This is a genomic window from Prochlorococcus marinus str. MIT 9302 (assembly GCF_000759975.1).
Classification (GTDB): domain Bacteria; phylum Cyanobacteriota; class Cyanobacteriia; order PCC-6307; family Cyanobiaceae; genus Prochlorococcus_A; species Prochlorococcus_A marinus_M.
On record NZ_JNAM01000012.1, the window covers coordinates 1 to 50,810 of the forward strand.

The window sequence follows — 50,810 nt, forward strand, 5'->3', positions numbered from 1 at the left end:
AACTTAGGTGGAGCAGCAGCTGGTGCTGATGAGCAAGCAAGTTTCATGATTGGTCTAACATGGGATGAAGTAGGTCCAGGATCTGCTGGAATTGCTATGGGTCACAGTAATACAGTTGAAAATGCTGATGAGTTGTATCAGTACGAGGCATACTACGAATACCCAGTAAACGACAGTATGACAGTTACTCCGTTAATCTACACTCTAGATGCAGCTGGTGCTAATACAGATGACACATCTGGAGCTATGGTTAAGACAACATTCAAATTCTAAATTTATTAGTTTAATTTAGAAACCTCCAATACACAGAAAGGGCCTGCTTATGCAGGTCTTTTTTTTATCACTGGTTAAATCTGTGATATCTCAAAAGTTATTATTAATTTTTTATTAATGTTTCTATAAAATTTTAAGAATTGAGTTAAAAAATCGCACCATAAAATTGCTATTATTATTATTCGTAGAATTTTTGTTAAAATGTCTCCTATATTTAGATGTTTAATTTGTAGGAAAGATATAGAAAGATCAACTAAAACATTTTGGAATAAAAAGGGACATTTGTTATGTTCAACCTGTTTAGATCAAATGTATAAAAAATCAGGAAAAGAATAATCTCGCTTCATTAATTTTGTTTATCTGAAAATAATCAAACTTTAGATATATTGAAGTTTAATCGTTAAATATTCAATAAGAGCAAATTATTAATATGTACTAATTATAAGTAAGAAAAAGGAAAGTTTAGTTCACAAATGTTATTCAAGTTGATCAGATTAAAATAAAAAACCTAAAAAGGGTAAAAATAACTTTGAAACAAAATTATCTTTTACCCTTTTTAGGTTCTTATGTGTCTTAAATGAAATTTTTGCAAAAATAATAATTATTTTTCAAATCTTTCAATCTAGATGACTGAAGTTCCTATGATTTAGAACCAGCCTGGAATGATTTGGCCAGTTGTTACGTATGCACCAACAGCTGCTACAAAACCTAACATTGCTGCCCAACCATTAAAACGTTCTGCTTCTGGAGTCATGATAAAAAAGTAGATTATGTAAATGATTGTAACAGCATTTATGAAGCTTTGTAAAGTATTTTATTGATTTGTTTGAAATTTTTTATTTAAATTTGCCAGCCAATTTAAAAATAGCATTATTGTCACATAAATGTAGCACTATTTTGTTGTCTGAATTTATTGAAAAAATGTTCATTTGTTAGAAAAGTTTTATAAAAAATGGAATGAATATAGTTTCTCTCAGCTTATGGATGAGTTTGATCACTTCCCTTGTATTTATTGCATGTAGCTAAAAATCATTTCTCCATTTTGATTGATATAAACAATAAATTTAGACTCTAAACCTTTAATAAATTGAAAGTTCTGTATTACTTTCGATTTTTACAAAATCTTGAGCAGTAAATGAGCAATTAATTAATTTTTATAAATCAATTTATGTCGTATAGCTGCGAAAAAAAATAAGTCCCAATTTTGTGAAAGTTTGAATTTATTTCTACAGGTAAATTTAAAAAAAATGAACTCAAAGTATAAAATGTGGGTCGCCTGAGATTCGAACTCAGGACCAGCCGGTTAAAAGCCGGATGCTCTACCACTGAGCTAGCGACCCATTTTGTAAAATTGAGTACATATGAAATTATCCCTTTTTAAGGCAAAAAAAACAACTTATTATCCTAACTTGAACAATTGAAATACATTTCTTAACTTAGTTAACTAAAAAATTAAGAATTCTCTCTTTATTTGAAGTAAAAAGGTAAAATAATTAAATAAATAACAGAATTTCTCAAATGTTAAGAGCTATTGTCGTTTTTGCACCAATAATTGCTGCAGTTGCATGGGTTGTTTTCAATATTCAAAAACCTGCAAGAGAGCAATGGGATAGACAATTCGGCGAGAAATAAATTTTAATTGATTGATAAAGAGGTAATTGTAATAGGAGCAGGTCTTGCAGGTTCTGAAGCTGCTTGGCAGATAGCAAATAGCGGTGTGCCCGTTAAATTAGTTGAAATGAGACCTTTCAAATCAACCCCTGCCCATCATACTGATGAATTTGGAGAATTAGTTTGTAGTAATAGTTTTGGTGCATTAAGTCCAGATAGAGCATCAGGTTTATTGCAAAAAGAATTAAGAATTTTTAATTCATTAATAGTTCGAACAGCAGATAAATTTGCTGTCCCTGCTGGAGGTGCTTTGGCAGTAGATAGATCCAAATTTAGTAATGCTTTGACTGAAATTTTATCTAATCATCCTTTAATTAAAATAAAAAGAATTGAACAACTTGACCTCCCTAGCAAAGAAAATATAACCATCCTCGCTACTGGACCATTAACTTCTGATGATTTGTCACATCAAATTCAAGATTTTACTGGTATTGATGAATGTCATTTTTTTGATGCTGCTAGTCCAATTATTTATGGTGATTCTATTGATTACGATATTGTCTTTAAAGCAAGTAGATATGATAAAGGTGATCCGGCATATTTGAATTGCCCTATGGATAAAGATGTTTACACCAATTTCAGAAATGAATTAATTGAAGGAGAGCAAGCTAATTTAAAAGACTTTGAAAAAGAATCTGCTAATTTCTTTGAAGCATGTTTACCAATAGAAGAAATTGCTAGAAGAGGAATTGACACTATGAGATATGGACCTTTGAAATCTATTGGGTTGTGGAATCCAAAATGGGGAGATTTATTTGATAGGGATAATAGATTGAAGAAAAGACCTCATGCAATTGTTCAATTAAGGAAAGAAGATTTAGAGGGTAAATTACTTAATATGGTAGGCTTTCAAACAAACCTTAAGTGGTCAGAGCAAAAAAGAATATTTAGGATTATTCCTGGTTTAGAAAAGGCTGAATTTGTACGTTTTGGGGTGATGCACAGAAATACCTTTTTAGAGTCTCCAAAATTGCTTTTGCCAACATTACAATTTATGAAAAGAAAATGTCTTTTCGCCGCCGGTCAAATAACAGGTACTGAGGGGTATGCAGCAGCAGCAGCAGGAGGACTGCTGGCAGGAATTAATGCATCTTTAATTGCTAAGGGGAAAAGTGTTGTGACTTTTCCTGATGAATCAATGATTGGCTCTCTTATGAACTTCATAAGTAATAGAAATAAAATAATGTCTAGTCAGAAAAAAAACAAATTTCAACCTATGCCCGCCTCTTTTGGATTGGTTCCAGAACTAACTATACGAATAAAAGATAAAAGATCCAGGTACAACGCTTATCAACAGAGATCTGTTGATGTACTAAATATTTTTAAAAGGAAATTAGATTATATTTTTAATAAAGATCACACACTTGTCGAAATTAATTAAAATAAGCTACCTGGACATTAGAAAATGAAATCAAATAATAGAAATTTCGATGCAATTATTATTGGCTCAGGAATTGGAGGGTTAGTAACTGCATCACAACTAGCAGCAAAAGGAGCTCAAGTTTTAGTTCTTGAAAAATATATTATTCCTGGAGGAAGTGGCGGATCCTTTAAAAGAAAAGGTTATACCTTTGATGTAGGAGCTTCAATGATTTTTGGATTTGGAAAGGAAGGTTATACCAATTTATTAACTCGCGCTTTAAAAGATGTAAATGAAAAATGTGAAACTATTCCTGATCCCGTGCAACTTGAATATCACCTTCCAAAAAACTTTAATATTTCTATAGATAAAAATTACGAAAAATTTATAAGTAAATTATCAGCTAGTTTCCCCAAGGAAAAAGAAGGCATTAAAAAATTCTACGATACTTGTGCAAATGTATTTAAATGTTTAGATTCAATGCCTCTTTTATCGATAGAAGATCCAAGTTATCTTTTTAAAGTTTTCTTTAAAGCTCCATTTTCTTGTTTAGGTTTGGCTAGATGGTTACCAGTAAATGCAGGAGATGTTGCCAGAAAGTTCATAAAAGATCCTGAACTTTTAAGATTTATCGATATTGAATGTTTTTGTTGGTCAGTAATGCCTGCTCTAAAAACTCCTATGATTAATGCGGGAATGGTTTTTACGGATAGGCATGTTGGGGGTATAAATTATCCAAAAGGAGGAGTAGGAACAATAGCAGAGAAGTTAGTTTCTGGTATAGAAAAATTAGGAAGCAAAATTCGTTATAAAGCCAATGTGACTGAAATACTATTAAAGGATGACAAAGCCGTAGGAGTTAAGCTTTCAAATGGGGAAGAACTTTACTCAAACATTATTGTATCCAATTCCACAAGATGGGATACATTTGGACTTAAAGATAAAAAGAAAGGATTAATTGCAAGTAAAAACGTGCCAAAAACTGAATATAAATGGTCAGAAACCTATAAGCCTTCCCCTTCTTTTGTCTCTATTCACCTCGGGGTAGAAAAAGATCTAATAAGAAATAACTTTAATTGTCATCATATAATTGTTGAGAATTGGGATGAATTAGAAAGTGAAAAGGGAGTAATTTTTGTTTCTATACCTACTTTGCTGGACTCGTCTTTAGCTCCAGAAGGTAAACATATCGTCCATGCATTTACTCCTTCATCAATGAATGAATGGGAAGGCCTATCAAGGAAAGAATATCTGCAAAAGAAAAAAAAATACTTTTCGTTTCTTATTGAAAAGATTTCAATTATTTTGCCTAACATTGAAAAAAATATTGACCACAAAGAAATTGGCACTCCAAAAACCCACAAAAAGTTTCTTGGACGATACGAAGGCAGTTATGGACCAATTCCCAGTAAGAAGTTACTTGGCCTTTTGCCAATGCCTTTTAACACTACAAAAATTAAAAATCTTTATTGCGTAGGGGATTCATGTTTCCCAGGTCAAGGTCTAAATGCTGTCGCTTTTAGTGGGTACGCTTGCGCTCATAAAATAGGTGCACAATTAAATATAAATAGTTTTAAATTGCCAAAATAAAGGAATACTTAATAAATGACAGAAACATTTAAAACTCTTTTTTTTGTGAAAAGTTCTTTGATTTCTCTATATTTAGCGCTTACAATTCCTATACCGTTTATATCAACTGATAAATTAAGAATCCCTTCTATAATTGCATTTGTCTTAGGATCTTATTTAATTATCAACATCACAAGTGATTATGTAGAAACTTGTAATAAAAAAATTTCATATAAAACTAGCTTTGTTTCTAAAGTCATAGGGAGAAAAAATTGGGAAATTCCTTGGAAAGATATTAGGTTAATAAAATCTTTACCTACCAGTCAGGGTAGTAAAGTTTATTACTTTAATACTGATAAAGGTAATAATTTTCTTTTTCCACAAAGGGTAGAAGATTTAGAAAAACTTTTGTTAATAGTTTCCAAAAATACTGGTATTTCTACTAATGCATTATCTTATATATCTCCTCTTTGGACTTATAAGTTATTGACGTTAATCTCAGGTGCGATGATTATTGGGGAACTTATTGCTTTTCTACATTAAATATTATCAATACTAAATCGATAACCTTGTTGTCTAACAGTTGTTATTCCACCACCTTCTCCTAAGCCTGCTTGTTCTAATTTTCTTCGCAATGTTAAAACTTGAGTATCTACAGATCTTGGGCCTCCGCTGAAAGGCGGCCATGCCATCCTTAAGAGCTCTTGCCGGCTTCTAACCATGCCAGGTGGCATAAGAAGAGCACAAAGCAGTGCAAACTCTCTGGGACTTAATTCTACAGGCTTTTCACTAAGAGTTACTTGTCTTAAAAGAAGATGAACCTCTAAAGGTCCAACCTCAACTTTCTCTTGTAATCCTATTCTCCCTCTTTTTAAAAGGGTTCTACATCTTGCTGCAAGCTCTTCTAGTCCAAAAGGTTTTCTTAGAACATCATCTGCCCCTTCATCTAATAGGTTAACTAATGCTTCTACTCCTGATCTGGCTGTTAATACTATTACGGAAGACCCCAATTGTTGGGCTAGTCTCATTGCAGTGTTCTGCTCGAGAATTTCAGCACTAACTAATAGGTCAGGTGATTGTTCTCTACATAGGTCAACAGCTTCTGCAGCTGATCCGACTGCAGCAGCAAGGTGACCATCTTGGCGAAGCCTTTGTACAAGGACTGTTCTAAGAGTGGGGTGAGGTTCAACAACAAGAACTCTTGAGGGAGTTTGAGAGCTCGTAGGCAATTGTGAACTGCCAGGAGTTGAAGCTAAGATTTGCTCAGTTGATTGCATTCTTAATTACTGTTTGGCCAGGCAATTTTTTATCATCCTTAATAAGGTATAACAAATGCTAAAAAAAAATCGGAATCTATCGAATTATGACATCATTTGAAAATCCAAAAGCAATTCGTCATTTTCAATCAATTTGCGATAGCTGCCAAGACTTGGTTACTCGTTTTCATCCCCCATCTGATCTTAAATTATATAGTGATGGTTATCTCCAAGCCTTAAGGAATTGCAGTAGTTTAGAGCAAAGAGATCAAGAGAAATTAGAGAGATTAATTGAAAGATGGATTTTAGATCCATCAAGTTTTATTGATCCAGGAGGAGACGAAAATAAAGGTTTTTTCAATAAAAAAAAGATTTAAAATATTAATTTTTATTAACCAAATCAGTATTTATACTCACTAAATGTCTTAAGACGCTAATTCAATTTCTATTTTTTCTTTAAGAGACCCTGAGTTGTACATTTCGATAAGAATGTCTGATCCACCAAGAAATTCTCCTTTTAAATAAACTTGAGGAATTGTCGGCCAATCTGAATATTCTTTAATGCCCTCTCGTACTTCGAAATCGCTTAAAACATCAAAAGTACCAAATTCTACACCTAAGGAATTAAGTATTTGGACTACATTGTTGGAAAAACCGCATTGAGGCATTAATTTAGTACCTTTCATGAAAACCATTACGGGATTAGAATCAATCAGCTTTTGTATTTTATCTTTTGTTAGGTTGTCCATAGTTCAATTTGGTGTTTCTGTTTTTAGTGCCAGTGCATGGATAGCCTCTGAAGCTAATTCTTCCTTTAAAGCAGAATAGACTAGCTGGTGTTGTTTAACTAATGATAATCCATCGAATTCAGATGCAATTACAGTTACTTGCAAATGATCATTTCCCTTAAGGTTCTCAACAAAAACTTGGGAACTTGGTAATTTTTTAGTAATTAAATTAATAACTTCTGCTTTAGTAATCATAATTAGATTTAATTAACCATTGTATTTTGTATCAACGAATCCTAGTTCTACCAATTTTTCATAAGCTTCTTTACCTTCTCGACTATTAGGAGACATTATTCTAATATTTTCAACGAGTAAGGGTACTGCAACCTCAGGTTGTTCACTTTTTATATACAAAGTGGCTAATCTCTCATTTGACTCTGCCAAAATTTGTAATGCTTGCTTACCTTTACTTTGCATTTCATTTGGTATTCTCGCATCAATCCCCTTGAAAGATGAATTTAAATCGGAGTAAAAAGACGCAAGTTGCTTTGCTAATTTTCTAGCGTCTAGATAAAAATCCTTGGCTTTATCGATATCTCCGTTTTTAATATATTCATCGCCTTGTTTTATGAAATATTCTACGTTTGAGATGGAGAGCTTCTTACTAGAATTTGAGAGTACTTTATAGTCTTTTGGACTCTTGATTTCTGCATGAACTACCTTGTTATAAGGAAGATTTCCAAAAAATATAAATAAAATTGGGATTAATTTTAAGAATTTCATTTCTTAATTAAATTATTATTAAAATTTATAGTAACTTATTACAGATTCATCTACCTACATTTTTTAAAGCTTTTTCTTCCTCTTGGATCATTTTTTCATATAGAAACATATTGAATTCCTTGATGGTACAGTTTAAGTAATCATCAATTGCTATTGGTTGGCCAAGGGATAGACAAAATTCTCCCCTAAAGTTTGGAGATACTTTGTTGTAGGCAATTCCAATTGGAATAATAGTAATGGATTTTGTTTTTTTTGTAGCTAATCTCGCTAATCTGTATAATCCTTCTTTAAGAAATAATTTTTTTCCATATTTATTAATTTTTCCTTCGGGGAAAACAACTAGTTGTTCACCTTTTTCTATAATATCAATCGCATATCTTAATGCTGAGAGAGATGGCGATAATTGATTTATAGAAAAACATCCAAGTCTTTTTAAAAACCAACCTTGTATTCCTTTCATTTCGGATTTAGTAACCATAAATCTACAATCCTTTTTTGTTACCCTTCTACCCATTGCCATGGTGAGTATTAAGCCGTCCCATCTTGATCTGTGGGTTGGAGCCAAAATGATAGAGGAATTTATGGGAATCGAAAAACCATTATTTAATATTTTCTTTTTTCTAAAATAGAACCTCAAAACAACGTCCTGAGTAACGAACATTGCAATAAATCCCAATGCAGGGTTGATTTTATGCCAAATATCTAAAGATTTCTTCTTCAATTTCTATTTACTATATATTAATAATTTAATTGTTTGCCTTTTTTTATTAGCTATTATTGGGCGGTTACTAGATTGTCTAGAAACTAAGATTTTCAAAATTATGGCTACTTTAGGAGTAAACATTGATCATATTGCAAATGTAAGGCAAGCAAGGAAAACTGTGGAGCCTGACCCTGTACAATTTGCTTTTTTAGCTGAATTAGGAGGTGCAGACTCCATAACAGTTCATCTAAGAGAAGATAGAAGACATATACAAGATAGAGACGTATTCCTTCTTAAAGAGACTATAAAAACAAAACTCAATTTAGAGATGGCAGCTACAGAAGAAATGTTAGAAATTGCAAAAAAAATTCTTCCCGACTATGTAACGCTTGTACCCGAGAAAAGAGAGGAAGTTACTACTGAAGGAGGGTTGGATGTGAAAAGTAATGTTCAATACCTTAAAAATTTTGTTGGGAATTTAAAAGATTCAAATATAGAAGTAAGTGCATTTATTGATCCTCTTGGTGATCAGATAAATTATTCCAAAGAAATAGGGTTTAAGTTTATAGAATTACATACTGGTAAATATGCTGAATTATCCGGTTATGATCAGTATAAGGAGCTTCAAAGAATTATAGAGTCAACACATGAAGCAAATGACCTTGGATTAGTTGTTAATGCTGGTCATGGACTTAACTTTAATAATGTTAAAAAAATTGCATCAATTAACAATATGAACGAGTTAAACATAGGTCATAGTATTGTTGCTAGGGCTTTAGCGGTAGGATTAGAAAAGTCTGTTCGTGAAATGAAGTCACTCATCACATTAAATTAAAATTAAAAATGACAACATATTTTTTCGTCGCAGCAAGTGAAAAGTTTTTAACAGTTGAAGAACCACTTGAAGAGATATTGAAGGAGAGAAAGAGAAACTATAAAGAAAACAATAAAGAAATAGATTTTTGGCTTTTAAAAAATCCGACTTTTTTACAAACCACTAAGTTTGTTGATCTAACAGCAAAGATCCCATCACCTCCAGCAGCTGTTTTGTCAACTGATAAGAAATTTATAACTTTCTTAAAGCTTCGTTTAGAGTTTGTTGCTGTAGGGGAATTCGAATTCCCTGATGCAGAAATAATTGATCCATTTAAAGTTGAATAATATAATCATTTAGTAAATTGCTCAATATTTATAAGTCAAACAAAGTTGAAGTGATTAGTGAGCTGTTAGCAGAAGATTTAAAAATATGTCCTCCTTTTATAACTAATAAATTAGAAATAGCCGTTCCTAATTATTTTTTTGGTAAGTGGTTACGTGAACAAATAACTATTAAAAACCAAATAAGTGCTCTTTATGAATTAAAGACAATATCAAGCTATACCGAATCATTATTGACAAATTTTTTCCCTGAAATTGATATGGGATTATGGAATTTTGAGTCAATTAAATGGGGCATTATTGATTCCTTAGAAGAATTAAATAGCTTTAAAGAATCATTGCCACTTAGCAATTGGATTAAAAAATATTTGGATAATAAAAAGACAATTGATGGAGATATTTATAATCTGACAAAAAAAATCACGAATAATTTTATTAATTATCTTATTTTTAGACCTGAAATGATTGCTGAATGGAATAGATATGAAATAAATTCTCAATATCTTTTTAAGAATTTAAATTCAAATCAATATTGGCAACCTATTTTATTTAAATTATTAGAGAAAAAAATATCAGAAAAACCTTCATGTTTATACATGATTGAAGTAATAAAGAATTTAAGAAAAATTAAACACATTCAAACTAAAATACCAAATCAAATTTATATTATTTCCGATAATAATTTATCTAAACTGCATATTAATTTTTATTCAGAACTTTCAAAATTTACTAAGGTAAATTTATATTTATTATCTGCAGGAGATGATTTATGGAATAGAATAAATTGTCTTGAGGGAGAGTTGGAATTTGATGATAATGAAAGTAAATTGAATTTTAAAAATACAAATATTGAAAAAATATTTGGTAAATTTGGAGCCAACTTTCAGAAATTAATTGAGGAAAATATTTATACTGAAGGTATAAATTTAAAAAATAATTTAATCTATATTGATCCAACTACTAATTTTTCTGATAAGAAAGATATCCCTTTTCTTAATCAAATACAAAAAAGACTAATTGATAATAATAGTAATGATTTTATAGTAAATGAAAAGGATGATTCAATAATACTTTATGAGCATTTTAATCAGCATAGTCAGTTCGAATATTTAAGAAATAAAATTATAGAAATAATGAATTCTTGCGAGAATATTAAATATAGTGATATTGCTGTTTTATCTCCACAACCTAGTCAAATTAAACCTTATCTAAGGTATATCTTTAATAATGAATTAATTAATGGTGAAAAGATACCTTATTTTTTTATTGATGATGATAATAATGATTCTTCAGAAATATATAAATTTTTAATTGATATTACTGAAATAGCTAATCAGAAAATTACACTTGAAAAAATAGATTATATTCTTTCTAAAAAAGAAACCCAGGATATTTTTGATTTTCATATTACTGAGAAGGATGAAATTATTTTGTTACTTACCCAATTAGGTTTTCATTGGGGATTAGATGCCAATGAAAGATTAGGTGACGAACAAAATACCCTAGATTGGTGTATAAATAGAATTACTTTAGGCTTGATTTATGACAAAGAAGTCAATTTAAGTACTCTTAATTTGAAACCATTTAACCCAAAAAATATAAGTTTAGATTTGAATAAATGGATAAAAATATTACTTAATTTAAAAAAATATATTAATTTGCTAAGGGGATCTTTTTCTTATTTAATTTGGATTAAAAAAATAAAGTCTATATTAAAAAATATTTCTGATTCTAACTCTAATTTTAATTTAGAAATAAGTGCAATAAATAGAATTCTTGATAATCACGCAATACCCTTAATACCGGATGATCTTATTTTATTAAATGTTTTTAGAGAGATATTAATTTCTTGCATAAATAAAGCTAAATATCAAACTAAATCCCGCATCAACAAGATTCTAGTAAGCGACATTGAGAATTCAAGGCACATTCCACATAAGGTTATCTTCCTAATAGACATGAATAGTGTTTATTATCCAAAATTATCAAAGAATGAAAATATTAATTTATTAAATAATAAATATCACCTTGGCGATCCATCAGTTTTTGAAAGAGAGAAATATTTTTTTCTAGAGTTGTTAATTGCCTGTAGAGATAAATTTATAGTTACTTGGGTAAAGAATGACAAAGACAATAAAAAATTAGATGTTTCTTTTCCGATAAAAGAGTTAATTTCTTTTTTTGATATTTTTTTAAATCAAGGCCTAAGAGAACTAATAATCAAAGATTGTGATTTAAATAAAAAGGAAAAAATTCATCTTGATAGTTCTAAGATTATTAAAAGTAATTATTCTTTAGTAGCAGATTTAGATTGGAATGAAACAAAATCTGATATTAAAAATTATAAATTATCAGAACTGATTTATTGGTTCAAGACTCCACAAAAATATTGGCTTAATAAAAAAAATATTTCTCCTATTGAAATATTTACCCATCATCCAGACGAAGAGTATATAAGCAATCTGCAGAAGTCGCAATTAATAACAAAAGTAATCCAGCAATTAGAGATTGATAACCATAATATTATTGATGATTTGAAAAATTTGAATATTATTGATCAATTGGTTGAAAATGGAATTATTATGACCAAAAATAGTATTTCTACAAAAGAAAAAGAAATCAAAGAGTTAGTAAGTAGTCTATCTGCAAGTTTGAGTCAACATAATAAGATTAATAGAATTTATGTTAAATCAAATTCAAACAAAGAAGAATATTTCATCGCTGATGATACCGTAATTGAATTAATTAATTCGAAACTAAGTTTAAGACGATTGAAAGAGGCTTGGATAAAATCCCTATTTATTTTTTCTTTAAAGAAGAATATAAAAAAGACTAAAGTAATTTTTAGAACAGAAAATCAATATAAATCGCAAATTATTCAATCTCCCGGAGCAATTGAGTCAAATTTAATTTTGGATGAATACATAAATATTTTTAATAATTATTCTGAAAAATGTTTACCTCTCCCTCCAGAAAGTACTTATAGATATGTAGAAGCAAAGTTAAAATCAAAAAATGAGAAAAAAGCTTTTTCAGAAATATGGATTGGTAATAAAACTTTTTCTAAAGGAGAAAGGGATACTATCGAAATGAAATTATGTTTTGGAGATAAAAAAGAACCAGATTTCTTTTTTGTAAATAGTAATTTTGATAAATTATCATTCAGATTATATGGTCCACTAATTGAAACATTAAAAAATAAATAATGACTAAATTTCAATTAAAAGTTTATTTAAAAGTCGCTTATGAAATAATACTTGTTTTTTTACAGTTCTTTATTATTATGCTCCATTTTTTAAAATGGGAATTAATTCCACAAAAACAAATAATTCAAGTTAGTCCTTTATCTTACTTAATGGGGATTTTAATTATCATTATTGCTTTAATAATAATGTTAGTTGCTATTAAAGACTTAGGTGTAAATTTATCCCCTTTCCCAAGACCTATTGCCAATAGTAATCTTGTTACTAAAGGTATTTATAGATTTACCCGTCATCCTATGTACTATTCTTTAATATTTTTTTCCTTTGGCGTTTTTATAATAAAGCTATCTATTTATTATTTATTTTTATTAATTAGTCTGGCTTTAATAATTAAATTCAAGATTGCTTTAGAAGAGCAATTTTTAAATAATAAATTTAAAAATTATTTACTTTATAAAAATCAGGTCAAATATTAATTCAATAAAGATATGGATATTAATCAAATCAAATTAGATAATAAATTTAAATTAATAGAAGCAAGTGCAGGAACTGGTAAAAGTTTTACTTTGGCTCATTTAGTTTTAAGAAATGTTTTGGAGAAAAAATTTAAACCAGATGAGATACTATTATTAAGTTTTACAAAAAATACTTGTTCTGAATTAAGAGAAAAAATACTTTCTAGATTTAAAAATTTAAAATTATTTTTGCAAAATGAAAATCTATCTCAGTTAGATAATACTCTTAAGGATTGGTATCTAAAATTTAAGGATAAGGAAGATTCTAAGGAGAAAATTATATCTGAGATTGAAAATTTTATTAATGAAATTTATAAGTTAAAAGTTACTACATTCCATGCTTTTTGCAATAATATTATTGATGAATATAGTATTGAAATTGGTTTAACTCAAGATCCATGCATTGAGAATAATAAAGATAATTTGTATAAAGATGTAATAGATAATTTGTGGATCGATGATTTTCTAAATCTTCATCCAGAACTAATTTCAGCAGTTAGCAAAAAAAAAATAAGTTCTAGATTTGGTAGTAGACTAAATAAGTCATTTTTTTTAGGAATTTTAAAAAATATAGATCAAGAAAATATTTGCAAATTTAAAATAAATAATAAATATAAGATTATTAATATAACTAGTTATTTAAATGAATTTTTGTATTTTGCTTGGAATGAGTTTTGCGTTGAATGGAATAAGAATGGAAAGGAATTATTTTTGCAACTTATAGAGTTGGGTAAATTAATTAAGGACTGTGGAGGTAAAAGTCAAATATATTCAGCAAAACCGAGAAATGATAAGTTTAATCAAATAATTTGTTGGATTGATGAGATTAACAAAAGGCTTGATTCAAAAAATGTTATTGGTTGTGTATTTGATATTTCTAATGATTATGATCTTTTATTTAAATATTTTTATAAAGAAAATATATCTAAAGAAATTAATAAAAATAATCTAAAATTAGATTTTTCTAAATTTAATTTACTACAAGATAAAATTTATAAAATAAAAGAAGGTTTCTATACCGAATTTGTAAGAATATTTACCCAATTAGCCTATATAAAGTTAATTGAATCAAAAAAAAGGTTTTCTATTTTTAACTTCAATGATCTTATAAAGACTGTAGAAAATAAATTTCTAGATTCAGAACTTAGTAATAATAGTACTTTATCTCAAATTCAAAAACGATTTAAATGTGTCTTAGTAGATGAGTTTCAAGATACAGATAATATTCAGTGGAATTTAATAAAAAAGTTCTTTAATACAAATAATCATTTTTTACTTTGTGTAGGTGATCCAAAACAAGCGATCTATAAATTTAGGGGTGGAGATATTGAAACTTACTTAGATGCAAGATCTAATGCAATCGAAGTTTTTAATCTTACAGATAACTATAGATCTTCAAAAAAGTTACTAGATCTTATTAATAAAATTTATAAAAATGGACTTAAAAAATCAGAACTAAACTATAGGAAATTAACCTCTAGAATAAACGAAAATATTAATTCTGATTTTAAATTTAAAGCCCCATTTGAAATTGTAGAATTTTCAAAAAAAGATAATGATATAGAGGATATTGTAACTCGTTACATAGTGAATTTTATTTTAAATAATAAAGAAATAGATATTAATAAAATTGCGATTCTTACCTTAAATAATTCGCAATGCTTAGATTTGAAAAACAAATTACTTCAGTTTAATCTCCCATGCAAAATTCAAAATAAACAAAATGTTTTTGATACAGAGGCAAGTAGTCTACTATTTTTATTCATTGAATGTTTATTACATCCTAGGCTTTATAAAAATATAACTTTGCTGGCAGCTTCAAAAATTATAGAAATTGATTTAGAAGAATTAGTTGATTATGGAATTAGTAATAAGTTAGAAATTTTGATTAATCAATGTATTACTTGGTCTAAGGAACTAAGAGAAAAAGGGTTTTTAAATATTGTTAATGAAATTCTTATAGACTACAAGTCATCCTCGATTTTGCAAGATTCAGATTTGAATTCAGATTTATTTCAACTTTCAGAAATTGTTGAAATAGAATTAATCAATAATGATTTTAATCTAAATAAAGTTTTTAAATGGTATAAAAATCAGTTAGATCATTCTTTAAGAATTTGTACTGGAGAAGATTTTTCTAAGAAAGATTATAATCCTCAAAATGGAATTAATCTTTATACTATCCATAGTAGTAAGGGTCTTGAATTTGAAATAGTTTTATGCCCATATTTATCAATTATTTCTAATAAATCAAGTAAAATTAAAGGCCCTATTTGGAAATCAAATTTTGATAGAAACATATACATTAATATTTCTAATAACTACGAGAAGGTTGAAAAATTTAAATTAAAAGAAGAAATAGATTTATTAAAAGAGAGTGAGAGGTTAATTTATGTAGCCCTTACAAGGAGTAAATATAAACTTATAGTTTTTAATGATTTAGAAGATAAAAATAATATTTTAAATAATGATTTACTTTCTAATTTGGAAAATATTAATATTTATAAGTCTACTTTTGAAGATATTATAGACAAGGATAAAATTAAAGAAATTTTTGCTAAGTTCCAAATTAAGGGATTGAATAATAATCTTTGGAAAATAGATAAATTTAATAAAAAAATATCTAAAAAATCTACTTCTGATCAATTGATTTCTTATTCAAGTTATTCTTCATGGATAAGGAAAGATAAAAATATTGATGCAGCTATTAATCAATATAAGGATTATGAAGATAATATCTCAATTATTAAAGAGTCTAATTTTACTAAATCAAATAATTATCCTAATTATTTTTCTCATCCAAATCCTCTAAGTGAATTCCCAAAAGGAACTATTGCTGGTACTTGCTTGCATAAAATAATAGAAAGGTTTGAATTTAGAAACGATAATAATCAAGAATTAATTGATTTAATTATTGAAGAATTGAACTTTCATCAAATCGATACTTCTTTGGCCTTTAAAGTAAAAGATGCGATTTTAAGAATTATAAATATATCTTTAGGAAGTGAATTACAAAATAAGAAACTAGTTGATATTCCAAATAAAAGCCTACTTAAGGAGGTTAAATATGATTTAACTCTATCTTATGAAGGTAGATATTTAAATTCTCAGGATATATCAAAATGCTTTCTTTTAGATCAGCAATATGAATTTGGTGAAGAATATGCAAACAAAATAAATGATTTAACAATTATGAATAAAGGCTTTCATTCTGGATGTATTGATTGTGTTTTCCCAGTAGGAAATACATTAGAAGATAGTAAATGGTGGGTAATTGATTGGAAAAGTAATTTTATTTCTGGAAGGGATAAGAGTGATTGTTTACCAATAAATTATGACTATGAAAATATGAGAAATGAAATGATTAAACATCATTATCCCTTGCAATCACATCTTTATTTATTAGCATTGCATAGACTATTAAAGTGGCGATTTAAAAATTATCAACCACATCAACATCTAGGAGGATATATTTATTTGTTTTTAAAGGGATTGCCAGATTTTGAATTATTTGAAAAATCAAATTCTAAAGATATATCTCCCGGTGTTTTTATTAGCAAGGCACCTTTAAAAAGAATTAATTATCTAGATAACCTTTTTTAGAATGAGTAAACCAACTACTGATATTGAGAAGTTCCAATATGATCATGTATTTAATTTAATCTTAGGTATTTTTAAATTTAATGAAGAAAAATATGGTAATTTCGTAAAAGATGCAATAAAGATTTTATTAGAGTTTGAAAAAAATGGAGAAACTATTGTTGATGTAGATAATAGTTTAATAATCTTTGAAATATTGGAAGATGGATGGCCAAATAAACATTTAGAAGTTCTAAAAGATATAGGTTTGACAGGTTCCATTAATTCTCCATTCGTATTAGTGGATAGGAAATTATCCCTTGCAAAATGGTCAAGAAAGATAGATAGAGTTATTAATTCCTTTTTAAAAAAAATAGATAACGATATTTTAATTAATTCGATAATTTCTGAAGATGATAATAAAATAGATCAAATTAAAAATATATTTGAAAAATCAAACTTAGTTTTACTTCAAGGAGGACCAGGGACAGGTAAAACAACTTTAATAATAAATTTCATATTAGAACTCCTTCAAGTTGATAAATTTTTAAATATAGGCATATCAGCTCCCACAGGTAAAGCTACAGCTCGTCTAAAAGAATCTCTTAATAATCAAAAAAATATTTCTATTACCAAATTTTTAGATCAAATAGAATTTCAAACTTTACACAGATGGATTCTTAATTCTAATAATAAATCTCTTAATTTGAAATTTAAACTAAAAGAACTAGATATTTTTATAATTGATGAAATGTCCATGGTAAATATAGATTTGATTGAATCAGTTTTAAGTTTACTAGCAAAGGATTGCAAAATTATTTTAGTTGGAGATAAAAATCAATTATCCCCAGTTAATAATTGCTCTATATGGAATTATTTATTTGAATATTTTGATAATAGTTTAATTAAATCTTGTATAATAAATTTGAATAAAACTTATAGAAATATTGGAGATGTAGCATTAATTAGTAGTTTAATATTTAAAAATGATGATTCTTTACTTAATCAAAAGATTAGAGAATTAGAAAAAGATAATAAATCAAAAGAAGTTACTATTACAAAAAGTAGAGAAAAAGATATTCCAAAAAATCTATTTAATTCAATTACAAGTTATCTAAATAAGTTAAATCATTCAACTACAAATTTAAGTAAAAAAAAATATATATTTGATGAATGCATTGATAATTTAATGGTTAATGAAAAAGATCTAGTAGAAAAGATATTTCTGGATTTGCAAAGTCACTTGTTTTTATGTGAAAAAAATACTGGAATATGGAGTGTTGAATATTTGAATGAAGTAGTTTTTGGTCAGAAAAAACCCTATGACCTCAAAATTCTTAACGAGGGTGTTCCCATCATGTGCACAAAAAATAATAATGAACTTGGATTGTCAAATGGAGATATCGGTGTCCTTATAGGTTTAAATAATGAAAGAAAATATCTTTTTCGAAAATTTAATGATAATAACGAAGAAATTATTGAATTAATTGATCCATCTAAATTAGAAAATGTTGTACCAGCAATAGCTATTACTATTCATAAATCTCAAGGAAGTGAATCTGAGAGAGTAAGTATTTTGTGGTCCCAAAAATCAAGAAGAAATAAATATGCTGTAAAAGAGCAAAAAGATAATGAAAATATCTTTTGCAGTGATAATTATGAAAAAAGGTTGCTTTATACTGCAGTTACAAGAGCGAAGAAATTTCTAGAAATATATTATTTAAATTAAATCTTATTTTTAAGAAATTAGTAAGATTTTAACCCCAAGATGTTAGATTAATAATTCGGCTCTGTAAGGCGAGTCAACAATTTAAATAAATTTAGATATTTGTTGAATGCCTGATCAGAAGATAATTAGGCATTTAATGTGGCTTCAAAAAAAGATGCAAACTCAGTTGATAATGGTAAGGAAAAATTCCAGAATGATGATGTTTCCCTACTTGAGTTAAACAACTTAGAAAACAAAACAGAAATCGAATCTCAACCATTGGAAGTATTAAAAGGGAATGATAATGAGAATGGATTTCTTGATTTTGGGTTTAATCAATCGATCTTAAATTCGTTAAGAAATAAAGGATACAAAAATCCAACTCCTATCCAAAAAGCTGCTATTCCGGAACTTATGTTAGGCAGAGATTTATTAGGGCAAGCTCAAACTGGAACAGGCAAGACCGCAGCTTTCGCATTACCATTAATAGAAAAACTTGCAGATAATAAAGAATTAAATGCCAAGGTTTTAGTTATGACTCCTACTAGAGAGTTGGCAACTCAAGTTGCAGAATCTTTTAAAAGTTATAGTTCTGAATCTAGTAATTTTAAGACAGTTGCAATATACGGAGGCACCGACTACCGAAATCAAATTTCTGCATTGAAAAGAAAAGTTGACGTAGTAGTTGGAACCCCTGGCAGAATAATGGATCATATAAGGCAGGGCACTTTTAAAATTAATGGCATAAATTGTCTTGTTTTAGATGAGGCCGATGAAATGTTAAATATGGGTTTCCTTGAAGATATTGAATGGATAATAGGTCAACTTCCGGAGAATAAACAGATGGTATTATTCTCAGCAACAATGCCTAATGAGATTAGAAACATAGCAAAAAAACATCTAAATGATCCCGCCGAAATATTAATCAAGAGTGTCAAAAAAGAAACTCAATTAATTTCACAAAAATTTCTATATGTTCAAAGGCATCATAAGTTAGATGCCTTAAAAAGAATATTAGAACTTAATAATGAGGGCGTAATAATTTTTGTAAGGACAAAACTACTTACAACTTCAATAGCTGAAGCTCTAGAAAATTCAGGTCATACTGTTGCAGTGCTTAATGGAGATATCCCTCAAAATCAGAGAGAGAATACTGTAGATAGATTAAAAAAAGGATTTATTGATATCCTTGTAGCAACGGATGTTGCAGCTAGAGGATTAGATGTTGAAAGGATAAAGCTTGTAGTTAATTATGATTTTCCTTTTGATAAGGAAACATATACTCATAGAATTGGAAGAACTGGCAGAGCAGGCAGATCTGGAGAGGCAATTTTATTTGTTAATCAAAGAGAAAAACATTTTCTAAGAAACTTAGAAAATTCAACAAGAACTAAGATTGAAGAAATTAATATACCAAGTAATAAAAAAATAAATGAAAAAAGGATGGAGAAACTCATAGAGAATGTTAATGAGAGTTCTTTAGCAAAAGAAGAAAATGAAGAAAATAAAGCTTTGATTATTGATGTATTAGATAATTTAAAAGAAAAACACTCTATGGATGACTCCAATATTGCAATGGCGGCGATTAACCTAGTAATAGGTAATAAGGCATTTTTTGTTAATGAAGATGATTCTTGGATTCATAAACAAAATAATATTGATCGAAATAGATCAAATAGAAATGGTAATAATCGTTTGAGAAATTCAAATAGAAGAAATAATTATCAAAATGATTCTTTTGAAACCTATAAATTTAACTTTGGTAAATTTGATGGAGTTAGAGTTGCAAATATTATATCCTCAATCTGTAATACCACTAATATTAATGGTAGATCAATAGGTAAGATTCAGATTTTTAATGATTATAGTTTGGTTGATTTGCCTAGAGATCTACATGCAGAAACTAGAAATAAATTAAAAAAAATCAAAGTAAGAAACTAAGTATAAATCATGAAAGATAGCATATATAAATTCGCTTTTTTTGTGAATCTGATGATTCTATACAACTCTTTCAATAGCCATTATTTAGCCCAAACAAAACAAAATTCAATAATAAAATTATTTTGTCTTCAAAGTGTCAAAGAGGAGATGTTGAAAGCAGAAATAGAATATATTGAAGAAATTGCAAATGAAACTTGTGAATGTTATTACGAAGAATTTATGCAAACGGCAAGTCATCAAGATGCCAAAAATAAATGTAAATTAAAAGCTCAAGAAAAATTTTAAATTTTAACTTAAAAAATTAATTTCTACTTCATGAGATCTAAGAACAATAAAAACCCAATAATTAGACTTTATTTTAATCTTATTGAAGAAAGAAAATTACTATTTTTTGCTTTTTTTAGTTCCATAATTAATAAAATATTAGATTTGGCCCCTCCTGTAATAATTGGTCTTGCAGTAGATATCGTTGTAAAAGAACAGAATTCATGGATTGCTGGTTTTGGTATAAAAGAAGTTCCAGCACAATTAATTTTCCTTGCATTTGTATCAGGAATTGTTTGGTCTGGTGAATCTTCCTTTGAATATTTATATTCGGTTTTATGGAGAAATTTGGCTCAGCTATCGCAACATAAATTAAGAATAAAAGCTTATGAACATATACAGAAATTAGATATGCACTTTTTTGAAAGCGATAATACTGGAAGGCTATTATCTATTTTGAATGATGATATAAATCAACTCGAGAGATTTCTAGACCAAGGGGCTAATCAGATTATTCAGTTATTCATAACTGTCTTAATAATTGGTGGCACTATGATTTTTGTCGCTCCAAAAATTGCTTTATTTGCTTTCTTTCCTATCCCAATAATATTTTTAGGATCAATTAACTTTCAAAAGAAGCTTGCTCCAAAATATAAAGATGTAAGAAATAAAGCTGGACTGCTGGCGTCAAGACTTAATAATAATTTAAGTGGAATTCTGACTATAAAAAGTTTTACTAAAGAAAAATGGGAACTTAATAGATTAAATAAAGAAAGTCTCTCTTATCAAAGAAGTAATAAGGCAGCAATAAAATTATCCTCAGCATTTATCCCTCTTATAAGATTTGCAATCTTATTTGCATTTATAGCAATTCTATTAATTGGAGGTTTCCAAACTTGGAATAAAACTCTTGATGTTGGTACTTACAGTTTTTTAGTATTTATTACACAAAGACTATTATGGCCTTTAACTACTTTGGGACATGTTTTAGATGATTTTCAAAGATCTATGGCATCAATAAATAGAGTAATTGATCTTATAGATACGCCTATAAAAATAAAAGATGGGAAAATAAAAATTGAACCTAAAGATGTTAAAGGACAAATAATTTTTAATAATGTAAATTTTAATTATCCTGGAAGAGATTTAACTTTAAAAAACATAAATTTCAAAATTGAAAAAAACTCCACATTAGGAATTGTTGGTTTAACAGGTTCAGGAAAAAGTACAATAATAAAGCTACTCCTTAGGATTTACGATAGTAATAATGGGTTAATAACCTTGGATGGCATTTCCATTAAAGAAATTAATTTGAGGGATTTAAGAAAGTGTATATCTTTAGTTAGTCAAGAAACTTATTTATTTCACGGCACAGTGCAAGAAAATATTGCTTATGGCTCAATTAACCCAAGTTTTAAAGATATCATTAAGGCATCAAAGATTGCAGAAGCTCATAAATTTATTGAACAATTGCCACACGGTTATAAAACTATAGTGGGAGAAAGAGGTCAAAAGCTCTCAGGCGGTCAACGCCAAAGAATTGCATTAGCGAGAGCTGTTTTAAAGGATGCTCCAATATTAATATTGGATGAAGCTACCGCCTCAGTTGACAATGAAACAGAGGCGTTAATTCAAAAATCATTATCTAAAATCACAAAAGAAAGAACAACCATAGTAATAGCTCATAGATTAAGCACTATAAAAAATGCGGACAATATTATTGTTATTGATCAAGGTAAAATAGTTGAAAGTGGAGAACATGAAAAACTATTAGATCAGAACAAAATATATGCAGAATTGTGGAATGTTCAAGTAGGTATATAAAAATATTCTAAAACTATATTAAGAAGTTAAATGATTCAATTACATTACTAAATAATCCATCAACTTTATTCCATCTCTCTTCATTTGTTCCTACAGCAAAAGTATAAAGTGTTCCTCTATCAATTACGACAGTAGCCAGTTCGTGTCTTGCCTGTTCATTTAAATTTAATTCATACTCTAAATCATAAAAAATATGATTTGATGCTTCCCTCTTGTTTGCATTAATAAGTTTCACCTCTCTACCTGAACCCTCAGGAGCAATGACTTTGTCTATTAATGTTTGACCTACTTCAATTGGGCTTCCCAATTGCTCTAATTCCACGTCTTTATTTACATCAGAAATTACTAAACTTAATGTTTCATTACTATTTATTAAATCATGATAAATAATTTCAGGTCCTCCATCAACTTTCACTCTAGACCATCCTGTTGGATACAAAAAGGCATATCTTCCATCAGGGCTTTGATAAGCTTCTAATCCCGCATTGAGACCTCCACTACAAGAACTAAGTGTTAAACACAAAAAAATTAAAAATAAAAATTTGAATGGGTTAAATTTAATATTTTTCATGTTGTTTGAAATTACTAACTAAAAACATAATAAGACATTAAAAGCAAACAATTATGGCAATTCAGAATTTTGCGTCTAAATTATTCCTAGAAATAGTTTAATTTTGATTACTTATACCAAACCACTTTCAAAATTAATTGGTCATTTTGAGAAATTTCCAGGAATTGGTCCAAGAACAGCGCAACGATTAGCCTTATTTATTTTAAAACAACCTGAAAGCGCAATAAGGGATTTTTCAAAGGCTTTATTAGAAGCTCATAGTAATGTTGGACGTTGTAAAAAATGCTTTAATTTGACTTCAGAGGATGAATGTGAAATTTGTAGAAATACTGAAAGAAACCAAAAACTGATCTGCGTAGTAGCAGAAACCAAAGATTTGCTTGCTTTGGAACGAGCTAGAGAATTTAAAGGTGTCTACCATGTTATTGGTGGTTTAATATCTCCAATGGATTCTGTTGGTCCTGAACTCTTAGAAATAAGGAGCTTAGTAGAACGAGTTAGTAAGTCTGAAATAGATGAGATTATATTGGCATTAACTCCCAGTGTTGAGGGAGATACAACAAGTCTTTATATTGGAAAATTGTTAGCCCCTTTTACAAAAGTTACGAGGATTGCATATGGCCTCCCAATGGGCAGTGAACTTGAATATGTGGATGAAATTACACTTGCGAGAGCCTTAGAAGGAAGAACAAAACTTAATTAGACAATGAGAAATGATAATCTAATCAAGAAAGAAAAAATCTTAAGACTTCCCTCTTGGATAAAATTTCCTATTAGTAAAGCTTCAGAGTTCGAAAAAATACAAACACTCATCAAAAAATCAAATATTCATACTATTTGTGAAGAAGGAAGATGTCCAAATAGAGCAGAATGTTATGCCTCAGGAACTGCCACTTTCTTACTCGGTGGATCGATATGTTCTCGTTCTTGTGCTTTTTGTCAGGTAAATAAAGGTAGACCTAGTTCTATCAATTTTGATGAATGTACTCAAGTCGCTGAAGCAGTTAAAGTACTAAATTTGAAATATGTTGTTTTAACATCTGTAGCTAGAGACGATCTCCCTGATCATGGTGCAAATTTATTTATATCTACAATTGATGAGATTAGAAAAATCGATTCAACAATTAAAATAGAAGTTTTAACTCCTGATTTATGGGGTGGGGGCAAGAATTGTGATGAAACTAACAACCTTCAGACTGAGAGATTGAAGATGATTTTAGAAAAAGATCCAATTTGCTTTAATCATAATCTTGAAACAGTTGAAAGACTGCAAAAAGAAGTTAGGAGAGGTGCGAATTACAAAAAATCCCTTAGTTTACTAAAAAAGTCAAAAGATATTGCTCCTCATATTCAAACTAAATCAGGCATTATGTTAGGTCTTGGGGAAACATTGGATGAAATAAAAAATACAATTTATGATCTTAAAAAAATAGATTGTGATCAAATTACAATCGGCCAATATTTAAGGCCCTCATTAAATCATTTGGCAGTTAAGAAATATTGGGATCCATCAGAGTTTGAATATTTATATCGCTTCTCTAAGGAATTAGGCTTCAAGAAAGTATCTTCTGGCCCCTTAGTTAGAAGTAGTTATCATGCGGGTTAACTTTCTTCAATTAAAGAAAGTTTCTTTTCAAGTTTTTTCAATATGGAAATACATTCCCCGTTCATAAGTGTACCTGCCCCTCCCCAAACCAATCTTAATAAAAGATCTACTGGGCTAGAACCAACTTCTTTCACAATTTTGAAGCCTATTAACTTGAAATATCTTACAAGTTTTTTACTATATCCTTCACTATCAAAAATAGCTAAAAGTCTTGCTTTGTTGCTTGATTTTTTTTCAATTGCCCAAGCCATAGTTGTTGCCCATATTAATTCCGAAACAAAAGCAGGCGCTTTACTAAGGATTCTTAATGTATCAAGCTGAATGCCTTGTTTATTTAAATAAGTCCAGCCTTTCATTTCGGCCCAAATTTTAATGATGTTATCTTTCTGTTCTGCGATAACGATTCTAAAGAAGCATAATCCGAGAGTTTCTCTAACTTGAATTTTAATTAATAATCCAATGGTAGCTGCTAGTTTTTCTAATTCTTCAACTTTCATGATTTTGAAAATTAGTCCTTATGGGTTGTATGACTTTCCACTTTTAATCTGTCCATCTGTTTTTGTCTTTCTTCAAACCTCTTCCTATCATCATCACTGAATTGATCTATGCAGAAATGACATTGGATACCCTTTCTATATTCTTTTCTTTTTTGATCTTGAATTGAAACTGGCATTCCACATGCATGACAAATGGAGTAGGAGCCTTTTTCTAATTCTTGATCTAAAGCAACTCTTTTATCAAAAACATAACATTCACCCTCAAATAAGTTTTCTTCTTTTGGTATATCATCAAGGTATTGAAGGATACCCCCTTGTAGGTGATAAATATTTTTATAACCTTTATTTTTCAGCAAACTAGTAGCTTTTTCACATCTGATACCGCCGGTACAAAACATTGCTATATTTGTAGATTCTTTATTTTCTAAATGATTATCTAAATGATCATCTACCCAACTGGGGAACTCGCTAAAGTTTCTAGTATTTGGGTTTATAGAATTTTGAAATGTTCCTATAGAAACCTCATAATGATTTCTAGTGTCAATGATTACTGTATCTTTATTTTTAATTAACTTATTCCATTCAGCTGAGTCAATGTAAGTTCCATTATCTTGCGAAGGGTTTATTCCATTGATGCCCATGGTAACTATTTCTTTCTTGATTTTTATTTTTAATTTTTTGAAGACTTTCTTTTTTGAAAAGTTCACTTTCATATTCAAATTTCTATTATCTGTATATTTGTTAAGTAAATTGATAACAATATCAATTACATTTTTCGCCGCACAAATAGTTCCATTAATACCCTCACTTGCAAAAATTAATAAACCTGAAAGATCGTTTTCATTTTCGATTTTTAATAATTTATTTTTGAGATCAAGAATTAAGTTTTCTTGAAATGGGAAGAAAGAATAAAGAGAAACTATTTTATAATTTTTGCCTTTCATAAAGAAGATAATGTTTTTTCACAATTTTCAAAATCGTTGTTATATGATACTCCAACTTCTTTAAGAAGTTTTCTATCTGATTGAAAAGATGGATTTGAAGTTGTAAGTAATTCATCTCCATAAAAAATTGAATTTGCCCCACATTGAAAACATAAAATTTGGGCTTCTTTTGAAAGCTTTTCTCGCCCTGCGCTTAATCTTATTTTACTTTTAGGCATAAGAATTCTGGCTGTAGCTATCATCCTTATCATTTCAATAGAATCAATTTCTTGATTATCTTCTAAAGCTGTACCCTCAATAGCTACTAATGAATTTATAGGAACACTTTCAGGGTGCGGATTCATGTTTGAAAGCACTTCCAAAAGTGATGCTCTATCGCTATAAGTTTCACCCAAACCTATTATTCCTCCACAACAAACATTTATTCCGGCATTTCTAACTCTTTTGATAGTATCTAGTCTGTCTTGATAAGTTCTAGTCGTGATAATATTTTTATAATGCTCAGGACTAGTATCAAGATTATGGTTATACGCGGTCAAACCTGCATCAGCTAGTCTGGATGCTTGTTCTTCTGTAAGCATCCCAGCAGTAACGCATGCTTCCATTCCTAAATCTCTTACACCTCTAACCATCTCTAACATTGCATTAAAAGATTTTCCATCTCTAATTTCTCTCCATGCCCACCCCATACAAAACCTATCTGCACCCTCATTTTTTGCTATTTGAGCTCTTGCTAAAACCTCATCAACTTGAAATTGTGGATGACTTTTGATTTCGCTAGCACTATAGATTGATTGGCTACAGTACGAGCAATTTTCTTCACAGCCTCCAGTTTTTACGCTGAACAATGATGCTAATTGAATGTTGTAGTTGTTAAATTTCCTGTGAACTATTTGTGATTCCCACATTAAATCAATTAGAGGCATATTAAGTATTCCCAATATCTCCTTTCTATCCCAATCGAATCTAATTTCGCTGTATGAATCGTTATTCGACTTATTCATTTTTTATTATGAAGAACATTGAGAATCTTTAAAAGATTCATTTGGTAATGATTCTATACCGCCGAAACGTCTATTCCTTGATTGGTAATCAATTATTGCTTTGAGAAATTCATTCTCATTGAACTCTGGCCACAGTACGTCAGATATATAAATTTCTGAATAAGCTAATTGCCACAAAAGAAAATTACTGAGCCTTTTTTCTCCACTAGTTCTTATAAGTAATTCTGGATCCTTAATACCTCGAGTTAATAACTCTGAATTAAATAATTCTTCATCAATTGCACTTGGTTTTATTTTCCCAGAAGAAGATTTTAAGGCTAGTTCTTTTGCTACTTTTACTATTTCTTGTCTACCTCCGTAATTGACACAAACATTGAATAAAAATTCATTGTTGTTTTTAGTTAAAGATTCTGAACTAGAGATTATTTTTTTTAAATTTTCTGGGAAAGGAGTCAAATTCCCAATAAATTTTATTTTTGTTGATTCTTCATTTATCTTTTTAATTTCGTTTTTCAAAACTTCGCTAAAAAGATTTATGAGGAAATTAACCTCTTTTGTTGGTCTTGTCCAATTTTCAGTTGAAAAAGCATAAACAGTAAGTACTTTACAACCTAAATTTTTTGAGACTTTGATAATTTCTTTCAATACATTAACGCCTTGCTTATGACCAAATGATCGAGGTAACCCTTTTTTAGTAGCCCATCTCCCATTGCCGTCCATTATTATTGCTACATGTTCTGGCACTTTTTGTTTATCTATTTTCATGTATAAGTCATTATTTTTATCTCCTATCATTTTTCCTAAACTCATTAGTTAATCCTTTTTGTTATGGAAGATTTCTGATTTCTCGGTCTCTTTTTCATTGAAATCACTGATTATATTATCACTTAGGTTTGATTTTTGGGATGCACTATTTTTACCTAAAGATGATTTACTTGTCCCCATAGAGTTTGGATTCCCAATCAAATTTACAAGAAGTTCTTGCAACCTGCTACTTGTAATTGGTCTTTCAAGTTTACCCTGGTTAGCTAATGATAACGTACCTGTCTCCTCTGAAACAACAATACAAATACACCTGTCAAATCTTTCGGTAATTCCTAATGCAGCTAGATGTCTTGTTCCGTATCTACTAATTCCTTGCCTTGATAGCGGAAGTATTACACCAGCAGATATTATTTTGTTCCCTTTCACAAGAACTGCCCCATCATGTAAAGGTGTATCTGTTGCAAAAAGATTTATCAAAAGATCAGTTGACAATTGTGCCTCAATTTTTGTACCTGAGTATAAAAAATCTTCCGGCCTTAAATCACTCCCTAAATCTACAACGATTAGAGCACCTCTTCTATTCTGGGAGAGTTTACCTGCAGTATCAACTAACTGGGTAATTGTTGTTGACGTTGCTCTAAATTCCTTTGGTGGATTTCCTAGCAATACAGCTAGTCTTCCAGTGCCTAATAATTCCATTAATCTTCTTAATTCTCCTTGCCAAAGGATTGCCAGTGAGAGAGAGCAAGCAAGTACTACAGCATCAATTAATTTTGATGTTAATGGAAGGTATGCATATCTTTGAATAAACCATGCGGAAGAGACTAAAAACAAATATCCTCTTAGAAGCCATAATGTCCGTTGTTCTTTTACTCTAGAGAATAATAAAAGTCCAAATCCAATAGCGAATAAGACATCTAAGAAAAGCTTTAAATTTATAATCCCCCAGAAATTCACTCTAAAAACAAAAATTTATTTAAATGTACCTAATTTTATTTAATAAAGCGATCAGGCAAGACATCATATTTTAAAAGATCAAATGGACTTTCTCTTTTTTGAATAATCTCTGCTTCACCTCCACACACTAAAAGAGCTGCGGGTCTGGGAATTCTGTTGTAGTTAGAACTCATTGAATTATTGTAGGCACCAGTACCAAATACACATATAAGATCTCCTGTTTTGCAATTTGCTAGTTCTATCTCTTTAAATAATACATCTCCTGATTCGCAGTGTTTGCCTGCAATAGTATATTTACTTTTCGAATTAATATTAAAGGGGTTATTTACTAAACATGCAGAATAATTTGATTGATATGTTATCGGTCTTGGATTATCACTCATCCCACCATCAACAGACAAATATGTTCTGATTCCAGGAATTTCTTTAAATGAACCGATTTTATAAATTGTTATTCCTGCTGTTGATACGATAGATCTTCCAGGCTCACACATTAAAGTAGGTAAATCTAAATTGTGATTATTACAAGCTTTAACGACAGATGTGGAAATTGTTTTTACCCATTCGTCAATCGAAGGGGGGTCGTCATTTTCTGTATATTTAATTCCTAAACCTCCGCCTACATTCAATTTTTCAATATCATGGCCAAATTTTTTGGCTTCTAAAATAACATTTACCATTATTTCTCCTAGATCCTTATGTGGGGCTAGTTCAAAAATCTGGGAACCAATATGAGCGTGTAATCCTTTTAATTTTAGATGTTTTGTATTTCTGATTCTGTCGAATAAAACATTTAAATATTCAATTCCGAAACCAAATTTGCTATCAAATGATCCAGTTCTTATGTACTCATGTGTATGACATTCTATCCCAGGAGTAAAACGAATCATTATTTCTAAATCACTATTAAATGAATTTGAGATTTCCTCTAATCTCTCTAGGTCATAATCATTATCCACAATCACTTTAATGTTATTTCTAACTGCAAACTCTATTTCTTTGTCTGATTTATTGTTCCCATGAAAAACAATTTTTTCATTTGGGACCCCACCTTTTAGAGCAGTTAATAGTTCTCCTTCTGAAACCGCATCAAGTCCTAAGCCCTCTGATGAAACAAGGTTACTCATGAAGATAGAACTATTTGCCTTGGAAGCATAAATGGGCAGAGATTTTCCTGGATAATATTTTTCTAATGCTTTTTTGTACGCTCTACAAGAGTTTCTTAAGGTGATTTCATCTAAAATGTAAAGAGGAGAATCATATTTTTTAACTAATTCTTCAATGGAACATCCACCAATTGATAACTTCCCATCACTTCCAATGGATGTAGTAATAGGTACAATATTTTTATTTGGACTTTCTAGGTCAATTTTTTGTTTTAAAAAGGATTTTTTTTCTTCCATGCGAGAATTCTAAGTAAAATTATTATAAAATTGTCATCATTTATAATTAAATAATTTCAAATTTTTTGAGAACTTACTTATTATAAAATGTTATCCATTAAAGAAATAAATGAGAAGGATATTGAATTATGTTATGAATTAGATTCAAATACGATTTCTTTGTGGAGTAAGGAACAATGGGTCCAAGAATTTAAAAAAGAAGGTGTCAAAGTTTTTGGTTTATTACTTTCAAAATTAGTAATAGGAATTTGCGTTTTTCATATAGTCCTTGATGAAGCTCAAATAAATTTTTTTGTAGTAAATCAGAAATATAGGAAAAAAGGTTTTGGTTCTTACCTTATGAACTATTTAATAAAACAATGTAAAAAATTAAATATACATAAATTAGTTTTAGAAGTCTCCCATACTAATGTTGTAGCTGAGAAATTTTATAATCGCTTTGATTTTTCTACTGTAGGAATAAGAAGAAAATATTATAAAGATGGGTCAGATGCTCTCTTAAAAGAAAAAAAATTAACAACTAAATAATTTAAAAATTTAATTGTGCGGATAACCAGAATGCTTGAAATTACTATAATTTATTGCTATATCACTAAAAAAGTTAAATTTAATTCAATAAAATATATTTTTGGGTATTCACAAAAGCTCATTCTGAACACAATATTGACATATTACTGGTAGGTTATTAGTAGGAATTTAATCTTCTAATGTTTGAAAGATTTACAGAAAAAGCTATAAAAGTCATTATGCTTGCCCAAGAGGAAGCCAGAAGACTTGGTCATAATTTCGTTGGAACTGAACAAATTCTTTTAGGTTTGATTGGGGAGGGCACAGGCGTTGCAGCAAAGGTTCTTAAATCACTGGGTATTAATTTAAAAGATTCTAGAATAGAAGTAGAAAAGATAATTGGCAGAGGCTCAGGTTTTGTTGCTGTAGAAATCCCTTTTACTCCAAGGGCGAAAAGAGTTTTAGAATTATCCCTTGAAGAAGCACGTCAATTGGGTCACAACTATATAGGAACTGAACATCTTTTACTAGGCTTAATAAGAGAAGGTGAGGGTGTAGCTGCCAGGGTTTTAGAAAATCTTAGTGTTGATCTAACCAAAGTAAGAACCCAAGTCATAAGAATGCTAGGCGAAACAGCTGAAGTTGGAAGCGGGGCTAATTCAAATAAAGGGAATTTAAAAACTGCTACTCTCGACGAATTTGGTACAAATTTAACAAAGCTAGCTAGTGAATCAAAACTCGATCCAGTAGTCGGCCGTTATGCAGAAATAGATCGTGTAGTTCAAATATTAGGTAGGAGGACTAAAAATAATCCAGTTCTTATTGGAGAACCTGGAGTTGGCAAAACAGCTATTGCTGAGGGTTTAGCTCAAAGAATACAACTAGGAGATATTCCGGACATTCTTGAAGATAAAAGGGTTTTAACTCTTGATATAGGACTTTTAGTTGCTGGAACAAAATATAGAGGGGAATTCGAAGAAAGATTAAAAAAGATAATGGAAGAAATTAAATCTGCAGGAAATGTAATACTTGTCATTGATGAAGTCCATACTTTAATTGGTGCTGGGGCTGCTGAAGGAGCTATAGACGCAGCAAATATTCTGAAGCCAGCATTAGCCCGAGGAGAACTCCAATGCATTGGAGCAACAACACTTGATGAATATAGAAAACATATTGAGAGAGATGCAGCTCTAGAGAGAAGATTTCAGCCCGTTATGGTTGGGGAACCATCTATTGAAGACACAATCGAAATCTTAAAGGGGCTTAGAGAACGTTATGAACAACATCATCGCCTTAAAATCACTGATGATGCTTTAGAGGCTGCAGCTCACCTGGGGGATAGATATATATCTGATAGGTTTCTGCCAGACAAGGCTATAGACCTTATCGATGAAGCAGGAAGTAGAGTTCGTTTAATAAACTCTAAACTTCCTCCTGAAGCTAAACAATTAGATAAAGAACTAAGACAAATTCAAAAACAAAAGGAAGAATCGGTAAGGGACCAAAACTTTGATAAAGCTGGCCAATTAAGAGAAAAAGAGATGGAATTAACTGCAAAAATTAAAGAGGTACTCGAAAATAAAAAAGACTCTAAACCTGAGGATGAATCTAGTATTGATACAAACTCTGTAAAAAATGATTCAAAGCTTTTAGAAAACCCTATGGTCTGTGAAGAGGACGTTGCACATATTGTTGCTTCTTGGACCGGCGTCCCTGTTCAAAAATTAACTGAAACTGAATCGGTCAAGCTCCTCAATATGGAGGAAACACTTCATCAAAGACTAATTGGTCAAGATGAAGCTGTAAAAGCTGTTTCTAGAGCTATTAGAAGAGCAAGAGTTGGTTTGAAAAATCCCAATAGACCTATAGCTAGTTTTATTTTTTCAGGTCCTACTGGTGTAGGTAAAACTGAATTGACTAAATCTTTAGCTTCATATTTCTTTGGTAGCGAGGAAGCAATGATCAGATTAGATATGTCAGAATTTATGGAAAGACATACAGTTAGTAAACTTATAGGTTCTCCACCGGGATATGTTGGTTTCAACGAAGGTGGTCAACTTACTGAGGCTGTCAGAAGAAGACCTTACACAGTTGTTCTATTTGATGAAGTAGAAAAAGCTCATCCTGATGTCTTCAATTTATTATTGCAACTTCTCGAGGATGGCAGACTAACAGATTCCAAAGGTAGAACTGTTGATTTTAAAAATACTTTGCTAATAATGACTTCAAATATTGGTTCAAAAGTGATTGAGAAAGGTGGAGGCGGTTTGGGATTTGAGTTTTCTGGTGATTCTGTTGAAGATAGTCAATACAATAGAATCAAATCTTTAGTAAATGAAGAACTAAAGCAATACTTTAGACCTGAATTCTTAAATAGACTTGATGAAATAATTGTCTTCAGACAACTATCTAAAAATGAGGTAAAAGAAATTGCTGAAATAATGTTGCAAGAGGTTTTTGCAAGATTACAAGATAAAGGCATTAAATTAAGCGTAACTGATGCTTTCAAAGAAAGACTTGTTGAAGAAGGTTATAACCCTTCTTATGGAGCAAGACCTTTAAGAAGAGCAGTTATGCGCTTATTAGAAGATAGTTTGGCAGAGGAAGTTCTTTCGGGGAGAATAAAAGATGGTGATAAAGCTCTGGTAGACATAGATGATAATAAAAAAGTTACAATCAATATCTCTTCTGAAGAATCTCAACAGGAGTTGGCAGGTGCTAACTTCTAGTAAATTAACTTAAAAATGCAGTCAATCTCTCCAGAAACTATATATAGGGGGAATGACGCTTGGGAAAAAGCTTTACCTCAAATTGCTAATTTAACTAAAAGCCCATTAATTTTAGGGAGAAGTGTTCATACGAATGATATTAAAAATAAAATTTTTAGAGATTTAAAAAATCGAGAACTTAATGTTAATTCGGCCAATCTAAAATTTGATTGCTGCTATGAAGATATTTCAAAAGTTAAGGACATCATCTTAAATAATAATCATGATGCTGTTATCGCAGCAGGGGGAGGTAAAGTTCTTGATTCCGGCAAATATATAGCAGAAATCCTTAATATTCCCTGTATTACAGTACCTCTTAGCGCGTCTACATGCGCGGGTTGGACGGCTTTATCAAATATTTATACAAAAAAAGGTCAATTTATAAAGGATGTTTCATTGAGATCTTGCCCAAAAGTCCTAGTATTCGATCATAAATTTATTCAAACAGCTCCATCAAGAACTCTTGCAAGTGGAATAGCAGATGCTTTAGCAAAGTGGTATGAATCCTCAATAACAAGTTCAACTTTAGATGATGGTCTTGTTCAACAAGCTATTCAGATATCAAGAGTTTTAAGAGATCAATTACTAATAAATGGAGGAAAAGCCTTTAAGGATCAAGTTAAAAATAATTCTTCTTGGAGAAATACTATAGAAGCATGTGCACTTACAGCAGGATTAGTAGGAGGTATCGGTGGAGAAAAGTGTAGGACAGCTGCAGCACATGCTATTCATAATGCAATTACTCAGATTATCACCCCAAATAATTTCTTACATGGTGAGATTGTTGGAGTTGGATTGTTATTGCAATTAAGACTTGAAGAAATGAAAAATAATAATAAATTAGCTGATCAGTCTATTAAACAATTGTTAGTACTAATGGAAGAATTGGATTTGCCAACTACTATTTCAGAATTAGGAATAAATGTTTTTGAAAATCAAAATTTAGATAAAATTGCTGATTTTACTTGTAGAGATAAATCTGAAATTCACTTCTTGCCTTTTGAAATTAGTAGACAAGACATAATTGAGGTTATTGCAAATTTTGAACAACAAAAAATTAAAATATAATTATCTTTTTGACTAAAACTCATTTCGAACAACTTAGTGATTTAAATATTGATTTTTTTGAAAGTGCCAAGAATTCACTATTAGACCCTTTAGGTCTTTATTTGGCAAAAGATGTACAGTGGATCAAACTCAATGAGAACTGGAACTCTTTAAAATTTCCTGTGGTTATGGGAGGAAAAGGTCAACCTATACTTCTCCTCCATGGCTTTGACAGTAGTTTTTTAGAGTTTAGGAGAATATATAAATCATTAAAAAGAAATTTCCAAGTTATAATCCCTGATCTATTAGGGTTTGGTTTTAGTCCTAGGTGCGCAACAGATGAATACAATACCTCTAAAATAATCTCATATTTAATTGATCTCCTTAAGACATTACAAATAAAAAAGAATCTAAAAATTGTTGGTGCCTCTATGGGAGGCTCAACAGCTTTAAAACTTGCTTTTGAAATCCCTGATTCTATTGATAAAATCATCCTTTTATCTCCCGCGGGATTATTTGGAGAACCTAAGAGTATACCTTTCCCTCTTAACCAAATAGGGGCCTCATTTCTTGGATTGCAGCAGGTCAGAAAAAGTCTTTGTAGGCAAGCATTTGCTTTTCCAGATGAATGTGTTGGTGAAATGGAAGAGCAAATTGCTTCAATTCATTTAGGTTGTAAAGGATGGAGGAATTCACTTGCATCATTTGCAAAAAGTGGAGGGTTTGCTGGAACACAAAAATATATTCAAAATATCCCAATCAAAACAGTATGTGGAGAAAATGATCGTATTCTTGGAAAAAAAGAGATTAAAAACATAAGAAAAATTGATAAATTAAATTTTATAGGGTTGCAAAATTGTGGTCATCTACCTCATGTAGATTTACCTTCATTATCTAGTAAAATTATTCAAGATTATTTTTTGGAATAAAAAATTTCATGATTAATTTAGATACTTGAGAATTATAAAAATGTAATACAAAACAGATGGAGTAAAAATGTAGCTGTCAATTCTGTCAAGAATTCCTCCATGTCCTGGTAAAAAAGTTCCCGAATCTTTTATTTTTGCATCTCTCTTCATCATTGATTCAATTAAATCTCCAACTAATGCCATAAGAGAAATTAAAATTCCATATAAAATTCCAACTAATAATGGATTTTCCCAATTAAGTAAAAATGCGAAAAATATTGCTAATAAAATTGAACAGGATATTCCTCCAATTAAACCTTCTATTGTTTTGCTCGGAGATATTGGAGAAAGAGATTTTTTACCAAATGACTTACCAACGAAATAAGAACCAATATCACTAGCTACAATTAAAAAACAAGAGGTTAAAGTCAAATGAAGACCTGTAGTATTAGATAAGTTTTCAAAAGAAATAAAACCTTGATTTGAACTAGTTACCACTAACTCTAATCCCCTTAACTTAATCCAGTAACTAGGTAAAAAACCTAAATAGAATAAACCAAAAATAGAAGCTGCAATATCGGAAATTGTTCCAGGCTTTGGTTGCAAAAGTAACCAAGTGCATATTACAACTGAACAAATAGGTAAAATTGAATTTGATATTTCTCCTTCAATCAAACCTATGGTATCAAGATAAGTCGAAATTATAATAACGAAAGATGAAAATAATGTGGTTTTTGTAGCTGGTTTTATTCCTTTAAATTCTGCCATCCTAAAAAATTCTAATAATGCTAAATAAGTAAGCAAGGCTGTTGCTAATGTAAAAAACCATCCCCCTAACAAAACAACAATTAAACCAAATATTCCTATGAGTAATCCGCTTCTCAATCTCATATCAAATTTCTATGTTTTTATGACTCTTATATTAAAATTTAACAGATCTTTGTTGCATAAACTTTGATTATTTATCCAATTAAATCTATCGACATCAATTTTTTCACCAGGAACTAGTAGAGGTATCCCAGGAGGATAAGGGCAAATAATATCTCCAGATATCTTATTTAATGATTGCGAAAATGGAATACTCTGAGTCTCACTTCTCCAAGCAATTCCAATTTGAATTTCGGGTGCTTCAACTAATTTAAAAGGCGATTGGAGCACTTCTAAACTTTTTAATTTTTTCGAATTTAATAGTAATTTATTCCACAACTTTTCAAATAAATTAAGAAAATCTTTTTGATTTGCAAACCCTAAGCAAAAAGTTAGAGTCATCATTTCTGGTAATTCAGCAATAAGACCATTTTTATAAAAAAATTTATCAGCAGTGAAACCATCAATTCCAACCTTAGAGGTATTTAATACTATTTTTAAGGGGTCTTGGGTTTCTATGAGAGGAATATTCTTTTGGATTAATTTTTTGTAGATCCTTTTTGCCTCTAAAATTCTTTTTTGATATTTTGATAAACTGTTTTTATCAAGCCAGTCTTTAATAGACTCTTCACAAGAAGACAGTAATAAGGAGCTTGTACTAGTAGTTTGCAACAAATTAATACTTCTTATTAAATTTTGCTCATTTACTAGATGCCCTTTGTACCAAAGTGCAGCAGTTTGAGTTAAACCATTTAGCGACTTATGCAATGAGTGAACGACTAAATCAGCGTTTGATATTAAAGCGGATTTTGGTAGGTTAAGGTTTTCACAAAAAAGGAAATAAGAACCATGGGCTTCATCAACCAAAACAGGTAATTTTTTTTGATGACAAAGATCTATTAAAGGCCCTAAATCTCCCGCGTAACCATGATAAGAAGGACTTACAAGAATTACACCTACAATTTTTTTCTTATTAAAATTTATTTTTTTAAATACATTTTCCAACCAGTTTTTTGTAATTGGTTTGTAATGACCATTTTCTGATGAAAAATCTAGGTCAAAGAATATTGGTTGTATGTTCTGCATCGCACATATTTTTATAACACTTATGTGGACATTTCTAGGCATCAGGATATTTTCGCCAGGATTTGCCATTGCAATTACAGCTGATTGTATTAATCCAGATGCTCCATTAACTCCAAAAAAACATCCTTTCGCCCCAAATTTCTCAGAGAATTCTTTTTGAGTTTTGGCAATTAATCCGCCTTGAGATAGAGGTGAGCCTATCTCTGGTAGTTCCGGTAAGTCCCAATACCCAGGTTGTTTTTTTAATAATTTCACTAATTTCTTGGGTAAAGCTGCCCCTCTGTTATGAGCGGGAAAGAAAAGTGACTTTAAAAACTTTTTACTTAGAAAAGATGAAATGCTCATAAAGTATTATTGATATATATAGAATGGACTAATAAGAATCCTTCTTTGATATTTTTTAACTTTAATGACAAGGTCTTATTCGAAATACTCGGCAAAAAGTGACTTGATTTGGTTGATTTTGAGACCATGGATTTTCATCCCAAGAGTTTTATATATCCTTTTAACTTTTCTTTTCCTTTTTTTAAGAATACTTTTTCAAGGTAACAGTAAAAACAAAAATGTACAAAAAAATCTCTCAATATATCTTTTTGATGTAATAACAGATTTAGGACCTTGTTTTATAAAATTAGGACAAGCACTTTCAACTAGACCGGATCTTGTTAGACAAGATTGGCTAACAGAACTTACCAACTTACAGGATAATCTCCCAGCATTTGATCACAAAATTGCTTTAAGAATTATTGAAGAGGAACTTGGTGCGCCACCTAATGAATTATTTTATGAGTTCCCAGAGAGTCCTATTGCCTCAGCAAGCTTAGGTCAGGTTTACAAAACAAAAACAAAAAATAATACTTACGTAGCTGTAAAAGTACAAAGGCCAAATTTGTACTTTCTTATTAGAAGAGATGTTGTGATATTAAGGTTTTTGGGAACTTTTTTGTCACCATTTCTACCATTAAATATTGGTGTTGGAATTGGAGAAATAATAGATGAATTCGGCAAGGCACTTTTTGATGAAATTGACTATGAAAAAGAGGGAGAAAATGCTTTGAAGTTTGCAAATTTATTCAAAGATAACCCAAATGTTTTTATTCCTAAATTGGAAAAACAGTTTTCATCAAAGAGAATTATTACAACCTCTTGGATTGATGGAGTCAAGTTAAGAGATAGGGCTTTATTGGAGGAAAATAACTTGATACCTTCCTCTTTTATAAAAACTTGTGTAATCAGTGGTCTTCAGCAATTATTTGAATATGGATATTTTCATGCTGATCCACACCCTGGGAATATGTTTGCTCTCAAAGGAGGAAACCCAGATTATGGGAATTTAGCTTATGTAGATTTCGGCATGATGGATACTATTACAAATTCAGATAGAATCACTCTTATTAAGGCAATTGTTCACATAATAAATGATGAATATTATCTTCTTGCAAAAGATTTTCAGAAATTAGGTTTTTTAACTAAAGAACAAGATCTTCAGAAGCTTGTTGAACCATTAAAAGAAGTTTTAGGAGGATCTCTAAGCGCTGAGGTTGGCAATTTTAATCTTAAAAATGTAACTGATAAATTCTCAAAACTAATGTATTCTTATCCATTTAGAGTGCCAAGTAGGTTCGCGTTGATAATAAGAGCCGTTGTTAGTCAAGAAGGTTTGGCACTTAGACTAGATCCTGAATTTAAAATTTTAAAAATCGCATATCCCTATATAGCTAAAAAACTACTTACTGATAACTCTGATGAGATTTTAGAAATTCTTTTAGAAGTCGTTTTTGATAATAAAGGTAGAATTCAAATAGCAAAAGTTGAAAGTTTACTAAATATTTTATTTAAAGATTCTGAAAATATTAATTCAGACCTAATACCAGTTGCCAATGCTGGATTGAAATTATTTGTTAGTAAAAAAGGATCCGAAGTTCGGAAGAATCTTCTTTTAAGCCTTATAAAAGATGACAAACTAGAATTAACTGATGCAAAAAAACTTTTAAGTTTAATTAGAGATACATTTAGCCCTTTGAATATTGCAAAAAGTGCAGTTCAAAATATAATTTCTCCAGTTTAATTTTTATATTTAATTCTAATAAATTTACTTATGATTTTTAAATGATTAAAATTAAATAAGATACTTACTTTTAAAATTTAGTAATCAAATAATTAATGACATTGGACATATGGAATGAATATTTTTAAAAATCTTTTTTTATTTAAAAAAAAATCTGTGATTGATAATGAAGTAAATCATGGATTAGTGAATCAGTATGGAGAAATTGCAAAGTTGGTAAAAGAAGCGAGAATCCAAAAAAATATAACAATTCAGGAATTGTCACGTATATCAAAAATTCCTGAACAAACGATAATTTCTATTGAAAACAATAACAAAAATATTAGACCAAAGTATCCATTTATAAGATCAATATTAATCAAATTAGAGGAATGCTTAGGATTAAAAAAAAATTCATTAGAAAAATTAGCAATAAGAAAAGGAGAAACTTATAAGAAAGAAAAAAATGATTTTATTGTAAACAAATTCGATCTTATAAATACTTGGCAGGGAAGCCTTTTGTATTTTTCTATATTAATTTTAAGTGTTTTTATATTGAAGAGATATTTTATTTTAAATGTAAATGTTATTGAGATTCAAAATATTGAAAACAAAATCATTGATAAATAAACTTCAATAAGTCTCTATCTATTTTCTAGTTCTCCCAAAATTATTTCCTAGCTCACTAAATCTCTTAAAATTGTCTTCAATTTCTCCTAAAGGTCGATTTAACTTCCATTTCCAGTTGTTTTTTGTAGTACCAGGTATGTTTAATCTGCTTGAGTCATCTAGAGATAAAATATCTTGCAATGGAGCAATAAAGAGATTGGCATTTGTATCCATGCCTATTTTTATTAAACTCCATGAAGGATTTTCAGAGAATTTATATTCATCTTTTATTAGTTTTTTGGCGTTATTTTCTAAACACTCCCACCATGAGATGGAAGTAGAGTTGTCATGGGTACCTGTATAAACTACCCAATTTTCTCCTTCAATATTCTTGGGTAAATATGGGTTGTCTTCGTTACCATCAAAAGCGAACTGTAATATTTTCATTCCTGGAAGTTCAAAATTTTTCCTTAATTTTTCTACATCAGGTGTTATTACTCCCAGATCCTCGGCGATTATTGGTAGTAAGTCAGTCCCTAAATCTATTTTTAGTTTATTTAATAGTATTTTTCCTGGAGAATTTATCCATCTACCAGAAATTGCTGTTTTAGAATTGCCATTAACTCTCCAGTAACCAGCTAAACCTCTGAAATGATCTAATCTCAACAAGTCCACAAGTTCAAATTGCCTTTTAAATCTTTTTCTCCACCAATCGAAATTAGTATTCTTATGTTTTGACCAAAAGTAAGTTGGAGTTCCCCATAATTGTCCTGTTGATGAAAAATAATCAGGAGGCACACCACTTTGAAAGATTAAATCTCCATTTTTAAAAATTGAAAATAGTGATTTATTACTCCATACATCGGCGCTGTCCCTAGAAACATAAAAGGGCAGATCTCCAATTAACTTGACATTATATAATTTTGCAAATGTTTTAATAGAACTCCATTGCTCATCTAAATGCCACTGTATTAATTTTTTAATAAGTATCTTTTCACTTTTTGTATTAATCCATGATTTTAAAAATTCGTTATTTTTTATTTTAAATTCTTTAGGCCATTGCCACCAAGGCAACATATTAAATTCCTCCCTGATAACAACAAATGTTGCATAATCTTCAACCCAAGAATTCTTTCTAATCCATTCATTAAAATCAAGTTTTCTCTCTTCAGATTGTGAACTCCAACCTTGTAAAAGGAGTTGACCTAACTTTATTGTTAAATTATTCGCAGCATCAAAATCAAAATGATTCTTATTCTGATTTGTTGGACCTAATTCTTCTAAATTAGAAATGAAGATAAAACCTTTTTCGATTAAATGGTCAATATCAAGAAACCATGGATTTAGTGCAAAGCTAGACGGTGAACTATATGGGGACCCAGTAGAATCAGTTGGTGTAAGAGGTAAAAATTGCCAGTATTCGATACCATGGCTATGAAGCTTTTTTATCCAATCTTTAGCGCCTTTACCAAAAGTTCCACATTCTCTTCCTCCTGGTATACATGAAGGATGCATAAGTATTCCTAATGATTTTTTTTTAAGAACTGTTTGAATAGACATGTTTTAATTATATTTTGATTATTTCCTATTGAATTTTTATTAATCCTATAAATTCAACGATATACAAATTTTTTTTTATTGACAAATACTATCTTAAATATTTTTAGACATAATTATAAAAAATTATGATTTTTAACCAATTTAAATTTGCATTTTGCTTAATAGATGTGACTTTTGAAAAGATCTAGTGATTATCTTTTGCGAAATTCACATAAACGACTACGATATAAATATAGTTTTATGTTGCTAATTTCGTGACAAGTTTTATCACGGCAGTGCAGAATAAAGAATCGAATTTTAATCTAGCCAATAGTAGATTAAGGCTAGTAAGTGGAACAACAAATCCTAAACTAGCTGAAGAAATTGCATCATACTTAGGGATTGAAAATGTACCTTTAATATCTAAAAGATTTGCTGATGGAGAACTTTATGTTCAGATTCAGCAATCCATAAGAGGTTGCGATGTATTCCTGATTCAACCTACAAGCGCTCCTGTAAACGATAGTTTGATGGAACTTATGATAATGGTGGATGCTTGCAAGAGGGCATCTGCAAGACAAATAACCGCCGTAATACCTTATTTTGGATACGCAAGGGCAGATAGAAAGACTGCAGGAAGAGAATCTATAACTGCAAAACTCACTGCTAATTTGCTTGAGAAATCAGGAGTCGATAGAGTTCTTGCTATGGATCTACATTCTGCTCAAATACAAGGTTATTTTGATATACCGTGTGATCATATTTACGGTTCACCCGTGTTAATTGATTATTTAGAATCTTTAAATTTAGAAGAAGTTGTAGTTGTCTCTCCTGATGTAGGTGGAGTGGCTAGAGCAAGAGCATTTGCAAAATTAATGAATGATGCTCCCTTGGCTATTATTGATAAAAGGAGATCAGCTCATAATATCGCCGAGAGTCTAACAGTTATTGGTGAAGTTAAAGGTAAAACGGCTATTCTTATAGACGATATGATAGATACGGGAGGAACAATTTGTTCTGGAGCTCATTTATTAAAAAAAGAGGGAGCTAATAGAATATTTGCATGTGCCTCACATGCTGTATTTTCTCCCCCTTCTTATGAAAGATTAAGTACAAAGGATTTATTTGAACAAGTTATTGTTACCAATAGCATTCCTGTTATTGTTAAAGATTATTTCCCGCAGTTAAAAGTTCTTTCTGTTGCAAATATGCTGGGTGAAGCAATTTGGAGAATCCACGAAGAAAGTTCGGTTAGTTCAATGTTCAGGTAATTAGTAAAATTATTTTTTGCCTTGCTCTATAAGCTTCTTTAATCTTTTTTCATAATCATTTTTTATATTCTTTGGAATGCTCTCAGGACAAATATTAAGTGCGCTTCCAACAATTTGAAATGTGCCTGCATTATATAATTTTTTTTGGTCAAGTTTTTTATTCCCTAGCTCTTTAATAGCTCCTCCATGCTTGCCAATTATTACATTTGCAAAAGTAGCACTTGCAATGCCAAGACCTTTATTGAAATCCACTTCAGCTTTTGAAGCAATACAAAGATAAGATGCCCCCATTTGTCTGTATAGGAAAAGATCTTTTTCAGAGGCAGCAATAAAATTTTTTTCCGCTTTAATTTGTTTATTTGTTGTATTAATTTCACAAAGTGAGAAAGATATAATAAAACCAATACTTAACAATTTAAGAATTCTTTTTGTATGAAAATTAATACTCATTAACTAATAATATTTACTACAAGATAACATTTTTATTTTTAATATTAATTGATAAAAAGAAGTTACTTAATAATTTTTTGTTCGTGATGATTCTCTACTATTTTTAGCTTATTTTTGTTCCATGAATATATGACCCTGAATCTATAATTATCGGAATCTACTAGTCTTGTATGTTCAAGGATATACCAATCTTTATACGAAGATTCGAAAATCATTTCGTGCTCATCGACTTGTTTAATATTTGAAATCCCTTCATCATTACTTAAATAAAAATGTTCCCTCATAAGTTGATGTCCCCTTAAGAATGCGCGCATTTCTCCTCGTTCTTTATATTGTGGATTTTCCTCGAAAAAATTATATTTTTTTTCTGGATACCAAGTGAATCTATATTGAGACTCCCATGCGGATTTATTCTCAAGAGCCTCTATATTAATATTCATGCATAAATTATAAGTTTTTTGTACTTCATCAAGAAAATATGTTCTATTAGATCTCCACAATCCGATATTTCTCGAAAACCATCTTTTTAAATTGCTATTTAAACTTATTTCTGGAGAATCATTGTCGCCAAAATTTAAATTGTTCTCTTGATTAATAGCAACCATTATATAAATAAGTCTTATTTATTTCATAGCTTATTTGTAGAATAAAAATAAATATCTTAAGGTGTTTATAAGGATTAACAGCTTTTCAACACTTCAGGGCAAATCATTTGAATGATAAAAAAGAGCTAAAACTAATACTAGTTGCAGCTAGAAATCAACTTTCTAGTAGTGATATTAAGTCCCTGATAGCTTATTTAGAATCAGATGATTGTGAATTTGAGATATCTCTTCAGATCTCTGAGACCACAGAACAACCGGAATTACTCGAATTACATAGATTAGTTGCTATTCCGGCTCTTATTAAGATTTCCCCAGCTCCAAAACAAATATTCGCTGGAAGTAACATTTTCTCTCAGTTGCAGAAATGGTTGCCAAGGTGGACACAGGAAGGCTTAACAAACAATCTAGGGATTAATTTGCAACCATCCAAAATTGATTCAATAAGAACTCAAAAAGAATTTCTTTTAGAAGACGAACTTCTTGTTTTAAGACAAGAAAATGAAACATTAACAAAAAGAATTGAATCTCAGGAAAGATTATTAAGAATGGTCGCACATGAATTAAGAACTCCTTTAACTGCTGCTACTTTGGCTGTTCAAAGTCAAAAACTTGGGCAAATAGATATTTCAAAATTACAAGAAGTAATTAAAAGACGACTACAAGAGATTGAACTATTATCTCAGGATCTTTTAGAAGTGGGAACAACAAAATGGGAAGCGTTATTTAATCCTCAGAAAATTGACTTAGGTAATATTAGTGCTGAAGTAATACTCGAATTAGAAAAATTCTGGAGACTAAGGAATATCGAAATTGATACTGATATTCCATCCGATCTGCCAAGTGTGTTTGCAGATCAAAGAAGAATGAGGCAAGTATTTTTAAATTTAATTGAAAATGCCATTAAATTTTCTAAAGACTCTGGATCAATAAAAATTACGATGATTCACAAGACAAATCAATGGGTAGAAATAACAATTTGTGACAAAGGTGCCGGTATTCCTTTGAGTGAACAAAAAAGAATTTTTCTTGATAGAGTTAGGCTCCCACAGACTTCTGAAGGAACTTCAGGATTTGGAATTGGGTTATCTGTATGCAGGAGAATTGTACAAGTCCATGGAGGGAGAATATGGGTGGTATCTGAAATTGGCAAAGGTTCCTGCTTCCATTTTACTGTTCCTGTGTGGCAAGGACAAAACAAAGAGCAACAATACTTGACGAAAGGCTAGCCTTACTCTTAATTTTTAATAAAGCGTTATGCTGATTACCTGGCCCCATCGTCTAGAGGCCTAGGACACCTCCCTTTCACGGAGGCGACAGGGGTTCGAATCCCCTTGGGGCTATTTTTTAAATTTTAAACTAATTTTCTGATGATTTTGCTTGCCTATCTACGGCAATCAAATTCTCTGAAAGATCCTTTTTTAGTCTTTTCTCTATCATCCCTATTGGCATCCACTGACAACCTTGAACAGTAAGATCGTAAATTAATGAATTTTTTGAGGTATTTTTAATGTTTTGAATTTTCCAACTACCTTCAAATTTTCTGAAATCCCCTTTAATTAAATTGAATTTTAAAAGCCCAAGCTCCTTTTCTTCAAATAAATCGATAGTTACTTCTGCTGAGAATTTCATGCCAAGGAAATCTTGAGCCCCAACTTGTTTTAGGTGGACATTATTGTTATTTTGATATATTTTTTTGCTTGACAATAGATTTGGTATGAAGAGATTTAATCGATCATAATCTGTTAAAACATTCCACAATGAATCCAAACTTGCAGAAGTAGTTAGTTGAGCTGCAAGTCTCCTTGTTCCGCCAGAAAGCTTTTCCATGGTTTGCTCAATTGTTCTGTAATCATTTTTTTTTAAATGATCTACTGATTCTTGAGGATTATTCATAAATCAATTTTTTAATTAGATAAAAAATTATTTCTGTGTAACTATACATATAAAAATAACAAATACTGAAAAATAAAAATAATTTCATTTATTTATTCCGATCTCAAAACGTAACCATTTTTGTAAAATCACTACAATTTAAACTACAAATTGATAATCTTTTATATAAAGAAAACTAAAAAATGTATTCACAATCAACAGTTATCGCAGGTGGCTTAGCTCATATACCAGTATTAATAGGGGTTTTTTCTTTTATTCAAAAATCTTTCAGTAAAAGAGCCTCAAATTTCCCAAAAGACATAGAACCAAAAAAACAGCAGGTTAAGCCTGTTGAACAAAAATCTTCCTCTAAGCCTGCTCCAGTTGCAAAGGTTGCAGCTAATACAGTAGTTAAGAAGAAGCATGCTGATGTTCCAGTAAATATCTATAGGCCAAAAACGCCTTATGAAGGCACTGTAATCGAAAACTACAGTCTTCTTAAAGAAGGAGCTATTGGGAGAGTAAATCACATAACTTTCGACCTCAAAGATAGTGATCCATTCTTGAATTATGTTGAAGGCCAAAGTATTGGTATTATGCCAGCCGGAGAAGATGCTAATGGGAAGCCTCATAAATTAAGACTTTACTCAATAGCGAGCACCAGACATGGAGATGATTTTAATGGAAATACTGTTTCTCTTTGTGTCAGACAGCTTCAGTATGAAAAAGATGGCGAAACTATTAATGGTGTTTGTTCGACTTTCCTATGCGATATAAAGCCTGGAGATAAAGTGAAAATCACAGGTCCTGTAGGTAAGGAAATGCTTCTTCCAGACGAAGAAGATGCAAACATAGTTATGTTGGCTACTGGAACTGGAATAGCGCCTATGAGAGCTTATTTAAGAAGAATGTTTGAAGCAACTGAAAAAGAAAAAAATAAATGGAACTTTAAGGGTAAAGCTTGGTTATTCATGGGAGCCCCAAAATCAGCTAATTTGTTATACGAAGAAGATCTTCAAAGATATCTTACTGATTACCCAGATAATTTTAAATATACAAAAGCTATTAGTCGTGAACAGCAGAATACAAAAGGTGGAAGAATGTACATTCAAGATAGAGTTTTAGAATCAGCAAACGAGCTCTTCAATATGATTGAAGATGAGAAGACACATATATATCTTTGCGGTTTAAAGGGTATGGAGCCTGGGATAGATGAAGCTATGACTAAGGCGGCAGAAGAAAAAGGCTTGAATTGGTCAGAATTAAGACCTCAACTAAAAAAAGCAGGAAGATGGCACGTAGAAACTTATTAAATCTTTGATATTTAAAATTAGGTTTAAATTTCCAGATACTTTTTGGTTTAGACACAATAAGTAGCTAATCTTCGAAAAAAAGAGGATTTTAAAAAGAGAATATTAAAAATATGCCTTCAACTTTAAGTAACCCTCTAAGATTAGGTTTACGGCAAGAAAGAGTCATATCTCCACAATCCTTAGTAATCTTTGGTGCTAGTGGAGACCTTACTCATAGAAAATTAATACCAGCATTATTTGAACTCTATTTGCAAAGAAGAATTCCTAGTGAATTTGGAATAGTTGGTTGTGCGAGAAGACCTTGGAATGATAGTGAGTTTAGAGAAAAGATGAAAGTAAAACTCTCCAATCAAATATCTGGTAATGAAAAGGAATGGGAACAATTTTCTAATTATCTTTTCTATGAACCAGTTGACTTACAACAAAGTGATCATGTAGTAAGGCTTTCTAAAAGATTAAATGAAATTGATAAAACACAAGCTACTCATGGAAATAGAACATTTTATTTATCAGTATCACCGAATTTCTATGCAAGTGGATGTAAAGCTCTAAAAGCAGCTGGCCTTTTAGATGACCCCAAAAAAAGTCGTTTAGTGATTGAAAAACCTTTTGGAAGAGATTTTTCAAGTGCGAAAAAATTGAACAAAATTGTTCAAAGTTGTGCTGAAGAAAGTCAGATTTATAGGATTGATCATTATTTAGGTAAAGAGACAGTTCAAAATATTCTTGTTTTAAGGTTTGCTAACACTATTTTTGAACCAATATGGAATAGGAATTATATATCAAGTATTCAAATTACTTCCTCTGAAACAGTAGGTGTTGAAGATAGAGCAGGTTATTACGAAAGCTCTGGTGCTTTAAGAGATATGCTTCAAAATCATATGACTCAAATGCTTGCTGTTACGGCAATGGAACCTCCTGGAAAATTTGAACCAGAAGCAATAAGAAATGAAAAAGCTAAGGTTCTTCAGGCTTCAAAACTGGCTGACGAAAATGAACCGTGGCATTGTTGTATAAGAGGACAATATGGAGAGGGAGGGAATATCTCAAATCGACTCAAAGGATATAGGCAAGAAGATGGAGTACATTGTAATAGCACTACAGAAACTTATATCGCAGCAAAAGTTTTTGTTGATAACTGGCGTTGGCAAGGGGTACCTTTTTATTTGAGAACAGGGAAAAGACTACCCAAAAGACTTGGAGAAATAGTCTTGACTTTTAAAGACGTTCCTGTTCATTTATTTGAATCAACAATAATAAATCCTGCACCAAATCAACTTATTCTTAGAATTCAGCCAAATGAAGGCGCTACTTTTAAATTCGAGGTAAAGTCACCTGGTTCCGGAATGAAATCTAGACCTGTTGAGATGGAATTTTCTTACGATGAATCATTTGGAGAACCCTCAGATGAAGGCTATGTAAGATTATTAGCTGATGCAATGCTTTCTGATCCAACCTTATTTACAAGAAGTGATGAGGTAGAAGCTGCCTGGAAACTTTATACGCCATTAATAGAATTGATGGATAATTCTCCTTGGAAGTTACCTATTTATAATTATGAATCTATGACTTGGGGACCTCCTGAGTCTGATCAATTACTTTCAAAAGATAATATTTTCTGGCGCAGACCCTAAAAATGAAACCTCAATTAACACTTCAAACTCCATTAGAGCTTCCTCATCAGGAAATTTCTAATTATCTTAATAAGTTATGGATTTCAGAAGATAAAGATAATACTGGAGCTAATACTTTTACATTAATGGTCTGGCAGCCTGCCTGGCTAGAACAATGTTTAGTTCAAAAAGGATTAGTAAATGGACCAATTACTGGAAATTTAAGTGCAGAAATAATTGCAGTAGCCAAAAAATTTATATTAGATGAAGGACTTCCTATCACTACTTCCCTCAATAGTGAAGAATTATTGAATTTGTTGAAGGAAAATATAACTAATAAAGACTTTGAAGACTTGAGAGGACAATTTTTTGAATCATCAATAAGCACATTAAATCCAAGGCGATTGATAACTTTAGCACCAACGTTAAATAAAAAATCAGATATCAAAACTTTTGTATCCGCTTATTGTCCATTAAGTGATAATCAAGCTATGCAACCTATATGTGGAGATTTAGTTGTCATTAGAGGGGACTCTGAATCAATAACTCATAAAGGATTAAAAATTATTGATGAATTATCTATTGATGAATTACCTTCTTGGTTGTGGTGGAACGGAAGCTTGGATGAATCACCTGAAATTTTTGAATACTTCATTAATCATGGTCAAAGGTTAATAATTGATACTGCTCTTGGATCGCCTAACAGATGTTTAAAAGTTTTAGATCTATTAAAGAAATCAAATAAAGCTGTTAATGATTTAAATTGGGTTAGGTTGAAAAATTGGAGGGAATCATTGGCTATGATTTTTGATCCGCCATCGAGGAGACCAATTTTAGATCATATTACTGATATTGATATTGATATCGCAGGAGATCATATGATTCAGGCTTTGTTTTTGATCTCATGGATTAGCGATAAACTTGATTGGTCTTTTCAAAGAGTTGAAAGGGATAAAGAATCAACAAAAATAGAATTTGAAAGAATTAATGGCGAAAAAATTTCTACATCAATTAATCCTTTACCTTTGGGTAATCCAAGTATTCATTTAGGACAAGTTATTGGATTGAGGTTGATTTCAAAAATTAGTGAAGATCAAAAAAACAACACTTGTGTAATACTTGGATGTGAGTCAGTGGAATGTATGAGACTTGAAGCAGGAGGAATGGCTAATATGGAATTAATTGAACAAGTTGTTCCAAATTCTTTTTCTTCATCAGAGTATAATGTTAGTAAATTATTGGGAAGTAGTAGAGGTAGTACAAGTCCTCTTTTTGAAAATTCTATTAAAATAGCCCTTCAAATATTTAACGGTTTTAACAACTAATAAATGTCTTGTGTAATATCTTCTCCTTCAACTGATAGCGGGAAAACTACGTTATCGCTTTTGATATCTTGTTGGGCTTTTTCAAAAGATATAAAGATACAAACTTTCAAGGTTGGCCCAGATTATCTTGATCAACAGCAACTTAGTTCAGTAGGCCAGCCTTTTTGTAGGAATTTAGATGTTTTTTTAAGTGGTGAAGACTGGGTTCAAGAAAGTTTTTTAAAACATTCTTTAAAATATGAGTTTTCATTAATTGAAGGAGCAATGGGCCTATTTGATGGATTAGGAGCAACAACTTATTCAAGCACAGCAAATGTAGCTAAACTTCTAGATGCCCCAGTAATTTTTATTGTTAATGCTAGAGGCCAAGTAGCTTCTCTTTTGGCGACCATTCGAGGTTTTAGAGATTTCGATAGTGAGTTGTCGATAGCAGGAATTATCTTTAACAACGTTAATTCGGTTAGACATAAAAAATTAATCGAAGAGGTTTTTAAAAATGAAGATATAGAAATCCTTGGTTTTTTACCATCTGATTCAAGAATAACTTTAAACAAAGCAAATTTAGGTTTGATATCTCCATTCGATAATGGCGAAGAAATTGATGTTGAATATTTTGCAAGTTTCGCCGAAAGAAATCTTGATATGTTTTCTCTAAGTAAATTTCTGATATCTCCTCAAAAGAAAATATTTAAATCGGTTAG

Annotated in this window: 48 protein-coding genes and 2 tRNA genes; 30 read left to right on the forward strand and 20 right to left on the reverse strand. The window is 30.4% G+C overall.

The annotated features are described in order from the left end of the window. A partial coding sequence (locus EU96_RS00845; RefSeq protein WP_032527458.1) for a carbohydrate porin occupies positions 1-273 on the forward strand: 273 nt, incomplete at its 5' end. Positions 274-919: 646 nt separating this feature from the next. Here the strand turns inward: EU96_RS00845 and EU96_RS09895 are convergent. After that, complete coding sequence (locus tag EU96_RS09895) at positions 920-1,027, reverse strand: high light inducible protein (RefSeq protein ID WP_011132751.1); 108 nt, start codon at positions 1,025-1,027, stop codon at positions 920-922. A 514-nt stretch (positions 1,028-1,541) separates the two neighbouring features. Further along, a tRNA-Lys gene (locus EU96_RS00840) sits at positions 1,542-1,613 on the reverse strand. Between the two features lie 178 nt (positions 1,614-1,791). Here EU96_RS00840 and EU96_RS00835 point away from each other — a divergent pair. From EU96_RS00835 to EU96_RS00820, 4 genes are read left to right on the forward strand one after another with little or no spacing between them, the layout of a single operon-like run. Beyond that, positions 1,792-1,905: a photosystem II protein Y gene (locus EU96_RS00835; protein WP_011376678.1), complete on the forward strand. Its 114-nt coding sequence runs from the start codon at positions 1,792-1,794 to the stop codon at positions 1,903-1,905. A gap of 7 nt (positions 1,906-1,912) precedes the next feature. After that, entirely contained in the window at positions 1,913-3,325 is a 1,413-nt protein-coding gene (gene trmFO, locus EU96_RS00830; protein WP_032527459.1) for a methylenetetrahydrofolate--tRNA-(uracil(54)-C(5))-methyltransferase (FADH(2)-oxidizing) TrmFO, read from the forward strand. A 24-nt stretch (positions 3,326-3,349) separates the two neighbouring features. Continuing rightward, positions 3,350-4,894: a carotenoid isomerase gene (gene crtH, locus EU96_RS00825; RefSeq protein ID WP_032527460.1), complete on the forward strand. Its 1,545-nt coding sequence runs from the start codon at positions 3,350-3,352 to the stop codon at positions 4,892-4,894. Between the two features lie 15 nt (positions 4,895-4,909). Then, positions 4,910-5,416 carry a hypothetical protein gene (locus EU96_RS00820; protein ID WP_032527461.1) on the forward strand — a complete coding sequence of 169 codons (507 nt, stop codon included), beginning with the start codon at positions 4,910-4,912 and terminating at the stop codon, positions 5,414-5,416. On the opposite strand, the gene EU96_RS00815 is transcribed toward EU96_RS00820, so the two are convergent. Next, on the reverse strand, positions 5,413-6,150 hold the full coding sequence (locus EU96_RS00815; protein WP_032527462.1) for a response regulator transcription factor: 738 nt from the start codon (positions 6,148-6,150) through the stop codon (positions 5,413-5,415). The genes EU96_RS00820 and EU96_RS00815 overlap by 4 nt on opposite strands. An 86-nt stretch (positions 6,151-6,236) precedes the next feature. Between EU96_RS00815 and EU96_RS00810 the strand changes: the two genes are divergently transcribed. Continuing rightward, positions 6,237-6,506, forward strand: coding sequence for a DUF6761 family protein (locus EU96_RS00810; RefSeq protein ID WP_032527463.1), 270 nt, complete (start codon positions 6,237-6,239; stop codon positions 6,504-6,506). Between the two features lie 48 nt (positions 6,507-6,554). On the opposite strand, the gene grxD is transcribed toward EU96_RS00810, so the two are convergent. The 4 genes from grxD to EU96_RS0109480 are packed head-to-tail and all read right to left on the reverse strand — an operon-like array spanning position 6,555 to position 8,301. Then, positions 6,555-6,878 (reverse strand): Grx4 family monothiol glutaredoxin, encoded by a 324-nt coding sequence (gene grxD, locus EU96_RS00805; protein ID WP_032527464.1) that lies wholly within the window; start codon positions 6,876-6,878, stop codon positions 6,555-6,557. Positions 6,879-6,881: 3 nt separating this feature from the next. Then, entirely contained in the window at positions 6,882-7,112 is a 231-nt protein-coding gene (locus tag EU96_RS00800) for a BolA family protein (RefSeq protein ID WP_032527465.1), read from the reverse strand. Positions 7,113-7,124: 12 nt separating this feature from the next. After that, positions 7,125-7,640 (reverse strand): hypothetical protein, encoded by a 516-nt coding sequence (locus tag EU96_RS00795; RefSeq protein ID WP_032527466.1) that lies wholly within the window; start codon positions 7,638-7,640, stop codon positions 7,125-7,127. 46 nt (positions 7,641-7,686) lie between these two features. Beyond that, entirely contained in the window at positions 7,687-8,301 is a 615-nt protein-coding gene (locus EU96_RS0109480; RefSeq protein WP_032527503.1) for a lysophospholipid acyltransferase family protein, read from the reverse strand. A gap of 160 nt (positions 8,302-8,461) precedes the next feature. Between EU96_RS0109480 and EU96_RS0109485 the strand changes: the two genes are divergently transcribed. The 9 genes from EU96_RS0109485 (at position 8,462) to EU96_RS00760 (ending at position 22,535) form a co-directional block, all read left to right on the forward strand. Further along, positions 8,462-9,178, forward strand: a complete 717-nt coding sequence (locus tag EU96_RS0109485) for a pyridoxine 5'-phosphate synthase (RefSeq protein ID WP_032527467.1) — start codon at positions 8,462-8,464, stop codon at positions 9,176-9,178. Positions 9,179-9,186: 8 nt separating this feature from the next. Continuing rightward, the gene (locus EU96_RS00790) at positions 9,187-9,504 is read left to right on the forward strand and encodes an MgPME-cyclase complex family protein (RefSeq protein ID WP_032527468.1); all 318 of its coding nucleotides are present in this window, start codon (positions 9,187-9,189) and stop codon (positions 9,502-9,504) included. Between the two features lie 17 nt (positions 9,505-9,521). Then, on the forward strand, positions 9,522-12,707 hold the full coding sequence (locus EU96_RS00785; protein WP_032527469.1) for an exodeoxyribonuclease V subunit gamma: 3,186 nt from the start codon (positions 9,522-9,524) through the stop codon (positions 12,705-12,707). Further along, entirely contained in the window at positions 12,707-13,180 is a 474-nt protein-coding gene (locus tag EU96_RS00780; RefSeq protein ID WP_032527470.1) for a methyltransferase family protein, read from the forward strand. The genes EU96_RS00785 and EU96_RS00780 overlap by 1 nt, the downstream gene beginning before the upstream one ends. Before the next feature lie 12 nt (positions 13,181-13,192). Next, on the forward strand, positions 13,193-16,822 hold the full coding sequence (locus EU96_RS00775) for a UvrD-helicase domain-containing protein (protein ID WP_032527471.1): 3,630 nt from the start codon (positions 13,193-13,195) through the stop codon (positions 16,820-16,822). Position 16,823: 1 nt separating this feature from the next. Further along, on the forward strand, positions 16,824-18,527 hold the full coding sequence (locus EU96_RS00770; protein WP_032527472.1) for an AAA family ATPase: 1,704 nt from the start codon (positions 16,824-16,826) through the stop codon (positions 18,525-18,527). A 138-nt stretch (positions 18,528-18,665) separates the two neighbouring features. Then, entirely contained in the window at positions 18,666-20,447 is a 1,782-nt protein-coding gene (locus tag EU96_RS00765; protein ID WP_032527473.1) for a DEAD/DEAH box helicase, read from the forward strand. 9 nt (positions 20,448-20,456) lie between these two features. Continuing rightward, positions 20,457-20,732: a hypothetical protein gene (locus tag EU96_RS0109490; protein ID WP_032527474.1), complete on the forward strand. Its 276-nt coding sequence runs from the start codon at positions 20,457-20,459 to the stop codon at positions 20,730-20,732. 30 nt (positions 20,733-20,762) lie between these two features. After that, positions 20,763-22,535: an ABC transporter ATP-binding protein gene (locus tag EU96_RS00760; RefSeq protein ID WP_032527475.1), complete on the forward strand. Its 1,773-nt coding sequence runs from the start codon at positions 20,763-20,765 to the stop codon at positions 22,533-22,535. Between the two features lie 13 nt (positions 22,536-22,548). Here EU96_RS00760 and psbP read toward each other — a convergent pair whose 3' ends face one another. Further along, a complete protein-coding gene (psbP, locus tag EU96_RS00755; protein WP_032527476.1) occupies positions 22,549-23,106 on the reverse strand; it encodes a photosystem II reaction center PsbP in 558 nt (185 codons plus the stop codon). Between the two features lie 103 nt (positions 23,107-23,209). Between psbP and recR the strand changes: the two genes are divergently transcribed. Together recR and lipA are read left to right on the forward strand one after the other, a co-directional pair. Continuing rightward, positions 23,210-23,809 carry a recombination mediator RecR gene (gene recR / locus EU96_RS00750; RefSeq protein WP_032527477.1) on the forward strand — a complete coding sequence of 200 codons (600 nt, stop codon included), beginning with the start codon at positions 23,210-23,212 and terminating at the stop codon, positions 23,807-23,809. A gap of 3 nt (positions 23,810-23,812) precedes the next feature. Further along, positions 23,813-24,712, forward strand: a complete 900-nt coding sequence (lipA, locus tag EU96_RS00745; protein WP_032527478.1) for a lipoyl synthase — start codon at positions 23,813-23,815, stop codon at positions 24,710-24,712. On the opposite strand, the gene EU96_RS00740 is transcribed toward lipA, so the two are convergent. From EU96_RS00740 to lysA, 6 genes are read right to left on the reverse strand one after another with little or no spacing between them, the layout of a single operon-like run. Further along, positions 24,709-25,209 carry a hypothetical protein gene (locus EU96_RS00740; RefSeq protein WP_032527479.1) on the reverse strand — a complete coding sequence of 167 codons (501 nt, stop codon included), beginning with the start codon at positions 25,207-25,209 and terminating at the stop codon, positions 24,709-24,711. The two genes, lipA and EU96_RS00740, sit on opposite strands and share 4 nt — an antisense overlap. 11 nt (positions 25,210-25,220) lie before the next feature. Continuing rightward, positions 25,221-26,153: an oxygen-dependent tRNA uridine(34) hydroxylase TrhO gene (gene trhO / locus EU96_RS00735; protein WP_032527480.1), complete on the reverse strand. Its 933-nt coding sequence runs from the start codon at positions 26,151-26,153 to the stop codon at positions 25,221-25,223. Next, positions 26,150-27,157 carry a biotin synthase BioB gene (gene bioB / locus EU96_RS10070; RefSeq protein WP_032527481.1) on the reverse strand — a complete coding sequence of 336 codons (1,008 nt, stop codon included), beginning with the start codon at positions 27,155-27,157 and terminating at the stop codon, positions 26,150-26,152. The genes trhO and bioB overlap by 4 nt, the downstream gene beginning before the upstream one ends. A gap of 6 nt (positions 27,158-27,163) precedes the next feature. After that, entirely contained in the window at positions 27,164-27,967 is an 804-nt protein-coding gene (locus EU96_RS10075; RefSeq protein ID WP_032527482.1) for an isoprenyl transferase, read from the reverse strand. Positions 27,968-27,970: 3 nt separating this feature from the next. Further along, a complete protein-coding gene (gene cdaA, locus EU96_RS00720; RefSeq protein ID WP_032527483.1) occupies positions 27,971-28,879 on the reverse strand; it encodes a diadenylate cyclase CdaA in 909 nt (302 codons plus the stop codon). Positions 28,880-28,914: 35 nt separating this feature from the next. Next, positions 28,915-30,282 carry a diaminopimelate decarboxylase gene (gene lysA, locus EU96_RS00715; protein ID WP_032527484.1) on the reverse strand — a complete coding sequence of 456 codons (1,368 nt, stop codon included), beginning with the start codon at positions 30,280-30,282 and terminating at the stop codon, positions 28,915-28,917. A gap of 87 nt (positions 30,283-30,369) precedes the next feature. Here lysA and rimI point away from each other — a divergent pair, with 87 nt between their 5' ends. The 4 genes from rimI to EU96_RS00695 all read left to right on the forward strand — a co-directional run bounded on the left by rimI (position 30,370) and on the right by EU96_RS00695 (position 35,533). Then, the gene (rimI, locus tag EU96_RS00710; protein WP_032527485.1) at positions 30,370-30,810 is read left to right on the forward strand and encodes a ribosomal protein S18-alanine N-acetyltransferase; all 441 of its coding nucleotides are present in this window, start codon (positions 30,370-30,372) and stop codon (positions 30,808-30,810) included. A gap of 179 nt (positions 30,811-30,989) precedes the next feature. Beyond that, positions 30,990-33,518, forward strand: a complete 2,529-nt coding sequence (locus EU96_RS00705; RefSeq protein ID WP_032527486.1) for an ATP-dependent Clp protease ATP-binding subunit — start codon at positions 30,990-30,992, stop codon at positions 33,516-33,518. Between the two features lie 15 nt (positions 33,519-33,533). After that, positions 33,534-34,625: an iron-containing alcohol dehydrogenase gene (locus EU96_RS00700; protein WP_032527487.1), complete on the forward strand. Its 1,092-nt coding sequence runs from the start codon at positions 33,534-33,536 to the stop codon at positions 34,623-34,625. 8 nt (positions 34,626-34,633) lie between these two features. Beyond that, positions 34,634-35,533, forward strand: a complete 900-nt coding sequence (locus EU96_RS00695) for an alpha/beta fold hydrolase (RefSeq protein ID WP_032527488.1) — start codon at positions 34,634-34,636, stop codon at positions 35,531-35,533. A 12-nt stretch (positions 35,534-35,545) separates the two neighbouring features. Here EU96_RS00695 and EU96_RS00690 read toward each other — a convergent pair whose 3' ends face one another. Together EU96_RS00690 and EU96_RS00685 are read right to left on the reverse strand one after the other, a co-directional pair. Beyond that, positions 35,546-36,403, reverse strand: coding sequence for a phosphatidate cytidylyltransferase (locus tag EU96_RS00690; protein ID WP_032527489.1), 858 nt, complete (start codon positions 36,401-36,403; stop codon positions 35,546-35,548). 9 nt (positions 36,404-36,412) lie between these two features. Then, positions 36,413-37,810 (reverse strand): aminotransferase class I/II-fold pyridoxal phosphate-dependent enzyme, encoded by a 1,398-nt coding sequence (locus tag EU96_RS00685; RefSeq protein WP_032527490.1) that lies wholly within the window; start codon positions 37,808-37,810, stop codon positions 36,413-36,415. A 64-nt stretch (positions 37,811-37,874) separates the two neighbouring features. Here EU96_RS00685 and EU96_RS00680 point away from each other — a divergent pair, with 64 nt between their 5' ends. Both EU96_RS00680 and EU96_RS00675 read left to right on the forward strand, forming a co-directional pair. After that, positions 37,875-39,533: an ABC1 kinase family protein gene (locus EU96_RS00680; RefSeq protein WP_032527491.1), complete on the forward strand. Its 1,659-nt coding sequence runs from the start codon at positions 37,875-37,877 to the stop codon at positions 39,531-39,533. A 114-nt stretch (positions 39,534-39,647) separates the two neighbouring features. Then, positions 39,648-40,142, forward strand: coding sequence for a helix-turn-helix domain-containing protein (locus EU96_RS00675; protein ID WP_032527492.1), 495 nt, complete (start codon positions 39,648-39,650; stop codon positions 40,140-40,142). A gap of 18 nt (positions 40,143-40,160) precedes the next feature. On the opposite strand, the gene malQ is transcribed toward EU96_RS00675, so the two are convergent. Next, positions 40,161-41,681, reverse strand: coding sequence for a 4-alpha-glucanotransferase (gene malQ / locus EU96_RS00670; protein WP_032527493.1), 1,521 nt, complete (start codon positions 41,679-41,681; stop codon positions 40,161-40,163). A 254-nt stretch (positions 41,682-41,935) separates the two neighbouring features. Between malQ and EU96_RS00665 the strand changes: the two genes are divergently transcribed. Beyond that, on the forward strand, positions 41,936-42,931 hold the full coding sequence (locus EU96_RS00665; RefSeq protein WP_032527494.1) for a ribose-phosphate pyrophosphokinase: 996 nt from the start codon (positions 41,936-41,938) through the stop codon (positions 42,929-42,931). A 9-nt stretch (positions 42,932-42,940) separates the two neighbouring features. On the opposite strand, the gene EU96_RS00660 is transcribed toward EU96_RS00665, so the two are convergent. Next, complete coding sequence (locus EU96_RS00660; RefSeq protein WP_032527495.1) at positions 42,941-43,381, reverse strand: hypothetical protein; 441 nt, start codon at positions 43,379-43,381, stop codon at positions 42,941-42,943. 62 nt (positions 43,382-43,443) lie between these two features. Next, positions 43,444-43,986: a hypothetical protein gene (locus EU96_RS00655; RefSeq protein ID WP_032527496.1), complete on the reverse strand. Its 543-nt coding sequence runs from the start codon at positions 43,984-43,986 to the stop codon at positions 43,444-43,446. 107 nt (positions 43,987-44,093) lie between these two features. On the opposite strand from EU96_RS00655, the gene EU96_RS00650 reads away from it, so the two are divergent. Both EU96_RS00650 and EU96_RS00645 read left to right on the forward strand, forming a co-directional pair. Beyond that, complete coding sequence (locus EU96_RS00650) at positions 44,094-45,212, forward strand: histidine kinase (RefSeq protein WP_032527497.1); 1,119 nt, start codon at positions 44,094-44,096, stop codon at positions 45,210-45,212. Between the two features lie 41 nt (positions 45,213-45,253). Then, positions 45,254-45,326, forward strand: a tRNA-Glu gene (locus tag EU96_RS00645). Positions 45,327-45,342: 16 nt separating this feature from the next. Here the strand turns inward: EU96_RS00645 and EU96_RS00640 are convergent. Beyond that, positions 45,343-45,879 (reverse strand): SRPBCC family protein, encoded by a 537-nt coding sequence (locus tag EU96_RS00640; RefSeq protein WP_032527498.1) that lies wholly within the window; start codon positions 45,877-45,879, stop codon positions 45,343-45,345. A gap of 182 nt (positions 45,880-46,061) precedes the next feature. On the opposite strand from EU96_RS00640, the gene EU96_RS00635 reads away from it, so the two are divergent. The 4 genes from EU96_RS00635 to EU96_RS0109495 form a co-directional block, all read left to right on the forward strand. Further along, complete coding sequence (locus EU96_RS00635) at positions 46,062-47,171, forward strand: FAD-binding oxidoreductase (RefSeq protein ID WP_032527499.1); 1,110 nt, start codon at positions 46,062-46,064, stop codon at positions 47,169-47,171. Positions 47,172-47,281: 110 nt separating this feature from the next. Further along, the gene (zwf, locus tag EU96_RS00630) at positions 47,282-48,805 is read left to right on the forward strand and encodes a glucose-6-phosphate dehydrogenase (protein ID WP_032527500.1); all 1,524 of its coding nucleotides are present in this window, start codon (positions 47,282-47,284) and stop codon (positions 48,803-48,805) included. A 2-nt stretch (positions 48,806-48,807) separates the two neighbouring features. Beyond that, positions 48,808-50,109 carry a glucose-6-phosphate dehydrogenase assembly protein OpcA gene (locus EU96_RS00625; RefSeq protein ID WP_032527501.1) on the forward strand — a complete coding sequence of 434 codons (1,302 nt, stop codon included), beginning with the start codon at positions 48,808-48,810 and terminating at the stop codon, positions 50,107-50,109. Positions 50,110-50,112: 3 nt separating this feature from the next. Next, on the forward strand, positions 50,113-50,810 hold a 698-nt coding region (locus EU96_RS0109495), incomplete at its 3' end, for an AAA family ATPase (protein ID WP_032527502.1).

Coding starts and splice junctions, on each gene's coding strand:
- zwf (WP_032527500.1), top strand. CDS start 47,282: ATGCCTTCAACTTTAAGTAACCCTCTAAGATTAGGTTTACGGCAAGAA.
- EU96_RS00775 (WP_032527471.1), top strand. CDS start 13,193: ATGGATATTAATCAAATCAAATTAGATAATAAATTTAAATTAATAGAA.
- EU96_RS00625 (WP_032527501.1), top strand. CDS start 48,808: ATGAAACCTCAATTAACACTTCAAACTCCATTAGAGCTTCCTCATCAG.
- EU96_RS00810 (WP_032527463.1), top strand. CDS start 6,237: ATGACATCATTTGAAAATCCAAAAGCAATTCGTCATTTTCAATCAATT.
- EU96_RS0109480 (WP_032527503.1), bottom strand. CDS start 8,301: ATGTTCGTTACTCAGGACGTTGTTTTGAGGTTCTATTTTAGAAAAAAG.
- EU96_RS00660 (WP_032527495.1), bottom strand. CDS start 43,381: ATGAGTATTAATTTTCATACAAAAAGAATTCTTAAATTGTTAAGTATT.
- lipA (WP_032527478.1), top strand. CDS start 23,813: ATGAGAAATGATAATCTAATCAAGAAAGAAAAAATCTTAAGACTTCCC.
- EU96_RS00835 (WP_011376678.1), top strand. CDS start 1,792: ATGTTAAGAGCTATTGTCGTTTTTGCACCAATAATTGCTGCAGTTGCA.
- EU96_RS00680 (WP_032527491.1), top strand. CDS start 37,875: ATGACAAGGTCTTATTCGAAATACTCGGCAAAAAGTGACTTGATTTGG.
- rimI (WP_032527485.1), top strand. CDS start 30,370: ATGTTATCCATTAAAGAAATAAATGAGAAGGATATTGAATTATGTTAT.
- psbP (WP_032527476.1), bottom strand. CDS start 23,106: ATGAAAAATATTAAATTTAACCCATTCAAATTTTTATTTTTAATTTTT.
- lysA (WP_032527484.1), bottom strand. CDS start 30,282: ATGGAAGAAAAAAAATCCTTTTTAAAACAAAAAATTGACCTAGAAAGT.
- EU96_RS00640 (WP_032527498.1), bottom strand. CDS start 45,879: ATGAATAATCCTCAAGAATCAGTAGATCATTTAAAAAAAAATGATTAC.
- EU96_RS00740 (WP_032527479.1), bottom strand. CDS start 25,209: ATGAAAGTTGAAGAATTAGAAAAACTAGCAGCTACCATTGGATTATTA.
- EU96_RS00675 (WP_032527492.1), top strand. CDS start 39,648: ATGAATATTTTTAAAAATCTTTTTTTATTTAAAAAAAAATCTGTGATT.
- EU96_RS00655 (WP_032527496.1), bottom strand. CDS start 43,986: ATGGTTGCTATTAATCAAGAGAACAATTTAAATTTTGGCGACAATGAT.
- EU96_RS00815 (WP_032527462.1), bottom strand. CDS start 6,150: ATGCAATCAACTGAGCAAATCTTAGCTTCAACTCCTGGCAGTTCACAA.
- EU96_RS00820 (WP_032527461.1), top strand. CDS start 4,910: ATGACAGAAACATTTAAAACTCTTTTTTTTGTGAAAAGTTCTTTGATT.
- EU96_RS09895 (WP_011132751.1), bottom strand. CDS start 1,027: ATGACTCCAGAAGCAGAACGTTTTAATGGTTGGGCAGCAATGTTAGGT.
- EU96_RS00700 (WP_032527487.1), top strand. CDS start 33,534: ATGCAGTCAATCTCTCCAGAAACTATATATAGGGGGAATGACGCTTGG.
- EU96_RS00685 (WP_032527490.1), bottom strand. CDS start 37,810: ATGAGCATTTCATCTTTTCTAAGTAAAAAGTTTTTAAAGTCACTTTTC.
- EU96_RS10075 (WP_032527482.1), bottom strand. CDS start 27,967: ATGAGTTTAGGAAAAATGATAGGAGATAAAAATAATGACTTATACATG.
- EU96_RS0109485 (WP_032527467.1), top strand. CDS start 8,462: ATGGCTACTTTAGGAGTAAACATTGATCATATTGCAAATGTAAGGCAA.
- EU96_RS00705 (WP_032527486.1), top strand. CDS start 30,990: ATGTTTGAAAGATTTACAGAAAAAGCTATAAAAGTCATTATGCTTGCC.
- EU96_RS0109490 (WP_032527474.1), top strand. CDS start 20,457: ATGAAAGATAGCATATATAAATTCGCTTTTTTTGTGAATCTGATGATT.
- bioB (WP_032527481.1), bottom strand. CDS start 27,157: ATGAATAAGTCGAATAACGATTCATACAGCGAAATTAGATTCGATTGG.
- EU96_RS00760 (WP_032527475.1), top strand. CDS start 20,763: ATGAGATCTAAGAACAATAAAAACCCAATAATTAGACTTTATTTTAAT.
- EU96_RS00790 (WP_032527468.1), top strand. CDS start 9,187: ATGACAACATATTTTTTCGTCGCAGCAAGTGAAAAGTTTTTAACAGTT.
- EU96_RS00795 (WP_032527466.1), bottom strand. CDS start 7,640: ATGAAATTCTTAAAATTAATCCCAATTTTATTTATATTTTTTGGAAAT.
- trhO (WP_032527480.1), bottom strand. CDS start 26,153: ATGAAAGGCAAAAATTATAAAATAGTTTCTCTTTATTCTTTCTTCCCA.
- crtH (WP_032527460.1), top strand. CDS start 3,350: ATGAAATCAAATAATAGAAATTTCGATGCAATTATTATTGGCTCAGGA.
- EU96_RS00780 (WP_032527470.1), top strand. CDS start 12,707: ATGACTAAATTTCAATTAAAAGTTTATTTAAAAGTCGCTTATGAAATA.
- EU96_RS00770 (WP_032527472.1), top strand. CDS start 16,824: ATGAGTAAACCAACTACTGATATTGAGAAGTTCCAATATGATCATGTA.
- EU96_RS00635 (WP_032527499.1), top strand. CDS start 46,062: ATGTATTCACAATCAACAGTTATCGCAGGTGGCTTAGCTCATATACCA.
- malQ (WP_032527493.1), bottom strand. CDS start 41,681: ATGTCTATTCAAACAGTTCTTAAAAAAAAATCATTAGGAATACTTATG.
- grxD (WP_032527464.1), bottom strand. CDS start 6,878: ATGGACAACCTAACAAAAGATAAAATACAAAAGCTGATTGATTCTAAT.
- EU96_RS00690 (WP_032527489.1), bottom strand. CDS start 36,403: ATGAGATTGAGAAGCGGATTACTCATAGGAATATTTGGTTTAATTGTT.
- EU96_RS00800 (WP_032527465.1), bottom strand. CDS start 7,112: ATGATTACTAAAGCAGAAGTTATTAATTTAATTACTAAAAAATTACCA.